This is a genomic window from Corynebacterium sp. c25Ua_47 (assembly GCF_039907205.1).
In the GTDB taxonomy this organism is placed as follows: Bacteria; Actinomycetota; Actinomycetes; order Mycobacteriales; family Mycobacteriaceae; genus Corynebacterium; species Corynebacterium hiratae.
The window spans coordinates 1-56375 of the sequence record NZ_JASBOH010000014.1; the positions used below are offsets into that span (position 1 = coordinate 1).

Below are 56375 nucleotides of genomic sequence, written 5' to 3' on the forward strand. Positions count from 1 at the left end.
ATCGCGGACTTTGCGCCTGATTTGACTACGTGTGGGAAAAGCCTGATTGGGTTTAGAAGGGGTGAAGAAGTCAGCCAGGAGGGTATCGATGAAGTCTAGGGTTTCATCAGTCAAGGCTGTCAGTGCCGACATGGGCTGATCGATAGCAATGAGGGACTCGATGTCGAGCAGGCAGTGGGTGTCTTGTATGGCTTTGACTTTCGGCAGGCTATCTAGGCGGTGGATGGCACGCAGGCCGGATTTGATGTGGCCTTCGGGCAGTGACCAGGCAGCAACTAGGGATAGTGCGGTGGTGTTGATATCAGCCTGTAGGCTGGGCATAGCCCCGACCCAGGTGTCATAGGCAGCTCGCCGTGCTTTCGCGCGGGCTATGGCGTGTGGGCTATTCGGGTTGGTGGTGGAAAAGAAGAAGGTTGGTGGGCGTGTGGCAGTGGTCATGGGTATCTCCCCCGAGATAAACATGTGCTAGAAGAAGTGTTCTAACCATGATTCTAGTACCACACACCCCGTATGGCTATAGCTAGCGGTGAATTCGTGTCAAGTCGTTACTATAAACGGGGGTAGCTACCCCACATTAGCCAGCACATTCGATGGCTGCCGACAGGCATGCCATCGACGTGGAGTCTATTCGTAGCGCACGTCACCACGTGCAACGTCTTTACGCCCGTGAACAAAGAAGTAGACCACTGAAGCAACCAGCATTAAGGCTGCCAGCATCCAGTACATGGCGGAATATCCCGTCGCGGAGATAACCTGCCCCAGCAGAATCGGCCCGAAGCCGATGCCTAGGTCCAGCAGCAAGAAGAAGGTCGAGATCCCCGCACCCATCTCATGCATCGGCACCAGGCGCACAGCGATTGCCTGACCGGCCGGAAGGATAGAGCCATATCCGATGCCCACCAAAGCACCCGCAGCAATAATCTGCCAATCAGCGCCAGCCGAAGCCAGGACAGCCAAGCCGGCGATAAAGAAGACGAGCGAGGAGTAGATGATGATGTTGTCACCGCGCCGATCCTGCAGCTTGCCCAGCACAAAGCGCAGGATGAGACTCACAACCGCATAAGCCAAGAAGAAATAGCTAGCGCCCTTCTCCAGACCGGCGTGAGCGGAATAGCCATTCAGGAAGGTAATGATGCCCGTATAAGCAACACCGACCAAAAGGATAAAGACGCCGAACGGCGCCACCGCCGGGTGCACAATATTCCCCAGCGAGAAGGAGACGCTGCGACGCTCCTCCGCTGGCGCCTTGACGATGAGCCCCAAGCCCATGGCCACTACCGTCAGCGTCAGCGCTACCAGAAACACGGTGTTATAGCCAGCATTGTGGACTATCGCCAAACCTGCCGCCGGGCCAAAAGCGGTAGCCAGCGTCGTCCCCAAGGCGAAGTAGCCGGTTCCCTCAGCGCGGCGATGGTCAGGAATCACCGATTGCACCACGGCCATCACAGCCGTCGAGGCCACCGCATAACCGAAGCCATGCAAGATACGGACAGCGAACAACAGTGGCAGAGACTGAGCTGGGAAATACAGCGCCATCGCCACAGTGACCACGATGAGGGAGACAACCAGCGAGCGCTTCCGCCCAACAGCATCCACGATGTAGCCCGAAAAGAGGCGGGCAATCGTCGCCCCCACCACGAAAGCGCTTGAGGCAAACCCGCCCGCCGTGTCCGAAGCTTGGAACTGCTCGACGGCATAGAGCGCCATGATGGTCACAAGCAGATAGAAGACCGTAAATTGGGCGAAATTCACCAACCACGCAAACACGAATGTCGGCGTAATGAGGGACTGGGATTCAGAGGACGTTTGAGACACCTTCTTCAGCAGTGTTATGGAATTAAGACTTCCACAAGCTACCAAAGATCAGAGATACTTTCGAATCCGTCCTCAGGATCGTGCCACGCTTGACGACGTCCCTATCCGAACAGTTTTCGCAGGTAGGGCGAGCCGAACTTCCAATCAGGGTCCATCTTTTCACGCAGCTCGAAGAACTCATCAAATCTTGTATAAAGTTGAGCAAAGTCGCTCCGAGACAGGGAGTTCATCTTGCCCCAGTGCGGGCGCCCGCCCGCTGCGCGCAAGATGGGCTCGAGCTTCGGCATGTAGTCCTGCGGGTTGAGCGCACGCGGAATGTGGAAGGCAATGTACATCGACTCGCGGCCCGATGCCGTCGACAGCGCAACGTCATCCGCGGCCGTCGTGCGCAGCTCCATCGGAAACCCGATGCGCCAGTCCTGCTCGTCGATGAAGCGGCGGATTTCGCGGACGGTGGCGGGGCCGTCGGCAAGCGGCACTGCGTACTCCATCTCATGGAAGCGAACCCGGCGCGGGCTGACAAACACGTCATGGGCGGCGGAACGGTAGCGGTTATTGGAGATGACCGAGGTGGCGAACTTGTTGAGCGTCGGAATCGTCCCCGGAAGAAGACGCCCCAGAGCCAGGGCGGCGGCAAAGGCGCCATTACCGATGAGTTCGTCGTCGATAAGCGCCTTGAGACGTGAGCGGCGCTCCCCGTTCGGTTCGAAGCGCGTGTTGGCTTTGACCATCGCGCGGTCGGTGTGCGGGAACCAGTAAGACTCGAAGTGGTCGACGCCGCGGGAGAGCTCCTCCCAGTTATCCATCAGTTCATCGAAGGCAATGCCGGACTCCTCCGCCAGCAGGTCGAAGGCATCCACGCACTGCATTTCCACTTCGACAACCACGCCGAGCGCGCCCACGCTGACGACCACGAGACGAAGGAGTTCTGGGTCTTCGTCGATGGAATAGGTGCGGGTGTTGCCGTCGGCGTCGATAAGCGTCAGCCCAGTGACCGTGCCCGCAAAGCCCGTGTAATTGATGCCGGTGCCGTGGGTCGAGGTGGAAATCGCGCCCGCCAGCGATTGCGGGTCCACATCGCCCTGATTAGCCAGGGCAAGACCAAACGGGCGAAGGAGCTTAGGCACGTCCCTCAAGCGAGTGCCCGCCAGGAAACGGACGCGCTTGCGCTGCTTATCGACGCTCACCAGACCACTCACGTGATCGAGATTGAGCATGGTCTCCTCCCCCGCTGCGATGGGAGTGAAGGAATGGCCGGCGCCCACCGCACGAACGCTGCGGGCGCGGCTGATGATTGCAGGGATCTCGTCTATGCGGGAGGGCTGTACAAACTCCTGCGGTTTCGTGGTGACCGATCCTGCCCAATTGCTAAAAGTTGTTGTCATCGGAGTGTCCATCCTTGTCCTCTATAGGTGTCCCATACATCAACGCCGTCATTTCCAACAGCCAAAAGGCGGTCGACGTTTTCTGTCATTTCGCCGGCCTTGGCGTGGCGGAACCACACCAGATCCTCGACGTTCAGAGCGGCCCCATGCAGCGGTGTCTGCACCTCACCGGCACCCTCCGTGCTGGAGTAGCTCAGCCCTGCCGGCCACACCGGAACCGGAACGCGATCCTTCGCGGGCGGCCCGGAGGCGATCCAGCCTCCGGAGTTGACCGTGGCCCAGCCCGGCGCGGGCACACGGGATACTTGGCAGACGAAGAACGCGGCCGCCTTGTGGTTGATGCCCGTGAAGTCATCGAAGATCGCCGGCGTGTAGAAACCGGAGCCAGCGGCGAGCTCGGTCAAGGTTCCCTCGGCCGCGGATTCCTGAAGGCTGCCCGTGCCGCCGCCGTTGACGAATTCAATGTCCGCCACCTCCCGCGCGGCCTCCACGCAGGCTCGGCGTCGCGGAGCGAGGTCGGACATGGACTTGGTGCGCAGCCAGCGCTTGACCGCTCCCACCGGACCCGGCAGGCCATCCGCAACGGATGCGACTTGCCCCTCATAAGCCATGAGACCGACAAGCCGGTGCCCGCGCCGAACAATCTCGCGCGCAAGCACCGAGACATGTTCCGGCGTACGCACGGGTGAGCGCCGCGGGCCGATAACCGCGCCCGGCAAGTGAAGGGTGCAATCAATGTCGATGGCCACACGCAGGGAGCCCTCAAGCAGGTCTAAGAGCTCAGCACTATCCACCATGATAGTGATAGCCTCGCGCGCGGTGTCATCCGCTGCGAGCTCACGCAGGGCCTTACGGTTGACGCTCGGATAAGCCACCACGATGTCGCGGAAGCCCTCTCCCACCAGATGGAGCGCTTCTGGAACGGAATAGGCGAGGATGCCACGGTAGCCCCCGTGCTCGAGGGCACGACGAAGTGCTGCCACGCTGCGGATCGACTTCGAGGCCACGCGGATGGGTAGTCCCCCGGCACGAGTCGGCATCTGTGCAGCGTTGTAGTCGAACGCGGCGAGGTCAATAACGCCTACGGGCGCTGGGCTTTCTCCAGATCTGACGAGCGGCTCAACGGCCGCGCGGACCTGGGCCTGTGGAGTGGTCGCGAGGATTGGCATAGCGTCATCCTAACCACGATTAATTTAGTTTGTGAGACAAATCTCGAAAAATCTATAGCGCCATCGCATATTTTTGGGACAATAGACCGCATGAAAACCTTCACTCAGACCCGTCTGCCCCAGCGAGTGCTCAATTTCTTAGACACGGATCCCGCCCGCGATGTGCGCGGCACGGGTGAGCAGCACCAGGCTCACGCGCCGTTTAGCGGTGAGGAGCTCTTTAGCTTCCCCGTCGCCACCGCCGGGGACGTCGAGAAGGCCGTCAACTATGCGCGCGCCGGCGTTGGTCAAGGAGACCGCGCCGCCATCTTGCTGCGCCTGCACGACCTCGTTCACGAGAACGAGGAGCTCATCCTCGACCTCATCCAGGCCGAGAACGGCAAGTCCCGCTCCCATGCCTATGACGAGCTGATGGATCTGTATAACTGCGCGCGCTTCTACGCGGTCAATATCCGCAAGGCCTTTGGCGCTGACCGCTACCCCGGCGCGCTTCCCGTGCTGACTAAAACGCGCACCCAGCATTACCCGCTGGGTGTGGTGGGGCTCATCTCCCCGTGGAATTACCCACTGTCCTTGGGCGTGGGCGACGTCCTGGCAGCACTCTCCGCGGGCAATGCCGTGGTGCACAAGCCGGATTCTCAGACCACGCTGACGGCGATTCTGCTGAGGCGCCTAGCCATCGAGGCGGGCCTGCCGGAGGCGGCCTGGCAGCTGGTTCCCGGCCGCGGTGCGGAGGTGGGCGATGCCCTCGTGCCGCTGGTGGATGGCCTTTCCTTTACCGGTTCCACCAAGGCCGGCAAGTCCATCGCCGAGCAGGCAGCCGGACGCCTCATCCCCACCATGCTGGAGCTGGGTGGAAAGAACCCGATGCTGGTGCTTGACGACGCCCCCCTTAAGTCCACCGCCCAAGGTGCGGTGCGCACTGCATTTTCTTCCTCCGGCCAGCTGTGCATGTCCGCCGAGCGCGCCTATGTGCACGAGAGCGTCTTTGAGGAGTTCCTCGTCGAACTCGCGAACGCCCTAGACCAGCAGGTTTTGGGCGCGGCTTTCTCCGATGCCGCCACCATCGGCTCGCTGACCTCGCAACGCCAGCTCGATGCCGTTAAAGCCCACGTGGAGGATGCCGTGTCCAAGGGCGCCACCGTGGTCTACGGCGGAAAGGCCCGGCCGGACCTTGGGCCCTACTTCTATGAACCCACCGTGTTGACTGGTGTGACCCCAGAGATGGATCTCTATGCCACCGAAACCTTCGGCCCAGTGCTCGCTGTCTATCCGGTCAGCTCTGATGCGGAAGCCATCCAGCGCGCCAACGACACCTCCTACGGCCTATCCGCATCGGTGTGGTCCGGGAATTCCCGCCGCGCATGGAAGGTGGCCTCCCAGCTGGAAGCCGGCATGGTCAACATCAACGAAGGCTTCGCCGCCGCGTATGGTTCCATCGCCGCACCCGGTGGCGGCGTCAAGGAGTCTGGCCTCAATCACCGCCACGGCATTACCGGCATGCGCCTGTGGGCCAATGAGCGCACCGTGGCCGAGCAACGCCTACACCCGCTTGCGCCCTCGGAGTACATCTCCCCGGAGCGCTTCCGTCAGCTGGTGTCCACCGGCATGCAGCTGATGAAGACCTTCCGACTCTAACCTAAACAGCAATGAAGGAACTTACCCGCGATGAGCTTCTCGCTCGTCGGCTCATTGCTCAAGGCCTTGCACCATCGGCGGCGCGGCCGACTCTGGCGTCGGCCCTCGATGTTGCCGAGCATCTGCTCGCCCTCCAGGGCCAGACCTACGATGCCGGTATCAGAGCACTTGCTCTTCGCGCCGGCTGCGATGAGCAAAAGGTACTCGAAGACGTAGCACGCTTTCGCGTGGTGCGCTGTTGGCCGCAGCGCGGCACGCTGCACTTCATGCCGGCTGCCGACGTCCGCTGGATGTCCCGCCTCCTCTATCCACGAATGGCTTCCAGCCAGAAATCCCGGCGACCGAGCTTGGGGCTGAGCGAAGACATGGTGACAGCGGCCTCGGAAGCGCTTCACAGCGCAGCGACCGAGCCCCTGAGCCGCACGGAAGTCTACGAGATTTTCGCTGAAGCTGGCGTTGATCCCACTGAAGGCCGAGGCTCCCACCTACTCCGCGCTTTCGGCGGTGCCGGCGACTTAGTGCAGGGCCCGAAAGCTGGCAGCCAAGAGACTTTCCTCCACGTCGACGCGCTGCCTACCGTCCAGCGCGAACCGGAGGAGCCGCTTGCTGAGCTGGCCCAGCGCTATGTCGAAGGACATGGCCCAGTGTCCGCAGCCGACCTCCAAGCATGGTCCAAGCTCAGTAAATCCCAGGCCACCAAGGCCTTGACATCGACGGTTGCTCAACCTGTGTGTCACGATGGTCAGGACTTCTGGATGGCCCCCTGGCAGGAGGATGTCACGGCTAGCGAGATCGATGAGGCCCTAAAAATCCGCCTCGAGCTCCCCGCCTTTGATGAATACCTTCTGGGCTATGCGCACAAGGAATGGATCGTACCCGATGAGATCCGCGATGATGTCCTTACCAAGAACGGCCTCAGCTGGCCGTGGGTCATGGAGGGCGGACGCGGGGTCGCAAGCCTGCGGTACGCGGGCTAACCTACAGCATCCGCAGGATGCGGCGGTGCACCGTGCCGGCTGGTTCAACGTGGATGAACACCTCGGCGCCGGGGAAAAGATCGTCGATGGCATCCTCGATACGGTCGGCGATGGTGTGCGAGTGCAACACCGTCCACTCACCAGGCACGTCCATCGTCAGGTAGACAAGGCGCTGACGACCCGCTGCCACTGTGCGGCGCGAGGTAAAGGAGACCTGGTGGTGGTCTTCCAGCTCATTGAGAAGCGCGTCCAGCTGGGCATGCTCTTCCTTGGGCAAGGATTCCGACAGAAGGGAGCTCAGGGATTCCTTGAGCAGCTTGTACCCGGTCCACAAGATGTTGATACCGACTGCCAGCGCGATGACGGGGTCCAACCACAGCCAGCCTGTCAACGCCACTGCCCCGATGCCGACGATGACGCCGACGGAGGTCCAGACGTCGGTAAGCAGGTGCTGACCATCCGCCTGCAGGGCAGAAGAGCGGTACTGCTTTCCGGCGCGGACAAGCAGCAGACCGACCACCAAGTTAATGAGAGCCGCTACTAGCGACAGCAGCAAACCAACGCTTGGCTGTTCAAGCGGCAGCGGATGCAAGAAGCGGCGAATGGCCGTGTAGATGATCATCGCGGCCGCGACGAAAATCATCGCGCCTTCCACCAGCGCGGAAACATATTCAGCCTTGCCATGACCAAATTGGTGGTTCGCATCCGCGGGCTTAGCGGCAATTTTGATGGCGATGAATCCCACCACTGCGGCGACCAGGTTGACACCGGACTCGAGAGCATCCGAAAGGAAGCCCACCGACCCCGTCACCGCGGCAGCAATCACTTTGAGAACAATGGTGACGACGGCGGCGGCAATGGAAAGCTTCATGAAGCGTTCGAGCAACCGCTGCTCATTCGGATGAGACATGCGTGTCCTTCTATGAATCCTGCGGTAAGGAAACGGATTGTTACCGCGTGTAGGTTACCAAAGACGAGAGTGCACGTACTGTTCACGCAATGTTTACCGCGTGCGGTCGCAAAGTACATAAACCACCGTTAGTTTGTACTTCATGTCCAAAGACATATCTCCCCCGGTTCTCCTCTTCGATTTTGACGGGACCGTCAGCCTGGGTCACGGGCCTGTACTGGCTTATGCCCGCCATATCGCGGAGGCGACCGGACACCACTCCATTTATCACACCGCCGAGCAGATGCTCTCAACCAACGATGCCGCCCTAGCGAAGTACCGCGATGGCTACGATCTCGTCCGCAGTCTCGCCGCCGATTGCGATGTTCCGGAGGACTCCTGCCAACAGGCCTATATGGCTTCCCGGGAGAACCTTGCGAACACCGGAATCACGGCTCCCGAAGGCCTCGCCGAGTTGTTGAGTACCTACCCAGGCCGCGCGATCCTCGCTACCAACTCTCCCGAAACTGGCCTCGCCGAAGCTCTAAAGGTTTTAGGGCTAAGCAGTTCCTTCGACGTCATTTACACGAGGTTGGGCAAGCCCAAAGGCTTGACCCGAATCCTCGATGCCGATTTCTCTGACAAAGCCGCCAACACTGTCATCGGTTTTGGCGATATCTGGGATTTCGATCTCGCTCCCGTGGACGCGTTTGGCGGGCGCACCGTTTTGTTAGAAACACCTTTCGCCACCCCCGCAGACGCCGACCCCACGTGGCGCGTGCAGCGCGTCACCGACATCTTTTCCGAACTATCTTCCGCCCACTAAATCTCCGACCCTCGACACAGAAAGACATTCTCATGCGCCGCTTCACTGCCCTTGCCGCCTCCGCCCTTGCACTGTCGCTCTCCCTGACTGCCTGCTCCTCTGACTCCGATTCCTCTTCGGCCAATGGCTCGGACTCCCCCGACAAGCTCACCCTCGCGCTGATCCCGAACGAGAAGGTCAACGATCTCGTCACCACCGCGAAGCCGCTGACTGATTACCTCTCTGAGGAGCTCGGCGTCGAAGTCGAGGGCGTCGTGACCAAGGATTACCAGGCCGCCGTCGAGGCAATCGGCTCCGGTCAAGCAGATATCGCGATCGCCTCCGCCGCGCAGCTGGCCTCCGCCGAAGACATGTACGGCGCACACGCCGTGCTGCAGGATGAGCGCTTCGGCGCGGATTCCTACGCCGGCCAGTTCGTCACCAACAACCCCGACAAGTACTGCGAGGACGAGCCGGTGGCCTCCACCTATGCTGCCAGCGGTGCCGACTACCTGTACTGCAACGGCACCGCCACCCCGGAGGAGAACAAGGGCCAGGGTCCGAAGGGCCTCGAGGCGCTCAAGAAGATCGATGGGGAGACCACCGTCGCCATGCTGGGTGCTACCTCCCCCGCCGGATACCAGCTGCCGGTCATGGCCATGGAATCCCAGGGCATCGACGTCGACAGCCTCAAGAAGGTGCCAGTGACCTCCAACGATGCCTCCATCATGGCGGTCTACAACGGCGATGCCGAGGTGGGCTTCAGCTTCTGGGATGCGCGCTCCACCATCGACGCGTCGGAGGCCCCAGATCTGGCCGAGAAGCTCGTGGTCTTCGGCTACACCGACATGTACCCCAACGGTGGCGTCGTGATTTCTGATGAGGTGCCGGAGGATCTGCGCGGCCAGATCACCGACCTCATGGACGGCTTTTCCGAGGTTGACCCGGACACCATGTCCGCCATCTTCGACATCACCGACTGGGTTCCCGCCAAGCAGGAGTCCATCGATATGGCGCGCAAGGTCAACGAGCGCTTCGCCCAGTAGCCTGACGCCCCTACTTAGAAAGGCTTCACCCATGACGGAGGAGAAAGCGTGGGGAATCCGCTTCGAGAATGTCTCGGTGCGCTACCCCAACGGAACGCTGGCGCTTGACGACGTCTCCGTGGACATCGCTCCCGGCGAATTCGTCGCCATCGTCGGCCTGTCCGGCTCTGGCAAATCCACGTTCATCCGCAGCATCAACGGCCTCGTGCAACCGACATCCGGCAAGATTTTCGTCGGCGACCACGAGATTTCTGCGGCGAAGGGAGCGCAGCTGCGGAAGCTGCGCGGCCGCATCGGCATGATCTTCCAGGAGTTCAACCTGGCGGACCGCGCGAGCGTCTTCTCCAATGTCCTCGTCGGGCGCTTTTCTCACAATCCCAGCTGGCGCACCCTGTTGGGAATCTCTACCGCCGAGGACAAAGCAATCATCGCCGAGGCCCTCGACTCCGTAGGGATCCTCGACAAGGCGTGGAATAAGGCCGGCGCCTTATCGGGCGGCCAGAAGCAGCGCGTGGCCATCGCTCGCGCCCTGTCCCAGAAGCCGGCGATCATGCTGGCCGATGAACCCGTCGCCTCCCTCGACCCGCCCACTGCCCACTCCGTGATGAAGGATCTGCGCCGCATCAATACCGAGCGGGACCTGACCACCCTGGTGAACTTGCACCTGGTGGATCTGGCGCAAGACTACGCCACACGCATCATCGGCATTCGCCACGGCAAGATAGTTTTCGATGGGCCCGCCGCAGGCTCCACCGTGGAGGATTTCGAAGCCATCTACGGCCGGCGCATCCGCGAGGAAGACCAGCTGGGAAGTCAGGAGAGCCGGGCATGACGGCGGTACTTCCCCCACGGCAGCGCAACTGGCCCGGCATCCTTGGCGGGCTGGCTGCTTTTCTCGCGCTCACCATCGCCACCTGCGTCCCCGCCTGGGGCGGAATCGAGATCGACTTTGGGCAGATCGCTCGCAACTGGCGCAACGGCGCCGACCGCTTGGCCCTGATGTTCAGCCCCGACTGGTCCATCCTCCCGCGCACGTGGGAGCCGATGCTTGAAACCCTCGCCATGGCCGTCGTCGGTGCCGCCATCTCTGCGGTCATCGCTCTGCCCCTATCCCTGTGGGCGGCGCGGCCCACCAACCCATCGACACCGTGGCGCTCGCTAGTGCGCGGCATCGTCAACGTTGTCCGCGCGGTGCCCGACTTGGTCTACGCCACCATCCTCGTGGCCATGCTCGGCGTCGGTGCCCTGCCCGGCATCATCACGCTGGTGCTCTTCGACGTCGGCATCGTGGTCAAGCTCGTCTCCGAAGCCATCGACTCCGCGGATGATTCTTACATGGAGGCCGGCCGCGCCGCCGGCGGCACGCAAACCCAGATCAACCGGGTTACTGCCCTGCCGCAGACCTGGCCGGTCTTTGCCAGCCAGGTGATCTACTCCCTCGAGCTCAACGTCCGCATCTCCGCGGTCCTCGGCCTCGTGGGCGCTGGTGGCATTGGCCTGCTTATCGACGAAGTCCGTGGTTTCTACCGCTATGACGCGCTCTCCGCCATCGTGCTCGAGCTGCTCGTCGTGGTCATCGCTCTGGAGATCGTGTCCGTCAACCTGCGAAAGAGGCTGCGATGAGCACTGCACATGTACTTCCCTCCCGCTCCCGCAGCTGGGGAGTCTTCGCTGCGTGGGCCGGAATCCTTATGATCTTGGCGCTGTCCTTTGGCTACATTCGCGTTGATCTGACGGCTCTTAAAGATTTGCCCTCGAACATCTGGCACTACCTCGTGCTCATGTTCTCCAACCCGGACTGGTCCAAGCTGGGTGAGGCCCTCCTGCAGACCTGGCGCTCCGTGGCCATGGCCTGGATCGGCGCGCTGCTCGGCGTGTTCCTCTCCACCATCCTCGGTGTCCTGGCTGCCAATACGGTCTCCCCGGGCTGGGTGTGTCTGCCACTGCGTGCGCTCTTTGCCATCATCCGCGCGGTACCGGAGATCATCATCGCCATCATTATCCTCACCGTCACCGGGTTGACCCCGTTTACGGGCGCGCTGGCTCTGGCCATCGGCGGCATCGGTACGCATGCGAAGTGGACCTATGAGGCCATTGAAACCGCGCCGACTGGCCCAGCCGAAGCAGTCAAGGCAGCCGGCGGCAGCCTGGCAGAAATGGTGCGCTGGGGAACCTGGCCCATTGTCCAACCGGAGCTGGCTTCGCTCGCGCTCTACCGTTTTGAGATCGACGTGCGCACCTCCGCGGTCCTCGGCCTCATCGGCGTGGGAGGCATCGGTGACATGCTCACCGGCTATACGCAGTACCGCCAGTGGGACGTCGTCGGCGTCCTGCTCATCGTGGTCATCGTCATCACCATGTCCATCGACGCCATCTCCGGCGCTATCCGCCGCCGCATCGTGGCTGCCAAATTCACCTGATAGTTAGCCCTATGACTGATTCCGCCCCACTCTCCGCGCACATCACCACGCGCATGCCGAGCCTGCAGCCCATCGAACAACGCGTGGCCCAGGCAATCCTCGAAGACATGGACTTCGTCCTGCACGCCACTGCGGACCAGCTGGCGGCCAAGGTAGGCACGTCCCGTACCTCCGTCATCCGCACCGCGAAAGCGCTGGGCTACGACGGGTACCAGCAGTTGCGTGTGGCGCTCACGCAGGAGATTGCGCAGCGCCCCACCCCGCCGGCGGGTGCCGATTCCACCCACGTCGGCCGCATGAGTGCCGAGATTGCCTCCTTCAGCAACTACCTGCATGGGCTTACTGTCCTGCTCAACGAGGATGAGCTAGCCGCGACAGTGGAGGCAGTAGCGCAGGCCAAGCGTGTTCTCCTCGTGGGCAATGGCCTCTCTGCTCCCTTGGCGCAGACCATGGCGCTGCGCCTCACAAGCATCGGGCGCCCAGCCGAGTTCGTGGCGGAGGCCATGGGCCAGCACATCGCGGCGACGCAACTAGACGCAGAGTGCGTGTGCCTCGTCGTTTCCGGTTCAGGGTCGACCACGCTCACGCTCAAAGCCGCGACAGCAGCCTTCGAGGCGGGCGCGAAGCTCATCGCGCTGACCTCGTTTACCTCCTCGCCCTTGGCGGAGCTCGCCTCCTACACACTGGTCATCCCCTCCCCGGATGGGACATTTCGTGCAGAGCTGCAGGATGCCTCGCGCGTTGCTTTTCTGCTGGTGCTTGAAGCACTCGTGACGCTGGTGGATTCCCACCTCGATGATTCCGCGGCACGGCGCACGGTGCTCTCTGTGCTGCAATCGGCGATGGAAGATTAATTTTCCAGGTAGGCGTAGGCCGCGGCGATGAGAGCCTGCGTCGCCGTGGTAAGAGTCGGCTGCAGCTCCGGAGCAAAGCGCGGGTTGTGGTTGGGGATTGACGCACCGTCGGTACGCCCGCCGAAGCCCCAGAAACAATAGGGAGCGCCGAAGGCATCGGGGATACGAGAGAAATCCTCCGAGGCGGTCCACGGCTCCATGTCGAGGACGTTGTCGCTACCAAGGACGTCGATAAGCTGCGCGCGCACCTTGTCGGTCACGTCGTCATCGTTGACGGTGAGGGGGTAATTATCACTCTGCACAAACTCCGGCTCGCGCGGGGACATCGCTGCCCAGCACTCCGCCTTAACAATGCGGTGAATCGCCTCGACGATCTGAGCCCGGACGTCTTCGTCATAGGCACGGATGTTGATGCGTAAGGTCGCCGAATCCGGAATGATATTGGCCTTCGAACCCGCCTGCAGTGCGCCAACGGTCAATACGGCGAAGTGGTGCGGATCGACTTCACGGGAGACAACTGTTTGCAGCCGCAGCACGATGGAGCTGGCGAGCACCACCGGATCAACGCTGAGGTGCGGCATCGAGCCATGAGAACCGTGACCATAGACGGTGACGGTGAGTGAGGTCGCCGTGGACAAGACCGGGCCGGGCGCGATGAGTACGCTGCCAGCGGGGGCATCCTTATCAATGAAGATGTGCTGGCCAAAGGCCACATCAGGCGTGGGGACTTTTTCGGTGAGTCCCGCGTCCACCATGGACTGCGCGCCCTCGGCGGTTTCCTCGCCCGGCTGGAAAAGGGCGATGAAGGTACCGGACCACGAATCGGTTGCCTTGGCCAGTGCCTCAGTGGCGCCGAGCAACCCGGTCACGTGGGCATCGTGCCCACAGGCGTGCATTGCCTCACCCGTAGCGGAGTAGTCCAGGCCGGTGTCCTCTGTAATGGGCAGGCCGTCGAAATCGGCGCGCTCCAAGACGGTCGAGCCTTCGCCGTTGCGAAGGATGCCGACGACTCCCCCGCCGAATTCCAGCACCTCAACTCCTGGAAATTCCTGGAGCTTATCCGCGATAACACCGCGGGTGCGCTCCTCCTCCATGCTGAGCTCAGGATGCTGGTGCAGATCCTTGTAAAGGGACTCCTGCCACTGCGTGGCCTCTGCTGCGCGTTCGAGGATGTGGGCGATACTCATGCCCACAGCCTACGCGCTATGAGCGCACGAGTTAGCCGCCGATCTTGAAATCGCAGACGTCGCCGTCCTGCATGATGTACTCCTTGCCCTCCTGGCGCACCTTGCCAGCATTGCGGGCTTCCGCCATGGAGCCAGCGGCGTCCAGGTCATCGAAGGAGACGATCTCGGCCTTGATGAACTTCTTCTCAAAGTCGGTGTGAATTACACCCGCGGCCTGCGGTGCTGCGGAGCCCTGCTTGATGGTCCACGCGCGAGCTTCCTTCGGGCCTGCGGTCAGGTAGGTCTGCAGGCCGAGGGTGGCGAAGCCGGCCTTGGCCAACGTCGCCAAGCCGGGTTCTTCCTGGCCCACCGACTCGAGCAATTCGAGTGCCTCCGCCTCATCGAGCTCAAGGAGGTCGGTTTCGGTCTGGGCATCGAGGAAGACGCATTCCGCAGGGGCGACGAGCTGGCGCAGCTCCTCCTTCTTGGCGTCATCGGTAAGCACGGCCTCATCCGAGTTGAAGACATAAAGGAAGGGCTTCGCGGTCATGAGGTGCAGCTCGCGCAGGAGGGAGAGGTCGATCTCGTTGCTCTTGGAAGCGGCGAAGAGGGTGCGGTCATCTTCCAAGATGGCCTGGGCCTTCTTGGTCTCTTCCACGGTCTCTGCCAGGTCCTTGTTCTTGCGGGCTTCCTTTTCCAGACGAGGCAGGGCCTTCTCAATGGTTTGGAGGTCCGCGAGGATGAGCTCCGTATTGATGACAGAAATGTCGTGTGCCGGGTTGACCTCACCGTCGACGTGGATGACGTTTTCATCGGCAAAGGCACGCACCACCTGGCAGATGGCGTCAGCCTCACGGATGTTGGCGAGGAAGGCGTTACCCATGCCTTCACCCTTGGAAGCGCCTTCCACAATGCCGGCGATGTCCACGAAGGACACGGTAGCCGGAAGGATGCGCTCGGAGCTGAAGATTTCCGCAAGGCGGTTCAGGCGGGAATCGGGAAGCTCAACGAGGCCGACATTGGGTTCAATGGTGGCAAACGGGTAGTTCGCCGCCAAGATGTCGGAACGGGTCAGGGCATTAAACAAAGTGGACTTGCCCACGTTGGGCAGGCCGACGATTCCAAGTGTAAGACTCACGGGGCCAATCCTAACGCACCCCGGATCTTTTAAGGCAAGATGGTGGGGTGAGTTCTGATCAGCCATCCCCCACTGCATCCTCGCCTGAGCTTGCCGCAGCAGAGGCAGCACTTGGCGGGCGCTTCGATGACTCCGTCGATGCTGCCTCGCTGAACGCTGTCTCCGCACACCCGCCAGGCAACCAAGTGGATCGCTCCGTGGTGGTCGGCGAGGTCATCAAGTCCGCATCACTGTGGGCACTGCGCCTGACCATCATTGGCGTCTTTCTTTATGCCTCATTCCGCATGCTGGGCAACTTCTGGCGCGGCATCCTGCCCGTCCTCATCGCGCTGATTATTTGCACCGTGCTGGCCCCCATTGCGAGCGTCATGCGGCGAAAGGGATTGCCGTCAGCTCTCGCTGCGGCAGTGACCATTCTCGTGTCTTTTACTGCGGTGGGCACCCTCTTCATGTTCATTGCACCGGACTTCGCGCGGCAGTCCCAAACACTGTATCTGCAGACTGTGGAGGGAATTCAACGCTTGCAGCTATGGGCACAGGGCCCGCCGCTCAACCTCGACGCGAATGAGATCGGCGGCTACATCGATGAAATCGCCCTGTGGTTGCAGCGCCAGGCGGGTTCCATTGCGGGCTCCGTGTTTACCGGAATCGGCACGGCCACCTCCATCGTGGTCACGCTCTTCATCATCGTGGTGCTGACCTTCTTCTTCCTTAAGGACGGCCACAACTTCCTGCCGTGGCTGCGCCAAGCGACGGGCCGCCGCACCGGCTGGCACTTGACTGAGCTGCTAACCCGTGTGTGGACCACGCTGGGTGGTTTCGTGCGTGCACAGGCTGTTGTCTCGCTTGTCGACGCCGTCTTTATCGGCCTCGGCCTCGCCCTCATCGGTGTGCCTTTGGCCATGGCCCTCGCCATCATCACGTTCATCGCCGGCTTCATCCCCTTTGTCGGCGCAATTGTGGCCGGCGCACTGTCCGTGACCATCGCGCTGGTGTCTTTGGGCTTCACCAAGGCGCTTCTGGTGCTTGGCTTGGTCCTGATGGTCCAGCAGCTCGAGGGCAACGTGCTCTCCCCGTGGCTGCAGTCGAAGGCGATGAACCTGCACCCGGTTATCGTGCTGATTTCCGTGACCGTCGGCTCCGCGCTCTTTGGCCTCATCGGCGGTTTCCTCGCCGTGCCGGTTGCCGCCACCATCGCGGTGGTCTACCGCTACTTCCAAGACATGGTGATGCTCCAATCCGGCGAGAGAACCGCCGAGGAGTTGGAGTTTTCTACCGTGGCAGGCTTCCTCATCGGGCGCTATACCCAACAGCAGGGTGACCACAAACGCGAGCAATGGCTGTCCGTCCCGGACCACGCTGCACCGGAAGGCGCGGCGGAAGACGTCGCCAGCGATGGCACGAGCCCGCTGGACCGCAAGGTCGATGTTGACGCGGAACTCAGCGAGCGCGATAGCGGCGCCCGCGCGGGAATCAAGCGCGCCATCGGCGCTCTCGAACAGATGTTGCAGTCGAAGGACAAGAACTAGCGGGGCGTGTCCGGGGCGCATGTCATGATGACAGGTATGACGTCTACCCTTCCCGTGTTGCTCCTCTTCCTCGGCCTCATCATTGGCGCAGCCCTCGGTTGGCTGGCCCGCGCCTATTCCGCGCAGTCTTCCCAGCCCTCCGAAGAACACCGCGCGCTGCAAGAATCCCAACGCCGCCAAGCCGAGCTTGCCCCGCTGGAAAAGGCCATGGACCGCTTGGGCCTGCAATTGCAGGAAATCGAAGAGGATCGCGCGACATCGCTCGCCGCGCTCAGCAGCCAAGTTCAAGCGGTAACGCGCACCTCGACTCGGCTCTCCGATCGCACCGACAAGTTGGTCGGCGCGCTGCGCTCGCCGAACGTCCGCGGGCGCTGGGGCGAAGTACAGCTGGAACGCGTGGTCGAGCTCGGCGGCATGCGCAAACATGTGGACTTCGACTCCCAAGTCAGCGCTCGCATCAACGGTTCGGTAGTCCGCCCTGACCTCGTCGTTCACCTGGCGGGTGGGCGCAGCATTGTGGTCGACGCCAAGGTTCCACTCAGCGCCTACCTCGACGCCATGGAGACTGAAGATCCGGAAGAAAGGGCAGGGTATCTCCGGCGCCACGCGCACCTGATGCGCTCACATGTCCAAGCACTGGCTTCTAAGGACTATATCGAGGCTTTCTCCCCCACGCCGCAGTTTGTGATCCTCTTCGTTCCCGCGGATACCTTCGTCGACGCCGCGCTCTCCATCGATGCCGAGCTGCTCGAGTTTGCGTTCGAGCGCAACATCGTCATCGCCACGCCAAGCACCCTCTTCGCCCTCCTGCGCACCGTGGCGGTGAGCTGGCAGCACGAAGAAATCTCCGACAAAGCCCGCGAGGTACAGCGCTTGGGACGTGAGCTCTACACGCGCCTTAATACCCTCAACGAGCACTATGACAAGGTCGGCCGCGGCCTCGAGCGCGCGGTTGAGGCTTATAACGCGAGTTTGGCCAGCTTGGACTCCCGCGTCGGGGTCACCGCGCGGCGGCTCAAGGAACTAGATGTGCCCGCCCGCGTTGACCGCCTGCCGGTGGAGCCGCGCAGTGTCGGTTCTTGGCCGCGGCGCGCCCACGATGAATAACGTTTTGGTCACCAATCCCGGTAAGCTCTCTGGTCGTGTCTGTTGCCAAAAATCGTCGCCGCCCTCCCCGCCGTGGGATGCCGCTTACCCGAGCGCTCCTCGTCGCGCTCGTCGTGACGCTTGTGGCCTTGGCAGTCTCAGGTGTGCTCGGCAAGGTGGCCCTGCCGTTCGCCCTGATCTTTGGACTTGGCTCGCTCGCTCTCACCTGGTTGGTGGAGATCCGCGGGCTCTACTTGTTGGTGATCACCCTGCCGCTGCTCTACGCGCTAGGAACCGTAGGCGGCGGGTTCATTAGCTCGACGGCTGCCTTGCCAGAAGGCGCCTCTCCGTTTTCCAAGACCGCGCTTCTCACCACGGCCTTCCCACTGATACAGCACTTCCCGGTGCTCATCGTCACGGTCTTGGCGTGTGCGCTGCTCGCGGTCATGCGTATATGGAGCAGCAACAACCACGCGAAGAGCCGAGAAGCGGAAGCACAAAAGAAGCGACGTGCCGACGCTGCCTCCGACCGCCGCAACCGCTCTGAGCGGCTCTCCGTGGCAGAGCTCATTGCCCGGGAGAACACGAGCTCTGGGCGGGTACGGGAGCGCAACCGTGAGGAACGCCGCCGCCTGCAGGCCGAAGAGCGCGCCCAGCTCCGCCAAGCTTCCCCCGAAACCGACGTGCAGGAGGATTTCCGCCGCGCCGCCGCTGAAGCAGCGGAGAATGCGCAGCGCCCCCAGCGGTCCCCCCAGCCGCTCGAGGAAAACCTCTACGACGAGGACTAGCGCGCAGTACGTGCCGGGCGCAGATCGCGCGGCAGCGAGAACGTGATGGTCTCCGTGGAGGTGGTCACCTGCTCAACGTCGCTGTAGCCGCGCTCATCCAGGTATTCAAGCACTTCACGCACCAGCAACTCAGGCACGGAGGCACCACACGTGACGCCAACGGTGTTCACGCCCTCAAGCCAGGCCTCATCGATCTCTGAGGCGAAATCCACCAGATACGAGGTCTTCGATCCTGCCTCAAGGGCAACCTCGACAAGGCGCTTGGAGTTCGAGGAGTTCTGGGAGCCAACAACGATCATGAGATCGCACTTCGGCGCAATGGCCTTTACTGACTCCTGGCGGTTCTGTGTGGCGTAGCAAATATCGTCTGACGGCGGGTTTTCCAAGTGCGGGAAGCGCTCGCGCAGCTTGTTGACGATCTGGATGGTCTCATCCACCGACAACGTGGTCTGGGACAGCCAGATGAGCTTTTCCTCGTGTAGGAAGTCCGGCAGCTTGTCGACGCCCTCCAAACCATCCACCAGGTGGGTGACGTCCGGGGCCTCGCCGGCAGTACCTTCGACCTCTTCGTGACCTTCGTGGCCGATCAGCAGAATCTCGTAGCCGTCGCGCTCAAAACGCTGGGCTTCCTTGTGCACCTTGGTCACCAGCGGGCACGTGGCGTCCAGCGTTAGCTGCTTGCGCTCTTCGGCCTCTTTGCGCACGCTCGGCGCGATGCCGTGCGCAGAAAATACCAGGTGAGCACCTTCGGGGGCCTCGGAGGCCTCTTCCACAAAGATGACGCCACGCTTGGCCAGGGATTCAACGACGAAGCGGTTATGCACGATTTGCTTGCGCACGTAGATGGGAGCGCCGTACTTTTCCAGCGCCTTTTCCACTGTCTCAACAGCGCGATCCACGCCGGCGCAGTAGCCGCGGGGAGCCGCGAGGAGCACCTTCTTTGCAGTTTCAGTCATGCCAACCAGAGTATCTAAAGTTGCCCACATACTGTAGTTCTCGCCCATTCGCGCCCGCCGCAGGTGACCGGTGACACCCGATGTCCGGCGCGCCCCATACACTAGACGGAACACGCCCCGAAGCACAGACCACTCAAAAGAAAGGACTGCGCGTGAACCAACCGGCCAATTCCGCGGAGACACCGTGGCCCGTCGGCAAGGTCAATGACCAAGTCAAAGGCTGGATCGAGCGCCTCGGCTTCCTCTGGGTGGAGGGTCAGATCACCCAGCTGAATATGAAGCCGACGTGGAAACTGTCCTATATCACCTTGCGTGACGTAGAACAGGAAAAATCCGTCCAGCTGACCTGCAACACGTCGCTCATCCGGAATGCTCCCTCGCCCCTCAAGGACGGCGACCGCGTCGTGGTCTACGGCAAGCCAGCCTTCTACGCTGGGCGCGGTAGCTTCTCCCTGTGGGTTACTGAGATTCGTCACGTCGGCATCGGTGATCTCCTCGCCCGAGTAGAGATGCTGCGCCAGCGCCTACGCCAGGAGGGCCTGTGCGATCCTGCCCGCAAACTGCCGCTTCCCTACCTGCCGAAGAAGATCGGCCTCATCACCGGCCGTGGCTCACACGCTGAGCGCGATGTCCTCTCCGTGGCGCAAGACCGCTGGCCGGCGGTCCAATTCGAGGTCATCAACACCGCGGTGCAGGGAGCCACGGCAGTCACCCAGGTCATCGACGCGCTGCAGACCCTTGACGCAGACCCGGAGGTCGATGTCATTATCATCGCCCGCGGCGGCGGGTCGGTGGAAGATCTGCTCCCCTTCTCCGAGGAGGCTCTCCAGCGCGCAGTAGCCGCCGCCCGCACCCCGGTTGTCTCCGCCATCGGCCACGAGCCGGACCACCCGGTGCTTGACGACGTCGCCGATCTTCGCGCCGCCACCCCCACCGATGCGGCCAAGCGCGTCGTGCCCTCCGCTGCCGAGGAATACGCAGTGATTTCCGAAGCACGTTCCCGCATGGCGGCGGCGCTGCGCGGCTGGGTGGAACGAGAGCGCCGCGGGCTCGAGAGCATCCGCTCCCGCCCCGTCCTCGCGGACCCCATGGTGCCGATCACCGCGCGCCGCGAGGAACTCGAACGTCACGTTGCGTCGATCCGGCGAGTCATTACTCATCAGCTGGACCGCGAAAACAACCAGGTAACCTCGTTGCGTGCGCGGGTCTCTGCCTTGGGCCCCTCGGCCACTCTCGAGCGCGGTTATGCCATTGTGCAGGTCCTTCCGCGCGATGGCAGCGGGCCGGAAGTCGTCACGAGCTACACGCAATCGCCCCCGGGTTCGCAACTGCGCATCCGCGTGGGTGATGGCTCGATTACCGCCGCCGCCATGGCCTCCCAGGCTGCGGATTAAACAGACCACGTTATACAGAACCAGAAAGAAAGAAGCACTATCCTCATGACTGACACGATTGGCGCCGGCCAGCCCGGCCAGGACGCATTCCCGCCCGTCGAAGAGCTGAGCTATGAGCAGGCCCGCGACGAACTTATCGAAACCGTGAAGATCCTCGAGCTCGGGCAGATGGGCTTGGATGAGTCCCTGAAATATTGGGAGCGCGGCGAGGCGCTAGCCAAGGCTTGCGAGGCACACCTCGACGGCGCTTCCAAGCGCGTAGAGGAAGCCCTCCGCAAGAATGATGCGGACAGTCCGGACAACGCAGAAGCACAGACGGAAACAGGAGAGGTTTAAATGAAGATTTACGGCTACCCGGGAGATCGCGTCGACTTCGTCTCCAAGTCCGGCGGAGCAGGTGCCATGGTTTTTGGTGATCCACGCCAGCTCGCCGAAGAATTCTTCGGCACCCCTCACACCGACAACGGTGAGGAAATCAGCTACTTTTCCGGCTCCATTGTCTTGCGCTTCACCGAAGGGAAACTCAGCGAGGTCTCCTTATTCCCCAGCAAGTCCAAGCACGAAAAGGTGGATATCTACCTAGGCAAGACCCGCCTGAGCGGGCTCGACCCCGAGACCCTGCGCAGCGCTGCTGGCAACGAGGTCGAGGTGGAATGGGACGGCGCGCTGCAGAGCGTGACGTTTCGCTGACTAGTTACTCGCTGATGACACTGCCGTCCTCAGCGATCTGGAGTGGCTTGGCCTCGACGAATGCGGTCAGTGCCGCCTCATAATCCGCGTCGGAAGCAGATCCGGTAAGGATAAGGCGGGCATCGCCCAAGTCCGTGATCCACAGGGGGCGAACGTCCTTGTCGTCGCTGCTCAGGATTTCCACGTCCTGACCCGCTACCTCACGCCGCTCGGAGCTGGCTCGATAGTTGGAATCGTAGGCGGTGGGGACATCTTCAAGAGCTAGCTGGGTCTGTGCCGACTCAACGTACCCTTCATTCGCGGTCAGCCAGCTCACCACGGCACCGGACTCGCTGCCCACTTGCTTGCGCCGCGCGGCCGTCGGCTGCCAGCCCTCCGGCATGACAGGTTCGCGAATGACCGCCCCGCTACCGCGCGCTTCCATCTCCAGGAAGGTGGCGGCATCCACATTCTGCACAGGCCCGGACTTTTCCGGATTTATCGAGCACAGTCCCGTTGCCCCGACGGCCAGAAACATCATGATGAGGATGATGCCCACCGTCAGGGTGATATCACGCGCGTCCTCAAAAATCTTTGGTTTATCTTCAGATGCCACTTGCCCAGTATGGCACGACGCCTCCGACACACGCGACAGCACCCTCTCACCTGCCTTTTCGGCAGGTGGCGCACCCCCGCCCCTCTTCTGGGGGAGGCATTCGGGCTTGAAACCGGAAGAAAAGTGGAAGAATGAAATATGTATTCCGGGTTGTCCCCCACCCCGGGCCGAGCCACCTGAAAAGAAAGGGACTATTCACACATGTCTGATAACACGTCTTATATCCCCGACCGCAACCTAGCCATGGAGCTGGTGCGCGTCACCGAGGCAGCAGCGCTCGCCTCGGGTCGCTGGGTTGGCCGTGGACAGAAGAATGAAGGTGACGGCGCCGCGGTGGATGCTATGCGCAAGCTCATCAACTCCGTCGAGATGAACGGCGTCGTCGTCATCGGCGAGGGCGAGAAGGATGAGGCCCCGATGCTCTTCAACGGCGAGAAGGTCGGCACCGGCCAGGGCGCCGAGATGGACATCGCCGTCGACCCGGTTGACGGCACCCGCCTCATGGCTGAGGGCCGCCCGAACGCCATTTCCGTCATCGCTGCTGCTGAGCGCGGCACCATGTATGACCCGTCCGCGGTTTTCTACATGAAGAAGATTGCCGTTGGCCCCGAGGCAGTCGGCGCCATCGACCTCAATGAGTCGGTCGAGTGGAACGTGAAGTCCGTGGCCAAGGCAAAGGGCATCAAGCCGGCCGACCTCACCGTCGTCGTGCTCGACCGTCCGCGTCACGATGACCTGATCCGTCAGATTCGTGAAGCCGGCGCCAAGGTCCGCCTCATCATGGACGGTGACGTCGCCGGCGCCATCGCCACCTGCCAGGACACCAACTCCATTGACATCATGATGGGTATTGGCGGCACCCCGGAGGGCATCATTACTGCCTGCGCCATGAAGTGCATGGGCGGTGAAATCCAGGGCAAGCTATGGCCCAAGGATGAAGCTGAGGCAGAGAAGGCTCGCAAGGCCGGCCACGACCTTGACCGCGTCCTCACCACCAACGATCTGGTTTCTTCCGAGAACTGCTACTTCGCCGCTACCGGCGTGACCAACGGCGATATGCTCCGTGGCGTCTCCTACCGCCCGAACGGCGCCACCACCCGCTCGCTGGTCATGCGCTCCAAGTCCGGCACCATCCGCTACGTCGACTCCATCCATAAGCTGGCTAAGCTGCAGGAATACTCCGTGGTGGACTACACCAACCCCCACGATCAGGAAAGCTAGTCCACTTTCCCAGGAAGAGTGCTACGGTGGCCATGAATGCCGTGCCACGGCACACATAAAGAACCCAACAAAACTCATTTCACAGAAAAGGTGAATTCATGACTGAATACCGCATTGAACACGACACCATGGGCGAGGTAAAGGTTCCGGTCGACGCCCTGTGGCGTGCCCAGACCCAGCGCGCCGTGGAGAACTTCCCGATCTCCGGCCGCGGCCTCGAAGATGCTCAGATCCGCGCACTCGGCCTCCTCAAGGCTGCCTGCGCCCAGGTAAACAAGGACTCCGGCAAGCTGGATGCGGAGAAGGCTGACGCCATCATCGCCGCTGCCACCGAGATCGCAGAGGGCAAGCACAACGATGCCTTCCCGATCGATGTCTTCCAGACCGGCTCTGGTACCTCTTCCAACATGAACACCAACGAGGTCATCGCCTCCATCGCCCACAACAATGGCGTGGAGATCCACCCGAATGACCACGTGAACATGGGCCAGTCCTCCAACGACACCTTCCCCACCGCAACCCACGTTGCGGCAACTGAGGCTGCCGTCAATGACCTCATCCCGGGCCTCAAGGTGCTCCACGACTCTCTTCTGGCCAAGGCCAAGGAATTCGCTGACGTGGTCAAGTCCGGCCGTACCCACCTGATGGACGCCACCCCGATCACCCTGGGCCAGGAGTTCGGCGGCTACGCTCGCCAGATCGAGCTCGGCATCGAGCGCGTTGAGGCCACCCTGCCACGCTTGGGTGAACTGGCTATCGGCGGCACCGCTACCGGTACCGGCCTGAACACCGACGCTGAGTTTGGCGGCAAGGTCACCGAGGAGCTCAAGAAGCTCACCGGCATTGACCAGCTCTCCGAGGCCAAGAACCACTTCGAGGCCCAGGCTGCCCGCGATGCCCTCGTCGAGTTCTCCGGCGCCATGCGCACCGTGGCTATCTCCCTCAACAAGATTGCCAACGACATTCGTATGATGGGCTCCGGCCCGCTGACCGGTCTGGCAGAAATCCACCTCCCGGACCTGCAGCCGGGTTCCTCCATCATGCCGGGCAAGGTCAACCCGGTCCTGAGCGAGGCCGCCACCATGGTGGTCAGCCAGGTCATCGGTAACGACGCCGCTGTTGCTTTCGGCGGCTCCAACGGCCACTTCGAGCTCAACGTCTACATCCCGATGATGGCCCGCAACGTCCTCGAGTCCTCCCGCCTGCTGGCAAATGTCTCCCGCGTCTTCGCCGAGAAGTGCATCGACGGCATCGAGGCCAACGAGGAGCGCATGAAGAAGTTTGCGGAGTCCTCCACCTCCATCGTCACCCCGCTGAACTCCAAGATCGGCTACGAGAACGCCGCCAAGGCAGCTAAGCACGCGCTGAACGAGAAGATCACCGTCCGCGAGGCAGTCATCGACCTCGGCTTCGTTGACGGCGAGAACCTCACCGAGGAAGAGCTCGATGAGCGCCTCAACGTTCTCACCATGACCAACCGCGACCGCGACAACTTCTAAGCTCGCTTTCGCCCACGCCGCCGCTCTCCTTCGGGAGGGCGGCTTCGCCGTTTTCCCATCCACCCCGCTGGGCCAACAGCAGGGTCGGGGTAGCCAAACTGCCCGTCCTGCCAAAGTTATAGCCTCCGCCTCAAGATCTGGCAATAACTTCGTCAACTAGGGCAGTTTTAGGCTTGAGTTTTAGGCTTGAGAGTTTCTTTCCTAGCCATCACTTCGCGCCCTTCGCGCTCACGGCGAGCCTTAACCAGCCACAGCCCACGCTGCCGGTGGACGCGAAGGATGGGGTTGCTGTTCTTATCTCCTTTCCTGTGCGCTGCGCCATAAAGATCGTCCCGCCATCATGAGAATCACCAGCATTGCACTTGGTGCAAACTTGCACCGAGTGTAGGATTGCACTCTGTGCAAGAAGAATTGTCATTACGCGAGCAAAAACGCCTAAAAACTCGCCTACGTATAGAGGATGCTGCCACCCTCTTGGTAGACGAGCACGGCTTTGCTGCAGTCACGGTGGAGGAGATTTGTGAGAAGGCCGGTATTTCCCGGCGTACTTTCTTTAATTATTTCGATTCCAAGGACTCAGCTGTTCTGGGCAACCCCAGCCAAGAATTTTCCCAGGAGCAGAAGAGCTATTTGCTCGAAACCCCCACGGAGAACCTCTTCAAGCTGGCCGTAGACCTCATCAAGGAACACCTCATTGGACAGCACGCCAACAGGGAGATTGCTGAGCGACGCCGCCGTATCTCCCGCGATGCGGACGCAGCGGCGGCGTCCTTAAGTAGAAAGCGTGCCAAGTCCAACGAAGTCCTTGAGCTACTCACCCAGCGGCTAGAGAAAGAGCCAGCGTTAAAGACCATGCCGGATGTCTCCCCGCACACGGAGGCACTACTCATTGCTGTCACCATCCGTGAGGCTTTCTGGTTGGCCACCACCTCGCCAGACTGCAGCTGTGATATCCCCTTTGAGCAGCGCTTTGACTCCGCACTCACACTCATCAACAACTATTCGAAAGGACTGTCATGGTAGCTACCGCGAAACCGTCGGCGTCCCACGCTGACAACGGCAAGCCGGAAAACAACCTTGCCCTCGTCTTCTCTGCCCTCGTGCTCACCATGTTGATGAGCTCCCTGGGGCAGATGATCTTCGCTTCCGCCCTGCCCACCATCGTCGGCGAGCTCGGCGGCGTCGACCACATGAGCTGGGTTATCTCCGCCTTCCTGGTCACCATGACCATCGCTATGCCCATCTCCGGCAAGCTCGGTGACATGATGGGCCGCAAGTGGCTCTACATCGGCGGCATTGCCACCTTCGTCATCGGTTCCGCCGTGGGCGGCTTCGCCAACTCTATGAACCTGCTCATCATCGGCCGCGCGATTCAGGGCTTCGGCGCTGGATTCATGATGATTTCCTCCCAGTCCATCATTGCTGAGGTCACCACGGCTCGTGAGCGCGGCAAGTTCATGGGCATCATGGGCGGCGTTTTCGGCTTGTCCTCCGTCCTCGGCCCAGTCCTCGGTGGCTGGTTCACTGATGGTCCCGGCTGGCGCTGGGGCCTGTGGATGAATATCCCCCTCGGTCTTCTCGCCATGACCGTTTGTGTGCTCGTTCTGCACCTGCGCGTTGGTGATACTGACTTGCGCAAGTTTGATGCCTTGGGCGCCACGTTCATTGCCATCACGACCGCCTCGCTCATCCTCATGACCACCTGGGGCGGCACCCAGTATGAGTGGTCGGATCCCGTCATTCTCACCTTGGCCGTCATCGTTGTGATCGGTGCTGTCATCACGGTCTTCGTCGAGAAGCGGGCCAAGGAGCCTCTGATCCCAGTTCTGCTGTTTAAGAACCGCAACATGGTGCTCACGACGGCCGCCGGCATGGTGCTGGGGCTGGCTATGTTCGGCGTGCTGGGCTACATGCCGACCTACCTGCAGATGGTGCATACACTGACGCCGACCAAGGCGGGCCTCATGATGATCCCGATGATGCTCGGCATGATCGGCACATCTACCACAGTGGGATTCATCATCGCCCGAACTGGCCACTACAAGCGCTACCCCATCATCGGTCTCGCCATTACGGCAGGCGCGCTGTTCTGGATGTCGAAGCTGACTGTGGATACCTCCCTGACTCAACTTGGCGCTGAGTTCCTCGTCTTCGGCATCGGCCTCGGCTTCGTCATGCAGGTGCTCGTTCTCATCGTTCAGAACTCCTTCCCCGTGGCGCTGGTGGGCACCGCAACGGCGGCCAACAACTTCTTCCGCCAGATCGGTTCAGCTATGGGTGCCTCCTTGGTGGGTTCGCTGTTCATCCACAACATGAAGGATGAGTTGGCCGCCAACATGCCTGCCGCCATTGCTTCCATGGGCAAGGCTGGCGCGCCCTTTGCGGAAAAGTTCAGCGCTGAGGGCGGCGGTTCCTCTAGCCTGACCCCGTCGATGGTGGCTCAGCTTCCGGACCCCATCCGCGACGTCATCCTCAACGCCTACAATGACGGCCTCACCCCGGTCATCCTGCTCATGGTCCCGATGGCGATCATCGCTCTCCTGCTCATCCTGCCGGTGCGGGAGGAGCACCTCAAGGAGACCATCGACTAGGACGTCGGTCCCCGCTCAACAACAAGAAATCCTCGCTACGAACAATGACGTAGCGAGGATTTTTTCATGCCCAAGTACTTAGCGCAGAATTCCCAACTGGCGCGCCACCTGGGCAGCTACACCAATGAGTGCAAGCACGCCGGCAATGATGACCACGATGGTTCCAGCATCCGCACCACCGGAGCTTAGGTTTCCAGCAAGAGACTTCTTGGTCACCTGCACGATCTTGGTGACTTGGTTGTCCGACAACTGGGGCTGACCATTGCGCACCACATAGGTGTTAAAGGTGACGGTCACGGTTCCCTCCGACTTAGCCTCGTAGGTACCGTCCTCGTTGACTTTAAGAACCTCAGGATCGCTTGAGCTTGGCGACGCCACCGGCACCCCTAGCTTCGCTCCCCAGAATCCATCGATGCTCAAGCCCAGGCTGCCTTGGCTTCCCACCGAGGTGCCTCCAGTCGTCATCAGTTCGGCATCATTGACTGCACTTTCCGGCACAGCGATGGGGAATGCGTGGCGGCCGGTGATGCGAGCGGGTTCACCCGGCATATCGCGATTGGAGAAGAAGCCTGCGGTGACCTTTCCTACCTGTGCCTGAGCAAAAGTTACGTGAACGGGATCAATGATCGAGTAGAAGTGGCCATTCTGTGGATTCCTTTGTCCGTTTGCACGAACAAGCTGTTCCCACTCACTGGAGCCTTGGTTGCTATCCGTCGACCACGATGCAATAGCGCCCGGCATGTCTGCCGTGGTGAGATTTTCTCCGGCCAACAGATTATCGATGACCCCAAAGGCCCCTACCCCAGGGAGCCGCTCGTGGTTGAAATCCAAATTCTCCTCCGCAGCGCGCTGCAAAACCGCGTGCTCAAGGCCACGATCCCAAGAAATCGCATTCATATACTCTTCACGGGTGTGATAGCCCGCAGCGGCAGCTGCCTGCTGCAGCGTTGCACCGTCGAAGGGAAGATTCGCATCCCAAGCCTTGCCGCGCAGCTGACGAACTTGGCGGGTAACCAAGTCAATGTCGGATTGCATGACCGGCTCGGCAAAGACATATGCCAGAGCGCCATCGGGATAGTTAACGTTGAGCTCTGCTACAGGAACGGAGCCAGCAGGTGGAAACTCAGCAGCCGTGGCAACGGGCGCTACAAAAGCACCGGTCGACACGGCTACGGCGGTAGAAAGGGCAAGCACAGAGGTGCGGAAAGACATGATTCGCCTTCGATAGAGAGTGGATGAGAACAGGTTCTATTCTATCCCCACTCCTGCCCTGATATTAGAAAAGTGAGATAATTACTTCCTCTTCTCGTTGGCTGCTGCCTTCTTTTCCTCCGGCTTAGGCAGAAGCAACTCGTATACATCGGTATCGCGCCACTGGCCGGCGAGCTCGCCGTAGGTCATCTTTGCCATGTGGGAGTAGGTGCCCACCTTGACGAAGCCGCGGGACTTGTGCAGCCCGGCAGAACCTTCGTTCTCCGGGAAGATCCATGAGTGGATGGCCCACTTGTGCAGGTCACGGCATACCTCGATGAGCTGATCCAACAAGGCGCCGCCAATACCGCGGCCCTGGGCCTCTTTGCTCAGGTAAATGGAATCCTCCACCACGCCGTGGAACACGGTGCGGGTAGACGCTTGCGCAGCGCAGACCCAGCCGAGAACCTTCGAGTCATCGTCCGCCTCCACCGCAACGAAGACTGACGACATGATCTTGACGTTCTTAAACTCCTCGAAGGTCAGCGACCGGGTCTCGTAGGTAGCGTGGCCGGTGTTGAGGCCCTGCTCGTAGATTTCGCGCATTTGCGGGTAGTCCGCCGCAGTGAATGGACGGATGCGGAAATCCTTCTTCTTGTCTTTCGCATTGTCGCTCATAGGACAATTATTACTGAGCACGCACGACCAATGCCAAGCAGACCCCTACAAGATCGCCATTCGCGAACGAGTTAGTTCTCACCTTCCAGCAAATCGGTGACAAGTTCCGCAATGGCAGAGCGCTCAGAGCGCTGCAACGTGATGTGAGCGAAGAGCTCATGCCCTTTGAGCTTTTCAATGACTGCCTGCACACCGTCGTGCCGGCCCACGCGCAGGTTATCTCGCTGCGCCACGTCATGGGTCAGTACCACGCGCGATCCGCGGCCCAAACGGGACAAGACAGTCAGCAACACGTTGCGCTCCAACGACTGGGCCTCATCGACGATGACGAAGGAATCGTGCAGGCTGCGGCCGCGGATATGGGTCAGTGGGAGAACTTCCAAGAGGCCTCGGTCTTGGACTTCATCCATGACGTTTTCCGATACGAGACCCTCCAACGTGTCGTAGACCGCCTGCGCCCACGGGTTCATCTTCTCACTCTCGGAGCCAGGCAGGTATCCCAGGGACTGCCCACCCACCGCATACATCGGGCGGAAAACCACGATGCGGCGGTGTTCCCCACGCTCCAGCACAGCTTCTAGACCGGCGCACAAGGCCAACGCAGACTTACCGGTACCTGCACGGCCTCCAATGGACATGATGCCCACGGAAGGATCCAGCAGCAGATCCAAAGCTACCCGCTGCTCAGCCGAGCGCCCCTGGAGACCAAAGACATTCGCATCACCGCGTACCAAGCGCACTGCGCCCTCGGCTGTCATGCGGCCCAGCGCTGATTGCCCGCCTGCCTGCAGCGTCACGCCACAGTGCACCGGAAGGTCCTCGACGCGGGTGCCGGCGGTGGTCACTGATCCGTCGATAAGCACCTCGCCTTCCCCATAGAGCTCATCGATGACCTCCGCGGTGGTCTGCACCGTAGCCATACCGGTGTATCCCGTGAGCACAACGTCCTGCGCGTGGTACTCATCTGCCTGCAGGCCCACGGCGCCCGCCTTAACGCGCAGCGGAACATCCTTGGTCACCAGGACGGTGTCCTTGCCCTCGTGCTGCAGGTTGAGCGCGCAGGCCAGGATTCGGTGGTCTCCCTCCGGCCCACGGAAGGCCGCTGGCAGCAAGGACTGATCCTGGTGATTCAGCTCCACGCGCAGCGTTCCGCCCGCGGCGTTGACGGGAAGAGGCTGATCCAGCGCCTCATAGGTAGCGCGGAGGTCCTCCAAAAAGCGAAGAGCTTGGCGGGCGAACCAGCCAAGCTCCGGGTGATGACGTTTTCCTTCCAACTCAGAGATAACGACGATGGGCAGCACCACATCGTGCTCTGCGAATTTACGCAACGCCCAAGGGTCGGAGAGAAGGACGGAGGTATCGATGACATAGGTCTTGGTAACCACAGCGGCCTCGTGCGGCTGCTCGGTCAGGACGGAAGGATTGGTCATAGCGGCAGGGTTCTCCCTTGTTATGCCCGCCCCAACTCAACGACCTGGGTGGGCATGGTGAAGCTGGTGGTTTTTCGAACTGTCCGGACGTCCCTGTGAACCTCCGGACACCGTCCACGCTAGAGAGCAAAGGTTGAAATTACATGGGTGCAAGATGAACAGTATTAAAACGACAATCCCCAGAGCCACACCATCCCCACCAGTCGGCTCGCTCCCTCACAAACCACAAAGAAATGCTCCGCACTGGTTTTACAGTGCGGAGCATTTCTTAGAAAGCTGGCTCTATTGTGAGCCCTCTTAGTTAATGGTGGCCTCGTACTCGCCGGACTCACCCTGCATCCAGGAAATGGTGCCGTTGGCGAATTCCTGTACCCAGCCGTTGCCCTCAGCCTTCTCCGGGGCGGTCGGCAGACCAACCTTGCTGTCCAAGCCGCCTTCCTCGGTCCAAGTCTCAGCGATCTTGCCGATGATCGGCTGGGAGCCATCTCCCTCACTGAATGCCAGCAGCTTGTCCTTGGCGAAGGTAGCAACGCTACCGGCATCGGTGGACTCGATGGACTCCGGATCGCCCCACTCGGCGGCCTTGTCCTTGATGGCCTGCGCAAAGTCGGCAGGGACCTCTACATCACCGTTAGCGGTGGAGACGCTCTCCTTATCACCCTCGGCACCCTCAGAATCAGCGGAACCCGAATCGGAAGACTCCGCCTCAGAGGAGTCAGCGCCCTCGGAATCGGAAGCCTCAGCGGACTCGGAGTCCTTCATGGAGTCCTTAGCCTCATTAGCAGCGGAACCGGCAGCATCGGCAGCATCGGACGCGGCGGACTGTGCAGCGTCGCCAGCATCCTTAGCGGCGTCCTCAGCATCGGAGCAGGCAACGACACCCAGGGAAAGGGTCGCAGCGGCGATACCAGCAGCGAAACGACGAGTCATCTTCTTCATTATCTAAACCTTTCTCTTTTGTTGAGCACTGTTCTAAGTACTTTTGTTGAGAACAAAGCCCACCGTAGGCTCGGCCGCGGCCGCCCCGCCACCGATGCACCTATGATTTGACAACAAAGAGCCTTCCTTATCTACGTTTCCGCTGCTGAGACCCCCTATATCTTTTCGATAACGGTTTGGAAATCGAGCCCTTGTGAGACTTTCCTTGCGACTTTCTGCGTGCTTGTTTAGCCTTTGCTTTGTCACGGGCACTGCGCTTCTCAGCAACATTGCGGGAAGAATTCCGCGTCCTTCCCTTCGCCACGCCGACGAAATCCTGAATCTCGTCACCATCGTCTGCTCGGCGCCACACCAAAGCGATCTCCGTGCGCGCAACAGTGGGATCCTCCAAGCCCAGTGCCACGACTTGCTTCTTGCTGAGCACCTTCAGCAGCGGTCGAGGTGCGATGGCCACGCCCACGTTGGCTGCCACAACTTGGAGAGCGGTACGCAGGGCAGGGACGTCGACGCTGCCATCCTGCGCAATCCGGTAATTCACGATCTCTTCGGCGACATCCTCCGGTGTAATGTCCTCCCCTACCTCGGCGTACACGGAATCCTTCGGAACTGCGATCCCAGGCGCTTCCTTGTACAGCCGAACCACATGGAAGCTGTCATCGACCCGTAGATCTGGCAGGCGGGTCAGAGCAAGGTCAGCTTCCTGGGCAAGAAGAGCCGCCATCGCATCATCGGCGTCGGCGGTCACCAGGGACTCGAGAGAATGCGAGTCACGGTAGCGGCGAAACCATTTACCGGGTTCTGTACCAGTGCAAAAGACAAGGCGGAGCATGCACCTCATACTACGGTGCTGCTAGCGTGGTGAGCGTGACTGATACCCCGAATAATGAAACCCCAGCCAACGAAACCCAGCAGCCTTCCGGTACCGCCATGCGCGCGCAAACCGCAGCTAAAAAGCTGGGCATCTACCTGCCGGCCGCCCCGGAGGAGTTTCAAGCCAATGCAGTAACGCACGCGCAATTGCGCGACTTGCAGGAGAACCCGCCGGAATGGCTGGCCACCCTGCGCCGCGAGGGCCCGCACCCGCGCCCGGTGGTGGCACAGAAGCTGGGCATTTCCGTGACCGCGCTGAAGAAGAACGACATGGACCGCCCTCTGACCACCGCAGAAATCAAAGAGCTCCTCAGCGCAATGCCCGAGTGGCTCGAGGCCGCCCGGAAAGCTCACGCCGAGGAGCGCAAGGAAGCTTAGACCAGCTTCCAGTCCTCAAGGCCGTCGTAGAGCGGGAAGTCCGCGGCGACCTTCTCCACGCGGGCACGCAGCTTGGCGACGTCCGCGTTCTTACCATTTGCCAGCGCGGTACCGATGACATCGGCCACCTCGGTGAAGGCCGCCGTGTCGAGGCCGCGGGTGGCCAAGGCCGGGGTACCAATGCGCAGGCCGGAGGTGACCATCGGCGGGCGCGGATCGTTCGGAACCGCGTTGCGGTTCACGGTGATGCCGACCTCGTGGAGGAGGTCCTCTGCCTGCTGGCCATCGAGCTCAGAGTTGCGCAGATCCGCCAGGACGAGGTGCACGTCGGTGCCGCCGGTGAGAACGTCGACGCCCGCCTTGGTGCAATCCTCAGCGGTCAGGCGCTCAGCCAGAATGCGAGCGCCCTCCAGGGTGCGCTCCTGGCGCTCCTTGAACTCCTCGGTGGCCGCAATCTTGAGAGCAATAGCCTTTGCCGCGATGACGTGCATGAGCGGACCACCCTGCTGGCCCGGGAAGACGTTGGAGTTGATCTTCTTGGCAAAGTCCTGCTTGGCCAAGATAATTCCGGAGCGCGGGCCACCAAGCGTCTTGTGCACGGTGGAGGACACAACATCGGAGTGCGGCACCGGGGAGGGGTGCAGACCGGCGGCCACGAGGCCCGCGAAGTGCGCCATATCCGTCCACAGGTAGGCGCCGACCTCATCGGCGATGGAGCGGAAGGCCTCAAAGTCGATGGTCCGCGGGTAGGCGGACCAACCAGCAATGATCACCTGCGGCTTCTCAGCCAGAGCCTGCTCGCGGACCTTGTCCATGTCGAGGCGCATGGTCTCCGGGTCGACCTCATACGCGGCAACGTCGTAAAGCTTGCCGGAGAAGTTCAGCTTCATACCGTGGGTCAGGTGACCACCATGAGCCAAGGACAGGCCCATGATCTTGTCACCCGGCTGGATCAACGACGCCAGCACCGCAGCGTTGGCCTGGGCACCGGAGTGCGGCTGGACGTTGGCAAATTCGGCGTCGAAAAGCGCCTTGGCACGATCGCGAGCCAGGTCCTCCACGACATCAACGTGCTCGCAGCCGCCGTAGTAGCGGCGCCCCGGGTAGCCCTCTGCGTACTTGTTGGTGAGAACAGAACCCTGCGCCTGCAGAACGGCGCGGGGGACGAAGTTCTCCGAAGCAATCATCTCGAGGGTATCGCGCTGACGAGCGATCTCACCAGAAATAGCATCGAAGACCTCGGGGTCAAGATCGCGCATCTCCTGGTAGCGCACGTCTGAATTGTTCGTAGTCGTCATGAAAGCGTGGTGTCCCTTCCTACAGATGGTCAAGATAGCCAGCGGCGCCCGCTCGCAGCACAACACCACCGGCTTTAGAAATCGCCGAAGCTAGTTCTACATCCTAACGCCCCTATCCCCCGCGCGGGGGCCTCTAAGAATCTTTTCATTCGGGGCAATTGCACGAGGCGCCGGATGCAGTGCGACAATAGTCGGCATGGCGCGAATGACCGATGCGAGCCCGTACCTCGATTTTGACCGCGATACGTGGCGTGCCCTGCGTAAATCCATGCCACAGGTGTTGACGGCCACCGAGGTGGAAAAACTCCGTGGTATTGGTGACCGCATCGATCTCACCGAGGTGGCGGAAGTCTATCTGCCACTATCCCGTCTCATTCACATGCAGGTGGAGGCCCGCCAGAAACTCACCGCCGCCACCGAGGCCTTTTTGGGTAACCCACCGACGCACGTGCCTTTCGTCATCGGCGTCGCCGGCTCCGTCGCCGTGGGCAAATCGACAACGGCGCGCTTGCTCCAAGTGCTCTTGGAACGCTGGGATTCCCACCCGAAGGTCGACCTCGTCACCACCGATGGTTTCCTCTACCCCACCGCCTATCTCAAAGAGCACGGGCTAATGCAGCGCAAGGGCTATCCGGAGTCTTATGACCGCCGCGCGCTCATGCGATTTGTTACCGACGTTAAATCCGGCAAACCACTGGTTACCGCACCGCTGTATTCACACGTGTCCTATGACATCGTCCCCGATGAATTCCAAGAGGTCCGGCAACCGGACATCCTCATCCTGGAAGGCCTCAACGTCCTGCAGACCGGGCCAACCCTCATGGTGTCGGATCTCTTTGACTTCTCTGTCTACGTCGATGCCCGCGTGGACGACATTGAGAAGTGGTACATTGACCGCTTCCTCAAGCTCCGGCACACTGCCTTCCGCGAGCCGGGCGCGCACTTCGCTTCCTTCGCGGACATGACGGATGAGGAAGCCTACGCACAGGCACGCGAAATCTGGCAGTCCATCAACCTGCCCAACCTCATTGAGAATATTTTGCCCACCCGGGTGCGCGCTTCCCTGGTCCTGCGCAAAGGTTCACACCATTTGGTGGAACAGGTCAGGATGCGCAAGCTCTAGGCGGCGTAACCCGGCTAGCGCCCAAAGCGGCGCGAGCGCTGAGAATAGTCGCGCAAGGCACGCAGGAAATCCACCCGGCGAAATGCTGGCCAGTAGGTATCCGTAAACCAAATCTCGGAATAGGCTGCCTGCCACAGAAGGAACCCGGACAGCCGCTGCTCACCGGAGGTACGAATGACGAGGTCGGGATCCGGCAACCCTTTGGTGTACAGGTTGCCCGTGATGGCCTCCGCCGTCACGTTCTCCGCGATCTCCTCAGCGCTCAGCCCCTTGCGTGCTTCACTACGGATCAAGTTCTGTACGGCATCCACAATTTCTTGGCGCCCGCCGTAGCCCACCGCAATATTGACGATGACACCTTGGTGATCCTCGGTAGCCTCAGCCGCACTCTGCATCTTGGCTGTGACCTGCTCGGGGAGCAGATCTAGGTGCCCGACCAGGCGGATCTGACAATCCAAGTCACCCTGGGAGAGGTGCGTGACGACATCCGAGATGATGTCGAAAAGCAACTGCACTTCCTGCTCGCTGCGCTTCAAGTTTTCCGTCGACAGCAAGTAGATAGTGACGACTTCAATGTCGGTGCCCTGGCACCACGAAATCATCTCACTGATCTTCCGCGCGCCTTGCCGGTGGCCGTGGCTGATATCCGTAAAGCCCGCCTCGCGCGCCCAGCGGCGATTGCCATCCGCCATGATTGCCACGTGGCGTGGTTGCGGTTTGTTTTTAATCTCACGCGTTAGGCGCGCCTCATACAGGGGGTATAGGAGCTGGCTTAGGAACTTCACGGTGGGGAAACGTCCTCTGCGTTAAAAGATGGACTTCTTGCTGTTATCGAGGATGCCGGCTTCCTTCATTGCCGCATCGACCGCCTCATCATCAAAAGGATCGATGCCATGATCCTGCGCGAACATGGTGCGGCGGCGGAAGCGCGAATAGCGGCGGTGAAAGTTCCAGCCTGCAAAAAGGACGGCCACTCCCATGAGAACGAGGATCAGCAAACCAATGGGCGAGGCCTTACCGAACTCCGGTCCCACCGGCCCGCTTTGGCTCCCTTGGGCGAGCAGGGCGACGTCATGCGCCGCGAAGTACAAAGCGTTCATACTTTAAGATTCCCCTACTTCCGGGATTCCCGCAAATAGGTCGTCCTCTGGCAGTGAGGACGAGACACGGGTCTTGGCCAACTCGAACTCCTCCGTTGGCCAATGCTCCTGCTGCACGGCGACGGGCGTAGCGAGGAAAGCACCAGCCGGATCGATTTGGGTGGCGTGCGCGCGCAGGGCGTCCTCCCGGTTTTGGAAGTAATCCGCGCACTCTACCTGCGTGGTCACGCGCGCCATGATGTCACCAAAAGCGGTGTCCCAGCGCGCCAACATCGGCTCATAGGGGCTAATCTTTCCCTCTTCTACAAGGAGGTCGTGAAAGATCTTCATTCTCTGGTACACGAAACCGTGCGTGTAGTAGAGCTTCTGCGGCTCCCACGGCTCTCCCAATTCTGGGTGGTAGGCGGCATCGCCCGCCTTCTCCCACGCCAACATAGAAGCACGGTAGACCATGAGGTGATCCGGGTGCGGGTAGCCGCCGTTTTCGTCATAAGTAATGATGACTTGGGGGCGGAACTCCCGAATGATCTCCACGAGTTCTTGGGCCACATCATCATCTTCTTTGAGAGCAAAGCAGCCCTCAGGCAGCAGGTCCTTGATATTGGGGGCCAGCGGATTACCCGGAAGGCCCGAGTCCACGTGCCCGAGCCACCGGTGCTGTACTCCCAAGGCGGCGGCGGCCTTCGCCATTTCTTCACGACGAATACTGCCCATGTTCTCGAGGACGCCGGGGCGGTCCATGGCTGGGTTGATGATATCCCCCCGCTCACCGCCGGTGCAGGTCACGACGAGGACTTCCGCTCCCTCCGCGGCATACTTCGCGGTCGTCGCAGCACCCTTCGAGGATTCATCGTCAGGGTGCGCGTGAATAGCCAAAAGGCGCTTTGTGCTCACTGGGTGATACATCTCCCTACATCGCTTCTTTAAACAGAGGCCCAGTCTAGTGGATAGTAACTTCGTAGCGACCGTTGGATAGAATCAGACTCATGTCTGACGCCCAACCTGCTTCTCGCTCCGCACGCGCACGGTCTCGCTACGGTTCCTCGTCCTCCTCTGCTCGCACGGGGAAATCCTGGACCAATCGGGCCCTAGTCCTGATTTTCCTGGGCATGCTGGTGGCGGCCGTCGTCTTTGGCGTGCAGTACGTGCGCAGCCAACAGAAAATTAACGCGGACATCTCCTATATCACCCACGAGATTCTTTCCGACGATACCGCCCGCGTGTGGGTAGACATCACCCGCAACCGCGTGGAGGAGCCTGCCTATTGCATCGTGCAGGCTTTTGACTATTCCAAGGCAGAGGTGGGCCGCCGCGAAATTGCCGTGCCGGCTGGCGGCGAAGCCGCCCAGCGCGTCGCCGTGGACATCCCTACCAATCACCCTGCCGTCGCCGGTGGCGTCTACGGCTGCTCCGGAAATATCCCCTCCTACCTCGATATCAGCACCATGGATTCTGCGGGTGAGGCAAACGCCGAGTAAAAGCCCAGCTATGCTAGTATGTTGAGCGTTCTGAATGGGCCGCGCCACCTGCGCTTTTAGGCCCAGTCTTTAAGAAATAAAACCGTTCATCAGGAACCGTCAACGGAAGGTTGCACTATGGCTGAGCAGCAGAAGCAGTACATCACCCCGGAAACCAAGGCCAAGCTCGAGGCCGAGCTGCAGGCCCTCATCGACCACCGCCCGGTCGTCGCCGCCGAGATTAATGAGCGCCGCGAGGAAGGTGACTTGAAGGAGAACGCGGGTTACGACGCCGCCCGCGAAATGCAGGACCAGGAAGAGGCCCGCATCAAGCAGATCTCCGAGGTTCTGGCTAACTCCACCACCGAGCGCACCGCCGTCCAGGAAGGCGTTGCCCACATCGGTTCTGTCGTCCATGTCTACTACAACGGTGACAAGGAAGACCGCGAGACCTTCCTTATCGGTACCCGCGCTGCGGCATCGGATAACAAGGATCTGGAGACCTACTCCGAGCAGTCCCCGCTGGGTGCTGCCCTCCTGGGTGCTGCTGAGGGCGAAACCCGCGAGTACACCGCGCCGAACGGCAAGACCTTGTCGGTGACCGTGGTCTCCGCGGCACCTTATGATTCCGCAAAGGCCGCAACTCCGCGCAAGTCCTAATTTATACTGCTCTTAGGTCATCGTTTTTCTGAGAAAGAGTTTTATCACATGAAGAAGTTCACTCGTTTCGCTGCCGCTGGTCTGGTTGTCTCCGCTGGACTCACCCTGGCTGCTTGCCACCCGCCGAGCGAGCAGGATTCCACTGAGAAGGTCGACACCGGTGCCACCTTCACCGGTGAGGCGCCGGGTGCTGGTGCATCCGAGTCCACCGCAGCAACGGCTGAGACTGAAGCCACGGCTGAGACTGAGGTTGCTCCGGCCGAGTACACCACTGCTCCGGTTCAGCAGTAGGCTCACCGTCAGCTTAAAGCGAAAGCGGCGTCCCGTTATTCGGGCGCCGCTTTTCGCGTTATGAGGTTATGAGAGAATATCCCTCACCCACGGCCCCTAGTTTTCTTCCCGGGCCCACTCGCCGATGACTCCGGGCAGCACCGCGGGCGCTTCACCGAGGAGATCTCGGCGGTTCGGATCGCGTTCAACCTGCGTGGTGACGGATTTGATCCTCTTTTCGCTTTCACCGCCGCGGGCTGCTCCGCCCATCATGGGCATCATCCGCATACCCGCGCCGCGGGTTTGTCCGCCGCCAGCCTTTGCGGCGCCTGCTCCCCCAGCGGCACCTACGACACTATTTGTACCGCCAGCGTTACCAATACCACCGACGCCGCCAACTCCACCAGCGCCACCGATCACTCCTCCTCCGGCCATACTGCCTGCGCTTAGCGACGCCCTTCCGTCCCTCTGCAGTCCACTCCCCGCTACGGCCCCGGGAAGGCCACCGATAACCGGGTGCGTACCCGTCTGCGGTCCGCTGGGCGCAGTACCGAAGCCGCCTAGCCCCGCCGCTGCAGTCGTCGGATTCGCCGACATCTCCGGTAACCGGCCCAGCCCCCGGCCGCTGAGTCCGGCAACACCCCCAGGTAGCGCGTTGCCGCGCGCATTCGCAAGGCCAACGGCGCCAAGTCCCTGCCCACCGGCACCGCTGCCTAGGCCTCCTAGTCCACTCAGACCAGCGCCAATGTTCGGCGCACCAATCTGAGTTGCCGACGTCCCCGGAACACCAGCATGAGACGGGTTCAGTGTTCCTACGCCTGCGCTCGCGGCCGACGTGTTCACGTCCGCCGCACTAACGGGTGCCAGCGAATCTCCGAAACCCAACTCGTTGAGGATCGTGCGTCCACGATCATGCAATGCGCTATGAAACTTCGCGATGTCACCAGCATCCATCCCAACGTTTTCAAGCCCCTGGATTTCCCCGTCTGCAACGCTAAAAGAACCTGGGCCGACGGCGCCGCTTTCCATCGCCTCAGCAATCTGCTGCGGCCAGGCAACGTCTTCCGTGGTGTAGCGGGATCCATCACCTGCGACCGCGCCGAATTGGGTACTGACATCCCCACCACCGCTGGGTGGTGCCGCATCCATGAGCGCGTGCTGATAGGGCATGGCGGCAATAACCTGCTGTTGAAGCACGCCCTGCATATATCCCAACGCCGCCTGTTCTGCGGCCTCGCGTGCGACGGGATCTGGAATTGCTGCTACCTCGAAGGCCAAGGCGATTGCCTCTGGCTGCACATTCATTAGCTGCGCTTGGAAGCCGAACAGCTTTTGTTGCATCACGTCCGCATTGGCAATGAAGTGTGTGCCCGCCTTCGCAACTTCACGAATCTTCTGGGCCGCTCGCGTGGTGGCTTCGCTATCATTCTCCGCCTCCAAGGACGCGGCCGAGTTCTCCAGCCCCGCAACGATATCGGCGACTTCTCCGCTCAAGGCTCCCCACCGCGCATTCGCTTCCGAGACATCCCAGAAACGGGTGCTGAACAAGTTGGATGCCAGGCCCATGATTGATGCACCGGTGTCAACGATCGGAACCGTAAACCCAAATGGGCTGTATCCCGGATCTGGTTGCGACACGATCGGCATCGCCTCCGCCGCGCCCCCGCCACCGGCGTCTGCGACATCCAGCCCTCTGCTGTTGAGTTCATCCTGTGATTCGAAGCCGGCGAGCTCGGTCTGGAGCGCCTCCCCAAGCCAAGAAACCTGTCCTCTAAACCCTTCCAAAGAATTACGCGCCGACCCCGGGTCCGTTGCCAGCACGCGTTGGTGGATTGCGCCGACTTCGCTTAAGCCAGTAACTGGAGAGAATCCTCCGTCAAGGGGGCTATGTGCCCTGCCAGACGCATTCTCAACCTTCATTCCCAAATCTGCTACACGCGCTACTTCTTGAGCTAGTGCATTCTGATTGATGATCATTTCCCCGAGCCCCTTAATTCAAAATAGTTCTAACAATAATTTTCTCGATTGTTCACATTTTTCCTGCATAGAGACATCAGCTCGCAGTTCGGTCCATGCAACCGAAATGACACCCCGAGTTGTCTCGACGTAAGAGGTGCAAGTCGCACCCTTAATAAATGTGTCCTCTACCGTATAGATGCCTTCTTGAGCATTGTCCGGGCCGAAATACGCCTCAGGATAGAGCTCACGAATACGGTCCATTCCTTCATGCTGCGCTGCCAAAGCAATGGCGGCCTCCCTTCCATTACCCAAGTCCTTTGAGAAGAAGCAGGTCCTGTACCCTGACTCCTTTTCCGGCTCCGAAGTCATCTGCAGCTTCAACTCCGAAAAAGTCTCGCCGGGTATTTCTAAACATGGATCAAACACCTGGAAGCCAGGCTCCGTACGATCAAATTCACCAAGTGGCGGTAGTACCCCACCGCCCGCACGAGACTCACTGCTTGAAGCTTGAGACTCTCGCACCTTCGTGGCGGTGGCTTCAGCGACCCCCGAGTCCACTGAGCCACCGCCGGACATGTCGCCAGAAAAGTTGCTAAAGCCCCCCGAGTTTTTACCATTGTCGCGAGCACTAAGGCCCAGCGGAGCTGCGCAGTTTGAAAGCACCCCTATACAAACCGCCACCAACGCAAGGCCCCCGATTCGCTTCATGGTTTCCCTTCAACCAACTTTTCTGACTATCAGAAGCCCTTCGCCAGAGCCAAGCTCAGCGAGCGGCTTCTGCGACCAGAATGCACGAGAATGCGCAATATGTCGCGCCAACCCCACATAGTCCATTTTCAATGGGTTGCAAATAATGATGTATTAGATGCGAGTAATAAAAGGTTCATAAATAGGTGCTGGTCGTCGCCTGTAAAAATTGTGAGTGCGCGCCGTGAGACTCTTGTGCCTGCGCTGCCGATTATGACCATGCAGGTGCCCCCTAATTACAACACTGTTAACATTCGATTGTCGTTTTTCACCCTGCAGGCACGACCCCATCACGCGTTTCGGAAGTAAGTACCAGATTCATCCACGCAAGTGTCCATAAAACCACCTATGACCTTGTATAACTTCCATGGAGAAGGGTGGCAACCAGTCGTAGAAAGTGAATCCAGGCCACACGCCGTACTGCTGCCAAAGTTCACTCCGGAACACCGTGGACGGGATTCTCCATCCGTTTTTCCGACTTGGGTGATCGAACATTTCTCCCAAGACAACGGCATCTTCTCGCCGATTTGCACTTTTTGCAAGGCTTGTTTCTTTCTCTTCGCGCCCCGCCTGGCAAGGTGAGAAATTGCCAATTGAGGCACACAAATAATCGCAAGACCCCTGGCACACGTGTACTAACAATGGGGAAGGCACTCTTCTCATGCCTAGGACATCGCCACCTATCGCGCAGCACTGAGCGCCTTGCTTCCCCACGGGGGTTGTAGTTGCAAGCGAACTGGACATAGAAAACCGGCGGCCGGCACCCAGAAGTCGTTGTGGGTGCCGGCCGCCGGTTCTTAAAGGCGGTGCCGAGGCTAGTCCCTGAAGTAGCTCAGCAGACGGAGAATCTCGGTGTAGAGCCAGACCAGGGTCACAGCCAAGCCGAGAGCGATGCCCCAAGCATACTGAGCCGGAGCGCCCTGGCGGATGAGACGGTCAGCCTGATCGAAGTCCGTCATGAAGGACAGGGACGCCAGCACGATGCAGACGAGGGAGAAGATGATGGCGAGCATGCCGCCATCACGCAGCGGGTTAAAGCCGAAGAAGATGGCACCCAGCAAGTTGCCCAGCGCCATCACAGCCACGCCGGCGATGAGGCCGAACATGATCTTGTTGAACTTCGGGGTGACCTTGACTGCACCGGTCTTGTAGACCATCAGCATGCCGATAAATACGCCAACGGTGCCCATGATGGCCTGGCCGATAAGCGCCATACCATCGGAGTTACCGAAGGATACGCCGGCAAACATGAGCGAGAATCCGCCCACGAAAAGGCCTTCAAACACTGCGTAGATCAACGTCACCGCAGCAGATCCGAACTTCTTACCAAACGTTGAGACCAGAACAGTAACGAAACCGCCCAGCGCACCAACCAAGGTAAGAATCATTGAGATGCCCGGGTTGATCAACTCACCAATAGCGAAGTTGAGTACGGCCATAACGATAATGACGCCCAAGGTGATGCCAGTCTTGGTCACGACATCATCAACCGTCAGCGGACGATCAGCGCTGCGGTTTTCTTGGCTGAATGGATTGTCACTCTGCCCGTAGGGATTACCCTGGGTCTGGCTTTGGCTGGACGAGAGGGAACTCATCACGGGGTTACTAGAACGCACGCGAATCCCGATTCCTTTCACAGTCTTTCTCTAAAAGCAGCCCCGGAGGGGGTGCCGTGTTTGTCATTTCACTGGGATCAACGTGCCCCATTGCTAGGAAGTTCCCAAAAATCCCAAAATTCGCAAAATTGTCCACACGTGTCAACGAAACGTCGGGAAGCACCGCTGCGCTGAGGTAGCACACTGTGTCCTTGGCTAAGGATTGTGAGGTCTTCTCCCCCGCTCCTCGTCCAAGTACGCTGCGCAGAGGCTAGGGTTCTTTTCATTCACTATCACTTCAATGGAAGGCGGCAAGCAGCATGAAGAAATTTAGCCTTGCGGTTGCTGCTATTTCTTTTGCCCTCGGCAGTTGCAGCACCGCCCCTGCACCTGAACCAAGTCCAACGAGTACTAGCAGCAACGAAACTGGGGCCGACGAGGCGCCACCAAGCACAAGCCCGTCCAGTACCTCCCCCGCAGACGCTTCCAAATCCACGGAACCAGAGTCCCACGTGGAAGAGGCACAACCTGACCCAGAACTTCCCGCATCCGACGCTCCTGTGGCAGTAGAACAAGTACCCGCGGAACCCACTGTCGTGGAATGCCTCGAAGGGATCCCCGGCACTGCCCGCTGGTCAGATGGCACAGTCTCCTACTCCCAATGGTGTTTCGACACCCGAGGCGGCGAGCAGTACCTCGAAAATGAGCGCCAGGCCGGACTAGAAGAAACTGAGGAATGCGTCGGCCCGGCGGCAACATGTGGATACGGCACTGCAGATAATGGCGCCCGTAACCCAACCTCGGGCGAAATCCAGACTTACCACGGCTGCCAAGACGGATACATTGATGACCCAGACCTGTGCTCCGCAGTAGAAGATATAGTCCGAGCTGCCGACCCAGACGGCTCCATCTATCAGTAGACAAAACCCGCATCACAACAACCGATCCCGACGCTGAAAGCACGGCCCGAATGCAGGGGCGGTACCGCTAGGGGCTTGTGAGTCAGAGACACAGTTCCAGCAAAACTGTGTTGTCTAGCGATTTTTTAGAGGGTTTTTAGAGGGTTTTCGCTTTTTGCTCCAATTTTTCCAGCATTTCCGCTGGTCATGGTGCCCCCAGTGGGACTCGAACCCACACTGAATCGATTTTAAGTCGACTGCCTCTGCCGATTGGGCTATGGGGGCCAAACCGTGCCCACTTATCTTAGGGCACGGGTGGACACATGCCGAAAATAGGGTCGGCAACCGTAGAACTGTGCCGGTCCGCGGGACGGTACCGGCCTAGTTCGCTTAGTTTGCGACAAGGCCGCTAATGATGCCATCGAGGATGTCCTTCTCACTGATGAAGAAGGAACGAGCATCACTGTTGCGCTCAATCATCGTCATGATGCCCTCCACGGCCACGCAGCCGCCGCCGATGACATCGGCGCGGCCCGGGTGGATGACGGGGTTGAGGGCCCTCACGTCCGAGGACAAACCGATCATCTGCCGGGTGAGTACCCGCAGAGCGTCGAAGCGCAGCTCGGATCCGTGGATGGAGTCAGCATCGTAGCGTTCCATGCCCTGAGCCAGCGCCGAGAGCGTCGTGAAGGTACCGGCGCAGCCGACAAAGGTTTGGGCTTTGTCGATGGGCACGATCTTTTCCACTTCAGCCATGCGTTCAGCGACGTAATCAGTAGCGATCTCAATCTCTGCTTCGGTAGGCGGATCGTTGCGCATCATGCGCTCAGTGAGTCGCACGCACCCCATCTGCGCAGAGTGGGAGCCGAGAATCTCGCCGTCGATTGTCCCGACGACGAACTCCGTCGAACCGCCGCCCAAGTCGATGACGCAGTAGGGCCCCTTCTCAGAGCGCAGGTCCCCCACCGCACCGGTGAAGGACAGCAGTGCTTCCTCCTCCCCGGAAATGATCTCCGCGCGGGCACCCGGCTGGACCTGACCAAGAAGCTCCTCGGTCATATCGAAGAACTCGCGGTGGTTTTTGGCATCACGCGTTGCCGAGGTTGCCACCATCCGCACGCGCTCAACCTTCTCAAATTTCATCTGCTTGACGTATTCTTCGAGGGCTGCACGAGTCCGCGCGAGTGCCTCTGGCTCGAATTCACCGGTGGCGTCGACGCCTTGTCCGAGGCGGACGATCTCCATCGTGCGGGAGATATCCCGAATCTTGCCATCCTCTTGGATCTCACTGATGAGCAGGCGGATGGAGTTGGTTCCGCAGTCGACAGCAGCGACGCGAGTCATAAGGCTAGCCTTTCTCTTAACCGGCGTTAGAAAAATCAAACTGGGTCATATCAATGCCCAGGTCCCCCACGGTGGGCCAATCCTCCGGGATGGCGCTTCCCCGGAGTTTACCGTGTTCTGCAGCCATCGCGACGGCCTCGGTGCCAAAGCGGACCCGGCCCGGGCCTTCTGCCAAGGCATAAGCAATAAGCACGTGGAGGCACTTAACGCGCTCAGGCATGCCGCCACCGGAAAAATCAGTGCCCAAGTCCTCCATGGCATTGCGGGTTTCCAGGTAGTGTTCGTGCGCTGCCTGGTAGTCCTTCTGCAAGTCCTCATCCGCCGCGAGACGCTGCTCCATCCATTTCATGACGTGGGCAACTTCAAGGCGCGATGCCTCAGCGGTCAGGCGCGGATCGGTGAGGTAATAGAGGGTAGGAAACGGAGTGCCGTCGGGAAGCTTAGGCGCCGTCTTAATCACAGCAGGAGCTCCGTCGGGGGTGCGGTAAGCAATGTCCACGACGCCGCGCGGGGTGCGGCCCAATTGTTCGCGGACGACTTCAATATCAGCATCGGTCACGGTCATAGGAACCATTGTGACACGGAGGCGCGGGTGCGTCCTATTCAGCAGGAGCTTCGACTAAGTCTTCCGGCGGGTTCTCCGCTTCCGGTGGGGTTTCAGTGTCCGGTGGGGTCTCAGCATCCTGTGACACCGAATCCCACAGCACCGTGTACCACGCGCGCTCGTCGACGTCCTCGCGGCGTTCCGAGGTCACCGTATCGCCTGAGTCCATCCGCGGATCCATGATGCGGAACGCGGTTTCTCCTTCATCCATCACACCGAAGCGGCGGCGCGCTTCTTGTTTGACGTATTCCTCCGAACGGTATTTATCAATCTCGGTGAGGAGGTTTTCCTTCTGCTCCTGCTTGGCGGCGATGGAGCTTTCCAGGCGCGCTATCTCCGACTGGCCGTGGTAGTAATTGCGCAGCGGAACGGCAATGGATAAGAGGACTACGAGCACGACGGCGATAATGACGCCCACACCCAGAATGTCGAGCCCCTTAGGCTGGGCCGGGCTCTTCTTCGGCTTGGTGCGCTGCGCGTCGCGGGCACGCGTGTGGACCGGAACGGTGTTCCGGCGCTTCGTGCGGGAAGAAGTAGTGCGTGCCATCGGGAAGTCATTGTATCCCGCTACAGCCCAGGTGGTGCGCGGCGCGCGTCGTGTCTCAGAAATAACATGCGTCACAGCGCTATGGAGGCCACCCCGACGAAAAAAGGTGCCACAGTTTCCTGTGACACCTTTCGCTTAGACGCTATCTCAGCGAGTGGCCGGTTCCCGGCTACTCCTAGAAACTAGCCCTGGAAGCGCGGGAATGCGGAGCGGCCGGCGTAGACGGCTGCGTCGCTGAGCTCCTGCTCGATGCGCAGCAGCTGGTTGTACTTGGCCACGCGCTCAGAACGTGCCGGGGCACCGGTCTTGATCTGGCCGCAGTTGAGGGCAACCGCGAGGTCAGCAATGGTGGTGTCCTCGGTCTCGCCGGAACGGTGGGACATCATGGTGCGGTAGCCGTTGCGGTGAGCCAGCTCGACGGCGTCGAAGGTCTCGGTCAGGGTGCCGATCTGGTTAACCTTCACCAGCAGTGCGTTGGCTGCCTTTTTCTCGATGCCCTCCTGGAGGCGGGCCGGGTTGGTGACGAAGAAGTCATCGCCCACGATCTGGACCTTGTCACCGATGGCTGCGGTGAGCTTGGTGTAGCCCTCCCAGTCATCTTCCTGCAGCGGGTCCTCGATGGACACAATCGGGTAGTTGGCAACGAGATCCTCGTAGACCTTGGCCATCTCCTCAGCGGTGTGCTCGCCGCCCTCGAAGTGGTACTTGCCATCCTTAAAGAACTCGGAGGAAGCAACGTCGAGTGCCAGGGCGATGTCCTCGCCCGGCTTCAGACCGGCCTTCTTGATTGCGTCAACGATGAGGTCGAGTGCAGCCTTGGTGGACTCGACGGACGGGGCGAAGCCGCCCTCGTCGCCCAGACCGGTGGACAGTCCCTTGTCCTTGATGACGTTCTTGAGGGCGTGGTAGACCTCGGTACCCTGGCGCAGCGCCTCGGAGAAGGACTCTGCGCCGATCGGAGCAATCATGAACTCCTGGACATCCACGCCGGAATCAGCGTGGGAGCCACCGTTGAGAATGTTCATCATCGGAACGGGCAGGACGTGAGCGTTCGGGCCACCGACGTAGCGGTAGAGCGGCAGGCCAGCAGACTCGGCAGCAGCCTTGGCAGCGGCAATGGAGACGCCCAGGATGGCGTTGGCGCCGAGGCGGGACTTGTTATCAGTACCGTCCAGCTTGATGAGGGCCTGGTCGATCAGGCGCTGGTCATCGGCCTCAAAGCCGGCAAGTTCATCAGCGATTTCTTCGTTGACGTTCTCAACTGCCTTGAGAACACCCTTGCCCAAGTAGCGGTCACCACCGTCACGCAACTCGTGAGCCTCGTGAACACCGGTGGAAGCGCCAGACGGAACGCCGGCCACACCGCGTGCTCCATCGTCGAGGAATACTTCAGCCTCAACGGTGGGGTTACCGCGGGAATCAAGAATTTCGCGTGCCATTACGTGGATGATGTCAGCCATGCTGCTTTCACTCCTATAGAGCCAAATTGATCTTGGGTTCGTGTTCTGGGAGGGGCTCCCAAACCACCTGCAGCCAATTGTTCCAGAAAACTTCGGAACGTGTCGGGCGGAAACGGACAACGTGATAAAGATCTAGAAAGGCGCTAGGACGTCGCAGGCTGTTCGATGGCATAGGAATTCGCCGCAGCGGCCACTTTACGCAGGTAATCCTCGGATTGGTTGTAATTGAGGATGGCTGAGCGCCAGCCTTCCGGCGTCGAAAGGTCTCTATCGCCGAAACACAACAAGGCGGCAGCGCCCAGCGCGGCATCATCGATTTGATTTGGATCGGCTACGCCATCACCGTTGGCGTCGCGACCAAAATGCTCCCACGAAGACGGGATGAATTGCATGGGGCCTACCGCCCGATCAAACTCAGTATCGCCATCAAACACGCCGCCATCGCTGTCCGGAACGTGGGTGGTGTTGTTCGTACCGTCGAGAGGGATACCCACGATGGGCGGCTCGGGGTGACCGTTCTCATCGAGTGAAGAACGGTGGAATATATTGCCGTTATAGGTCCCGTGACGGGTTTCCACCCAGCCAATCCCGGCGAGGGTATTCCAGCGCAGATTGCAGTTCGGCCACGACTGCCGCGCGATCAATTCGGCGTTTCCATAGGCCCGCAAAGCTTGGGCGGGGATGCTGGTGGCGTCGGCCAGCTGATCAGACCACCACGTCAATTTGTCCGCGGTGCGCCCTGGCGCTTCGACGTCAATATTGGGCACCTCTGCCCCACCGACGGGTGGAAGATCCTCCGGAACGGGGGACAGCTGCCGGAACGGGGAAGGCTTATCAAGGAAGGAAAGACTCCACGCCACCAGGGAAATGATCAGAATGATGGCCAAGACAATGCCGAGGCCACAGCCCCCAATCCTCCGTAGCCCCTGTGTCATAAAGGTGAATACTACAGACGGTTTCACGTGTGGGTTAGACCGACACAGAGGGCGCCGCTTGGCGACGAAAGGAACCTAGCTAAGCAAAAATATTTCGAGTAATTATGTCAAAGTATTCCCATGCGTAACATTGTGCGCTACACTCCACCGATGAACGGTCCGCCGCGCCTACGCCGGTCCTGCACGTTCTTTCAACGCCCTTTCTTCAATCTCAAGGAGTTCCATGTTCATCCGCCGTATCGCTGCCACCGCTGCCGCTGTTGTCACCCTGGGTGCTGTCGTGCCCGCCACCGCGTCCGCCGCATCCCTCGAGGAGTTGGGCGGCTTCCTTTCCCAAGGCATCCAGAATGCTGACTGCAACACCCTCCGCAGCACCCTGACGCTGATGGATCAGGCGACCGAGGGCGAGCTGCTCGGCCCGGACACCACCCGCAACCAGCTGTCGAAGAACCTCATGGCTCTGGGCAACTCCGAGGATCTCGGCGCGCTGGCCCTCGCCGCTGTGAAGTACTCCGGCCAGACCGCTGACCGCGCCCTCGAGTGCAAGATCGTTAAGGAAGACACCATCGTCACCGGCGGCACTGGCCTGTCCTCCACGCTCACCGACTACGCTCCTCTGCTGTCCTCCATCATCCAGAAGGGCTAGTCCTTTTCTCGGGCCTTACCTTCGGCCCACAGGCGCTCCTGCTCCTCTACCTCCACGACGTCCTCCGTGCCGTCAAAAAGGTAGGGCGCGCGGGAGCGCATTTTGTTGACGAAGGACATGGCGACGTCATCGAGGCTAAAAGCTCCGCGGCGCGCCGCTATCTCGGCATGGAAAAGGACTTGTAAGAAAACATCACCGAGTTCCTTGAGCAGCTCGGCCTCAGAGGCGCGCTCCCGCACCGCCTCGGCGAACTCCGCGGACTCTTCCTCCAGATACGGCAGCAAGCTCTCATGGGTTTGATCGCGCTCCCACTCCCCGATGCGCCGGGCCCGCGTCATCACCTCGCGCGCCTGCCACATCGGTTCCTCCAGGGAGGGGGCAAGGATGAGCTCCGCGTGGGCGTCGATAAGCGCGCGCACCTGCGGGTGGGACGGATCTGTGCTCACCACAACACCGTGGCCTGCCGGATCCTCACCGCACAGGAGCTGGTCGAAATTCCACCGCACCTTCACCGGTACTTCATCGGTAAAAACAACAGGTCCCTGCAGTTTTCCAACGGCCTCCAGAGGGATTAGGGTGGGCCAGCGCGGATCTAACAACAGGACAGTCATAAGCAACGAGTATAGGTCCCGGGCTCCATGAGCTTTCGCTGCAGTTGCACAAAAGCCCGCCTTAAGGGGTATTTTTAACCAATGACCACTTCCAATCTCACCGAATCGCCGCGCACGCACTCCGTGACGCTGTGGACGCTTGTCGCGCTCATCATCGGTTCCACGGTGGGCGCGGGTATCTTCTCTCTCCCGCAAAACATCGCCTCCGTCGCCGGCCCGGGCGCCATGCTCATCGGCTGGCTCATCGCCGGCGTGGGCATGCTCTCCGTCGCCTTCGTCTTCCAAATCCTGGCGCACCGCAAGCCGCACCTCGACTCCGGTGTGTACTCCTATGTCCGCGCCGGCTTAGGTGATTTCATCGGCTTCACCTCCGGTTGGGGCTACTGGCTGGGCTCCGTGATGGCCCAGGTCGGCTACGCCACATTGTTCTTCAACACCATCGGCCACTACGTCCCCCTCTTTGACGCCGACCACCGCTGGGTTTCCGCCATTGCGGTGTCTTTGCTGTCGTGGGGTATTTTTGCGGTGCTGGCCCGCGGTATTAAGCAGGCGGCCATCATGAACATGGTCACCTCCGTGGCCAAGATCGTGCCCATCCTGGCCTTCATCGTCATCCTCGCTTTCGTGGGATTTAGCTGGGACAAGTTCACCCTGGATATCTGGGGCAAGGCTTCTGATAAGTCCCTCTTTGAGCAGGTGCAGGGAATCATGCTCTTTACCGTGTGGGTCTTCATCGGCGTGGAGGGCGCTTCGGTCTACTCCAAGCAGGCTCGCACGCGTGCCGACGTCGGCCGCGCCACCGTCATCGGCTTCATCAGCGTCTTGGCACTGCTGGTCTCCGTGTCCACGCTGAGCTTCGGCGTCCTTACCCAGGAAGAGCTCGCAGCGCTTCCGGATAACTCGATGGCCTCCGTGCTCACCGCCGCGGTCGGCGAATGGGGCGGCGCGCTCATCTCCCTCGGCCTGTGCCTTTCCGTGCTCGGCGCCTATGTGTCCTGGCAGATGCTGTGCGCGGAGCCGATCGTCATGATGGCTGTCGATGGTCTTCTCCCCCGCAAGATCGGCACCGTGAACATCGCCGGCGCGCCCTGGGTTGCGCAGCTGATTTCTACGCTGACGATTCAGCTCTTCGTCATCGTCTTCTTCCTCAACGAGACGTCCTATAACGCAATGGTGCAGCTGGCCACCATCATGTACCTGCTGCCTTACATCTTCTCCTCGCTGTACCTGGTGCTCTTGGCGGTGCGCGGCAAGGGGCTAACCCACCCGCATGCCGGGGTGCGCTTCGACTTGTCTGGCCCGGAGGTGAGCCGCCGTGAGAACCGCCGCCACCTCTACATCGGCCTCGTCGCCTTCATTTATTCCGTCTGGCTCATTTACGCCGCCGACCCGGTCTACGTGCTGCTTGGCGCGCTGGCTGTGGTCCCGAGCATGATCCCTTACGTGGCCACACGCTTGCACAAGAAGGAGCGCGTGTTTAACACCTTCGAATGGTGCGTTGTGGCGCTGGTGATCGTCGGCGCTGTCGCCGCGGTGTGGGGCTTGGGCACTGGGCGTCTCGTTCTCTAGAACACCTCAGGTGCTGAGCGGTGCGAGAGCACCGCGTACGTGATGCAGCTTGCGAGCCACATCACGTGGCCGATGCCGCTGATAACGAGGAGGATGCCGCCGGTGATTGTGGCCGCTTCCTCGTTGCCAAACCACCACGTCGGTACGGTGGCCGGTCCGATATCTCCAAAATCCGGCAGGTTGGCGTTGCCCAGGATGAAGCCGATGAACACCAGGGCCATGGACACCCACGCCCACTCCAGCTTGCTCTCGTAATCACTGCGGATAAAGAGCGGCAGCAGCCCAAGCAACACCCAGACACCAACCAGGATTACCCCAAACATCATCAACATGAAGGTGAGCCAACCACCGTTCTCGCCGCTGAACTTTATGACCAGCGAGACGGGGATGCTGATCAACGCCGCGAACATCCACACCGCCACCATGACGATCCGTTGATTCGCCCGAGGATAGCCAAGGCGGTTGTTCGCGGCGTCCATTACTTCTCTCCTACGCTAATGACGTTTTTCTTAGTCTTAGCACCACTGACGTCAACGTGCTCGAGTTCAAACATCGACGCTAGGAAATCCGCCACCCATTGCAGCAGCTCAATGTCACGCAGCTTGGGGTCTGTGACATTCCGTCCTGCCTTGGGGAAGCTGAGCTGGATTGCTTTAGCCGCCGCACGGTAGTTGGAGCCCGGGTAGAGGCGCTTGAGGCGTACCTGTTTCGAATCCGCCAGCTCCACCGGGTGGACCTTGATGCGCGTGCCCTGCACCGTGATGTCGCTGACCCCAGCCCGGCGGGCCTGGTGGCGCAGGCGGGCCACGGCGAGAAGGCGCTCCACAGGCTCCGGGACGGGGCCGTAGCGGTCCTGCATTTCCTCCACCACGTGTGCCAGGTCCGCGTTGTCTTTGGAGGCTGCGAGCTTGCGGTAAACCTCTAGGCGCAGGCGCTCGGAGTTGATATAGGACTCCGGGATGTGGGCGTCTACCGGCAGGTCGATGCGGATTTCCTTCGGTCCTTCGTCCGTGACCACGGGGGTCTCCCCACGCGCGAGCGCCTTGAAGGTCTCCACCGCCTCACCGACGAGGCGCACGTAAAGATCGAAGCCCACGCCGGCGATATGGCCGGACTGCTCGGCGCCCAGCACGTTGCCGGCACCGCGCATCTCAAGGTCCTTCATGGCCACGGCCATGCCCGCGCCCAGATCGTTGTTCTGGGCGATGGTGGCCAGACGGTCATAGGAGGTCTCCGTCAGCGTGGCGCCCTTCGGGTAGAGGAAGTAGGCGTAGCCGCGCTCGCGGGAGCGGCCCACGCGCCCGCGCAGCTGGTGGAGCTGGGATAGACCCATGTGGTGGGCGTTTTCCACGATGAGTGTATTCGCATTAGCGATATCCAGACCGGTCTCCACGATGGTGGTACATACCAGCACGTCGAACTCGCGGTCCCAGAAACCTTGGACGGTGCGTTCAAGCACGTCCTCGTTCATCTGGCCGTGCGCGACGACGATGCGCGCCTCCGGCACCAGGTCCCGCAGTTCGCGGGCCTTCTTTTCGATGTCGGCGACTTTGTTGTGGATGAAGAAAACTTGGCCGTCGCGCAGCAGCTCGCGGCGGATGGCCGCGGCCACCTGCTTATCCTCATACGCGCCCACATAAGTCAGGACCGGGTGACGGTCCTCCGGAGGCGTCAAAATCGTAGACATTTCACGGATGCCCGCCATGGACATCTCCAAGGTGCGCGGAATCGGCGTCGCGGACATGGTGAGCACGTCCACGCTGGCCTTGAGCGCCTTGATGTGCTCCTTGTGTTCCACGCCGAAGCGCTGCTCCTCATCCACCACGATGAGGCCCAAGTTCTTCCACTGCACACCGGTCTGCAGCAGGCGGTGCGTGCCGATGACGATGTCTACGGAACCATCCGCCAAACCGGCGAGAATCTCCTTGGATTCCTTGGTCGAGGTAAAGCGCGAGAGCACCTCGATATCCACCGGGAAGCCCTGCATGCGCTCGCGGAAAGTATCGGTGTGCTGCTGGGCCAGCAAAGTGGTGGGCACGAGGACCGCGACCTGCTTACCGTCCTGCACGGCCTTGAAGGCCGCGCGCACCGCCACCTCGGTCTTGCCATAGCCCACATCGCCGACGACCACGCGGTCCATCGGCACCGTGGATTCCATATCCTGCTTGACGGCATCGATGGCCAGCATTTGGTCTTCAGTCTCGACGAAGGGGAAATTATCCTCCATCTCCGCCTGCCACGGCGTATCGGGCCCAAACTGGTGGCCAGGGGCTGCCTGGCGCTTGGCATAAAGCTCCACCAGCTCACCGGCGATCTCGCGCACCGCGGCGCGCGCCTTCTTCTTGGTGTTCTTCCAATCCGAGCCGCCCATCTTGGACAGCGTCGGCGCCTCACCGCCGGTGTATTTGCTCAGCAAATCCAGCGAATCCATGGGCACCCACAGCTGGTCGGCCGGCTGGCCGCGCTTGGACGCCGCATACTCCAACACGATGTACTCGCGGCGGGAGGTTTCATCACCGGATTGGACGGTGCGCTCGGCCATCTTGAGGAACTTGCCGATGCCATGGGTTTCATGCACCACGTAATCCCCCTGCTTCAGGGCGAGGGGATCTACGCGGTTGCGGCGCTTTGCTGGGCGACGCTTCGCACCCGCAATATCACCGACGCGGTTGCCCGTCAGATCAGTTTCCGTAATAACCACGAGCGGTAGCGCTTCAGCATCCTTCAGCTTGCGCACCTTGGGGAAAACCAGACCCGCATGGGACAAGGCCTGGTAGAGGGTGACCTCACCGGGGCTCGGCTCCCACCCAGGCGTCGCCACCTTGGTAGGGATGCCCTTTTCCGCGAAGCGCTCCACCATGCGCTTAATCGCACCCTGGGCAGGAGCAATAAACGCAGCCCGCCCACCAGCGGTGGTGTGCGCTAGAAGCTGCGCCATCATGGCATCAATCTCTGAGATATCACCGCGCGGAGTAGGGCCGGGCTCAAAGTCCAGCGGCAGGGTCTCCGATTCGGCGGCGGCGAACATCCCCGGAGGGGCAAAAGTCCACAGCGGGGCCTCGATATTCCGGCACGTCGCCTCAAGCGACTCATAGGAGCGGTAACTCGACGCCGAGGTATCCAAGCCCTCGGCAGCCAGCGGACCATCCGCACCCATCGCGGCGGCCTCCCAGCCAGCAGCCAAGAACTCCGCATCGGTGGATTCCAGGTCCGCAATGCGCGTGCGGATCTTTTCCGGTGCCACGAGCACCACGTGCGTCCCCGCCGCAAGGAGTTCGGGGAGGGTGGCAAAGGGGTCGTCGGCTAGCACGGCAAGCAAAGCCTCCATACCTTCGGCCGGGATGTGCTCGCCTACCTTGGTCAGCAGTTCTGCCAGCGCCGCGTTGCCACCGAACTTCTGCGCCAGTTCGCGGGCGCGTGCGGCAACCTCATTAGTAATCGGCAGCTCGCGGGCGGGATAGATGGCGACCTCGCCGACCTCAATCTCCGGGATGGCGCGCTGATCGGCCACGGAGAACTGGCGGATATCCGTAATCTCATCGCCCCAGAACTCCACGCGCACCGGGTAATCGGAGGTGGTGGGGAAAACATCGAGGATGCCGCCGCGCGTGGCGTACTCGCCGCGCTTGGCCACCATATCCACGTGCTTGTAGGCGCGAAACTCCAGCTCAGACAAAATATGTGAGAGCTCGTGCTCATCTTCTTCCTTGAGGAAGATGGGCTCGCGGCCCTCCACCTCGCTCAGGATGGGCTGGCAATACCCGCGGGCAGAGGTCACCACCACTTTGGCTTTGCCCGTCCCCACTAGGTCGAGCACACGCGCGCGCTTGCCGACGATATCCGGGGCCGGCGACAGCCGCTCATGCGGCAACGTCTCCCACGCCGGGAAGTAGACGACCTTATCCCCCAGCATGGCTGCCAGCTCCGCGGTGAGGTCCTCCGCCTCACGCCCGGAGGCAGTCACCACCAGCACCGGCGCGTGGTGCGCCAGCGTTCCAATGGCCCAGGGGCGGGCCTGGTCGATGCCCGTGATGTGCAGCGACGGTGTGCCCACTTGAGTAGCGAGACCTTTGAGTTTCGGATCTGAGGCGGCTACTTTGAGCAGCCCGCCCAGCATCGGCGTTGCCACCTACTTGGCTCCCTTCAACTTCGGTGCTGCTTCCATGCCGGAAAGACCATTCCAGCACAAATTGACGATGTGCGCTGCGACTGTCTCACGCGAAGGCTCGCGTTCATCTAGCCACCACTGGGCCGTGGTGGCCACCATGCCGACGAGCGCTTGGCCGTAGAGCACCGACAGCTCGGGGTCGAGCCCGCGGTGTTCGAAGGCCTCACCGAGGATATGCGCAATCTGATTTACCGCTGTATTCAACAGTGTGGAGAAACTACGCTCATCCCCCGGCTTGGAATCGCG

The 56375-nt window shown here is 60.8% G+C and carries 55 protein-coding genes, 1 tRNA gene and 1 pseudogene (1 of these 57 running past the window's edge); 26 read left to right on the forward strand and 31 right to left on the reverse strand.

Going from position 1 to position 56375, the window contains the following annotated elements:
- From QKE52_RS11465 to QKE52_RS11480, 4 genes and pseudogenes are all read right to left on the reverse strand, one after another.
- Positions 1 to 438: pseudogene (locus QKE52_RS11465) on the reverse strand (HNH endonuclease); the annotation flags it as partial.
- A gap of 186 nt (positions 439 to 624) precedes the next feature.
- Positions 625 to 1815 carry an MFS transporter gene (locus QKE52_RS11470; RefSeq protein WP_347948844.1) on the reverse strand — a complete coding sequence of 397 codons (1191 nt, stop codon included), beginning with the start codon at positions 1813 to 1815 and terminating at the stop codon, positions 625 to 627.
- Between the two features lie 101 nt (positions 1816 to 1916).
- Positions 1917 to 3200, reverse strand: a complete 1284-nt coding sequence (locus QKE52_RS11475; RefSeq protein ID WP_347948845.1) for a D-arabinono-1,4-lactone oxidase — start codon at positions 3198 to 3200, stop codon at positions 1917 to 1919.
- Positions 3197 to 4369: an alanine racemase gene (locus QKE52_RS11480; protein ID WP_347948846.1), complete on the reverse strand. Its 1173-nt coding sequence runs from the start codon at positions 4367 to 4369 to the stop codon at positions 3197 to 3199. The genes QKE52_RS11475 and QKE52_RS11480 overlap by 4 nt, the downstream gene beginning before the upstream one ends.
- Before the next feature lie 90 nt (positions 4370 to 4459).
- Here QKE52_RS11480 and QKE52_RS11485 point away from each other — a divergent pair, with 90 nt between their 5' ends.
- Both QKE52_RS11485 and QKE52_RS11490 read left to right on the forward strand, forming a co-directional pair.
- Positions 4460 to 6007, forward strand: a complete 1548-nt coding sequence (locus QKE52_RS11485; protein WP_347948847.1) for a succinic semialdehyde dehydrogenase — start codon at positions 4460 to 4462, stop codon at positions 6005 to 6007.
- Positions 6008 to 6018: 11 nt separating this feature from the next.
- Positions 6019 to 6984 (forward strand): winged helix DNA-binding domain-containing protein, encoded by a 966-nt coding sequence (locus QKE52_RS11490; RefSeq protein ID WP_347948848.1) that lies wholly within the window; start codon positions 6019 to 6021, stop codon positions 6982 to 6984.
- A 1-nt stretch (position 6985) separates the two neighbouring features.
- On the opposite strand, the gene QKE52_RS11495 is transcribed toward QKE52_RS11490, so the two are convergent.
- A complete protein-coding gene (locus QKE52_RS11495; RefSeq protein ID WP_071407522.1) occupies positions 6986 to 7894 on the reverse strand; it encodes a cation diffusion facilitator family transporter in 909 nt (302 codons plus the stop codon).
- Positions 7895 to 8036: 142 nt separating this feature from the next.
- On the opposite strand from QKE52_RS11495, the gene QKE52_RS11500 reads away from it, so the two are divergent.
- The 6 genes from QKE52_RS11500 to QKE52_RS11525 are packed head-to-tail and all read left to right on the forward strand — an operon-like array spanning position 8037 to position 12998.
- Entirely contained in the window at positions 8037 to 8699 is a 663-nt protein-coding gene (locus tag QKE52_RS11500; protein ID WP_071407523.1) for a hypothetical protein, read from the forward strand.
- Positions 8700 to 8731: 32 nt separating this feature from the next.
- A complete protein-coding gene (phnD, locus tag QKE52_RS11505; RefSeq protein WP_347948849.1) occupies positions 8732 to 9724 on the forward strand; it encodes a phosphate/phosphite/phosphonate ABC transporter substrate-binding protein in 993 nt (330 codons plus the stop codon).
- Positions 9725 to 9755: 31 nt separating this feature from the next.
- Positions 9756 to 10556, forward strand: a complete 801-nt coding sequence (gene phnC / locus QKE52_RS11510; protein ID WP_049155476.1) for a phosphonate ABC transporter ATP-binding protein — start codon at positions 9756 to 9758, stop codon at positions 10554 to 10556.
- Positions 10553 to 11347 (forward strand): phosphonate ABC transporter, permease protein PhnE, encoded by a 795-nt coding sequence (gene phnE, locus QKE52_RS11515; protein WP_046649249.1) that lies wholly within the window; start codon positions 10553 to 10555, stop codon positions 11345 to 11347. Before phnC ends, phnE (QKE52_RS11515) begins: the two co-directional genes overlap by 4 nt.
- On the forward strand, positions 11344 to 12144 hold the full coding sequence (phnE, locus tag QKE52_RS11520) for a phosphonate ABC transporter, permease protein PhnE (RefSeq protein WP_347948850.1): 801 nt from the start codon (positions 11344 to 11346) through the stop codon (positions 12142 to 12144). Before phnE (QKE52_RS11515) ends, phnE (QKE52_RS11520) begins: the two co-directional genes overlap by 4 nt.
- 11 nt (positions 12145 to 12155) lie before the next feature.
- The gene (locus tag QKE52_RS11525; protein WP_049155479.1) at positions 12156 to 12998 is read left to right on the forward strand and encodes a MurR/RpiR family transcriptional regulator; all 843 of its coding nucleotides are present in this window, start codon (positions 12156 to 12158) and stop codon (positions 12996 to 12998) included.
- Here the strand turns inward: QKE52_RS11525 and QKE52_RS11530 are convergent.
- Together QKE52_RS11530 and ychF are read right to left on the reverse strand one after the other, a co-directional pair.
- Positions 12995 to 14185: an amidohydrolase gene (locus QKE52_RS11530; protein WP_070754978.1), complete on the reverse strand. Its 1191-nt coding sequence runs from the start codon at positions 14183 to 14185 to the stop codon at positions 12995 to 12997. The two genes, QKE52_RS11525 and QKE52_RS11530, sit on opposite strands and share 4 nt — an antisense overlap.
- A gap of 31 nt (positions 14186 to 14216) precedes the next feature.
- On the reverse strand, positions 14217 to 15302 hold the full coding sequence (gene ychF, locus QKE52_RS11535) for a redox-regulated ATPase YchF (protein ID WP_070546558.1): 1086 nt from the start codon (positions 15300 to 15302) through the stop codon (positions 14217 to 14219).
- A gap of 47 nt (positions 15303 to 15349) precedes the next feature.
- Here ychF and QKE52_RS11540 point away from each other — a divergent pair, with 47 nt between their 5' ends.
- The 3 genes from QKE52_RS11540 to QKE52_RS11550 are packed head-to-tail and all read left to right on the forward strand — an operon-like array spanning position 15350 to position 18705.
- The gene (locus QKE52_RS11540; RefSeq protein ID WP_347948851.1) at positions 15350 to 16831 is read left to right on the forward strand and encodes an AI-2E family transporter; all 1482 of its coding nucleotides are present in this window, start codon (positions 15350 to 15352) and stop codon (positions 16829 to 16831) included.
- A 36-nt stretch (positions 16832 to 16867) separates the two neighbouring features.
- Positions 16868 to 17938 (forward strand): DNA recombination protein RmuC, encoded by a 1071-nt coding sequence (locus tag QKE52_RS11545; protein ID WP_070510515.1) that lies wholly within the window; start codon positions 16868 to 16870, stop codon positions 17936 to 17938.
- 35 nt (positions 17939 to 17973) lie between these two features.
- Positions 17974 to 18705 (forward strand): DUF6542 domain-containing protein, encoded by a 732-nt coding sequence (locus tag QKE52_RS11550; RefSeq protein WP_347948852.1) that lies wholly within the window; start codon positions 17974 to 17976, stop codon positions 18703 to 18705.
- Here QKE52_RS11550 and QKE52_RS11555 read toward each other — a convergent pair.
- The gene (locus QKE52_RS11555) at positions 18702 to 19661 is read right to left on the reverse strand and encodes a 4-hydroxy-3-methylbut-2-enyl diphosphate reductase (RefSeq protein WP_347948853.1); all 960 of its coding nucleotides are present in this window, start codon (positions 19659 to 19661) and stop codon (positions 18702 to 18704) included. The genes QKE52_RS11550 and QKE52_RS11555 overlap by 4 nt on opposite strands.
- A gap of 152 nt (positions 19662 to 19813) precedes the next feature.
- Here QKE52_RS11555 and xseA point away from each other — a divergent pair, with 152 nt between their 5' ends.
- From xseA to QKE52_RS11570, 3 genes are read left to right on the forward strand one after another with little or no spacing between them, the layout of a single operon-like run.
- Positions 19814 to 21055: an exodeoxyribonuclease VII large subunit gene (gene xseA, locus QKE52_RS11560; protein WP_158382149.1), complete on the forward strand. Its 1242-nt coding sequence runs from the start codon at positions 19814 to 19816 to the stop codon at positions 21053 to 21055.
- A gap of 45 nt (positions 21056 to 21100) precedes the next feature.
- Complete coding sequence (locus QKE52_RS11565) at positions 21101 to 21391, forward strand: exodeoxyribonuclease VII small subunit (protein WP_070701640.1); 291 nt, start codon at positions 21101 to 21103, stop codon at positions 21389 to 21391.
- Positions 21392 to 21745: a hypothetical protein gene (locus QKE52_RS11570; RefSeq protein ID WP_070821813.1), complete on the forward strand. Its 354-nt coding sequence runs from the start codon at positions 21392 to 21394 to the stop codon at positions 21743 to 21745. It abuts the gene before it with no gap.
- A 4-nt stretch (positions 21746 to 21749) separates the two neighbouring features.
- Here the strand turns inward: QKE52_RS11570 and QKE52_RS11575 are convergent, their stop codons facing one another.
- A complete protein-coding gene (locus tag QKE52_RS11575; protein WP_070821812.1) occupies positions 21750 to 22340 on the reverse strand; it encodes a DUF4245 domain-containing protein in 591 nt (196 codons plus the stop codon).
- 201 nt (positions 22341 to 22541) lie between these two features.
- On the opposite strand from QKE52_RS11575, the gene glpX reads away from it, so the two are divergent.
- From glpX to QKE52_RS11595, 4 genes are all read left to right on the forward strand, one after another.
- A complete protein-coding gene (glpX, locus tag QKE52_RS11580; RefSeq protein WP_347948854.1) occupies positions 22542 to 23561 on the forward strand; it encodes a class II fructose-bisphosphatase in 1020 nt (339 codons plus the stop codon).
- Between the two features lie 98 nt (positions 23562 to 23659).
- Positions 23660 to 25060 (forward strand): class II fumarate hydratase, encoded by a 1401-nt coding sequence (locus tag QKE52_RS11585; RefSeq protein WP_046648340.1) that lies wholly within the window; start codon positions 23660 to 23662, stop codon positions 25058 to 25060.
- A gap of 399 nt (positions 25061 to 25459) precedes the next feature.
- Positions 25460 to 26083, forward strand: a complete 624-nt coding sequence (locus QKE52_RS11590) for a TetR/AcrR family transcriptional regulator (RefSeq protein WP_347948855.1) — start codon at positions 25460 to 25462, stop codon at positions 26081 to 26083.
- Positions 26077 to 27651 (forward strand): MDR family MFS transporter, encoded by a 1575-nt coding sequence (locus QKE52_RS11595; protein ID WP_046648338.1) that lies wholly within the window; start codon positions 26077 to 26079, stop codon positions 27649 to 27651. Before QKE52_RS11590 ends, QKE52_RS11595 begins: the two co-directional genes overlap by 7 nt.
- A gap of 78 nt (positions 27652 to 27729) precedes the next feature.
- Here the strand turns inward: QKE52_RS11595 and QKE52_RS11600 are convergent, their stop codons facing one another.
- The 5 genes from QKE52_RS11600 to QKE52_RS11620 form a co-directional block, all read right to left on the reverse strand.
- Positions 27730 to 28863, reverse strand: coding sequence for a hypothetical protein (locus QKE52_RS11600; RefSeq protein ID WP_070510296.1), 1134 nt, complete (start codon positions 28861 to 28863; stop codon positions 27730 to 27732).
- 81 nt (positions 28864 to 28944) lie between these two features.
- On the reverse strand, positions 28945 to 29520 hold the full coding sequence (locus QKE52_RS11605; protein WP_046648337.1) for a GNAT family N-acetyltransferase: 576 nt from the start codon (positions 29518 to 29520) through the stop codon (positions 28945 to 28947).
- 71 nt (positions 29521 to 29591) lie between these two features.
- Positions 29592 to 30950, reverse strand: coding sequence for a PhoH family protein (locus tag QKE52_RS11610; protein WP_046648336.1), 1359 nt, complete (start codon positions 30948 to 30950; stop codon positions 29592 to 29594).
- A gap of 297 nt (positions 30951 to 31247) precedes the next feature.
- Positions 31248 to 31889 carry a hypothetical protein gene (locus QKE52_RS11615; protein ID WP_311520216.1) on the reverse strand — a complete coding sequence of 214 codons (642 nt, stop codon included), beginning with the start codon at positions 31887 to 31889 and terminating at the stop codon, positions 31248 to 31250.
- 127 nt (positions 31890 to 32016) lie between these two features.
- On the reverse strand, positions 32017 to 32718 hold the full coding sequence (locus QKE52_RS11620) for a LysR family transcriptional regulator substrate-binding protein (RefSeq protein ID WP_347948856.1): 702 nt from the start codon (positions 32716 to 32718) through the stop codon (positions 32017 to 32019).
- Positions 32719 to 32816: 98 nt separating this feature from the next.
- Between QKE52_RS11620 and QKE52_RS11625 the strand changes: the two genes are divergently transcribed.
- Entirely contained in the window at positions 32817 to 33137 is a 321-nt protein-coding gene (locus QKE52_RS11625; protein WP_141745923.1) for a DUF5997 family protein, read from the forward strand.
- Here QKE52_RS11625 and glyA read toward each other — a convergent pair.
- Entirely contained in the window at positions 33134 to 34435 is a 1302-nt protein-coding gene (glyA, locus tag QKE52_RS11630; protein ID WP_049155515.1) for a serine hydroxymethyltransferase, read from the reverse strand. The two genes, QKE52_RS11625 and glyA, sit on opposite strands and share 4 nt — an antisense overlap.
- Before the next feature lie 196 nt (positions 34436 to 34631).
- Between glyA and coaA the strand changes: the two genes are divergently transcribed.
- Complete coding sequence (gene coaA, locus QKE52_RS11635; RefSeq protein WP_046648333.1) at positions 34632 to 35558, forward strand: type I pantothenate kinase; 927 nt, start codon at positions 34632 to 34634, stop codon at positions 35556 to 35558.
- Positions 35559 to 35572: 14 nt separating this feature from the next.
- Here coaA and QKE52_RS11640 read toward each other — a convergent pair whose 3' ends face one another.
- From QKE52_RS11640 to mca, 3 genes are read right to left on the reverse strand one after another with little or no spacing between them, the layout of a single operon-like run.
- Complete coding sequence (locus QKE52_RS11640; RefSeq protein ID WP_046648332.1) at positions 35573 to 36343, reverse strand: isoprenyl transferase; 771 nt, start codon at positions 36341 to 36343, stop codon at positions 35573 to 35575.
- 21 nt (positions 36344 to 36364) lie between these two features.
- Positions 36365 to 36658: a hypothetical protein gene (locus QKE52_RS11645; RefSeq protein ID WP_046648331.1), complete on the reverse strand. Its 294-nt coding sequence runs from the start codon at positions 36656 to 36658 to the stop codon at positions 36365 to 36367.
- Between the two features lie 3 nt (positions 36659 to 36661).
- Complete coding sequence (gene mca / locus QKE52_RS11650; RefSeq protein ID WP_046648345.1) at positions 36662 to 37552, reverse strand: mycothiol conjugate amidase Mca; 891 nt, start codon at positions 37550 to 37552, stop codon at positions 36662 to 36664.
- A 92-nt stretch (positions 37553 to 37644) separates the two neighbouring features.
- On the opposite strand from mca, the gene QKE52_RS11655 reads away from it, so the two are divergent.
- The 3 genes from QKE52_RS11655 to QKE52_RS11665 all read left to right on the forward strand — a co-directional run bounded on the left by QKE52_RS11655 (position 37645) and on the right by QKE52_RS11665 (position 39066).
- Positions 37645 to 38136, forward strand: coding sequence for a DUF4307 domain-containing protein (locus tag QKE52_RS11655; RefSeq protein WP_347948857.1), 492 nt, complete (start codon positions 37645 to 37647; stop codon positions 38134 to 38136).
- Between the two features lie 117 nt (positions 38137 to 38253).
- Complete coding sequence (gene greA, locus QKE52_RS11660) at positions 38254 to 38775, forward strand: transcription elongation factor GreA (RefSeq protein ID WP_046648329.1); 522 nt, start codon at positions 38254 to 38256, stop codon at positions 38773 to 38775.
- A gap of 48 nt (positions 38776 to 38823) precedes the next feature.
- Entirely contained in the window at positions 38824 to 39066 is a 243-nt protein-coding gene (locus QKE52_RS11665; RefSeq protein ID WP_046648328.1) for a hypothetical protein, read from the forward strand.
- Positions 39067 to 39162: 96 nt separating this feature from the next.
- On the opposite strand, the gene QKE52_RS11670 is transcribed toward QKE52_RS11665, so the two are convergent.
- From QKE52_RS11670 to QKE52_RS11680, 3 genes are all read right to left on the reverse strand, one after another.
- Positions 39163 to 41022, reverse strand: a complete 1860-nt coding sequence (locus tag QKE52_RS11670) for a hypothetical protein (protein ID WP_347948858.1) — start codon at positions 41020 to 41022, stop codon at positions 39163 to 39165.
- 18 nt (positions 41023 to 41040) lie between these two features.
- Entirely contained in the window at positions 41041 to 41712 is a 672-nt protein-coding gene (locus QKE52_RS11675) for a DUF3558 family protein (RefSeq protein ID WP_046648327.1), read from the reverse strand.
- Between the two features lie 854 nt (positions 41713 to 42566).
- Positions 42567 to 43367, reverse strand: coding sequence for a Bax inhibitor-1/YccA family protein (locus tag QKE52_RS11680; RefSeq protein ID WP_046648326.1), 801 nt, complete (start codon positions 43365 to 43367; stop codon positions 42567 to 42569).
- A 539-nt stretch (positions 43368 to 43906) separates the two neighbouring features.
- Here QKE52_RS11680 and QKE52_RS11685 point away from each other — a divergent pair.
- On the forward strand, positions 43907 to 44266 hold the full coding sequence (locus QKE52_RS11685; protein ID WP_158396206.1) for a hypothetical protein: 360 nt from the start codon (positions 43907 to 43909) through the stop codon (positions 44264 to 44266).
- A 187-nt stretch (positions 44267 to 44453) separates the two neighbouring features.
- Here QKE52_RS11685 and QKE52_RS11690 read toward each other — a convergent pair.
- From QKE52_RS11690 to QKE52_RS11715, 6 genes are all read right to left on the reverse strand, one after another.
- Positions 44454 to 44530: transfer RNA gene (locus tag QKE52_RS11690), tRNA-Leu, on the reverse strand.
- A 105-nt stretch (positions 44531 to 44635) separates the two neighbouring features.
- Positions 44636 to 45589 carry a Ppx/GppA phosphatase family protein gene (locus QKE52_RS11695; protein WP_070510312.1) on the reverse strand — a complete coding sequence of 318 codons (954 nt, stop codon included), beginning with the start codon at positions 45587 to 45589 and terminating at the stop codon, positions 44636 to 44638.
- A 16-nt stretch (positions 45590 to 45605) separates the two neighbouring features.
- A complete protein-coding gene (locus QKE52_RS11700) occupies positions 45606 to 46154 on the reverse strand; it encodes a DUF501 domain-containing protein (RefSeq protein WP_070546154.1) in 549 nt (182 codons plus the stop codon).
- Between the two features lie 34 nt (positions 46155 to 46188).
- Entirely contained in the window at positions 46189 to 46740 is a 552-nt protein-coding gene (locus QKE52_RS11705; RefSeq protein WP_254868066.1) for a septum formation initiator family protein, read from the reverse strand.
- Between the two features lie 182 nt (positions 46741 to 46922).
- Positions 46923 to 48200 carry a phosphopyruvate hydratase gene (gene eno, locus QKE52_RS11710; RefSeq protein ID WP_049155525.1) on the reverse strand — a complete coding sequence of 426 codons (1278 nt, stop codon included), beginning with the start codon at positions 48198 to 48200 and terminating at the stop codon, positions 46923 to 46925.
- A gap of 143 nt (positions 48201 to 48343) precedes the next feature.
- Entirely contained in the window at positions 48344 to 49135 is a 792-nt protein-coding gene (locus QKE52_RS11715) for a lytic murein transglycosylase (RefSeq protein ID WP_049155526.1), read from the reverse strand.
- A gap of 223 nt (positions 49136 to 49358) precedes the next feature.
- On the opposite strand from QKE52_RS11715, the gene QKE52_RS11720 reads away from it, so the two are divergent.
- Complete coding sequence (locus tag QKE52_RS11720) at positions 49359 to 49781, forward strand: hypothetical protein (RefSeq protein ID WP_070546161.1); 423 nt, start codon at positions 49359 to 49361, stop codon at positions 49779 to 49781.
- On the opposite strand, the gene QKE52_RS11725 is transcribed toward QKE52_RS11720, so the two are convergent.
- Entirely contained in the window at positions 49778 to 50392 is a 615-nt protein-coding gene (locus tag QKE52_RS11725; RefSeq protein ID WP_046648321.1) for a MazG nucleotide pyrophosphohydrolase domain-containing protein, read from the reverse strand. The genes QKE52_RS11720 and QKE52_RS11725 overlap by 4 nt on opposite strands.
- An 81-nt stretch (positions 50393 to 50473) precedes the next feature.
- On the opposite strand from QKE52_RS11725, the gene QKE52_RS11730 reads away from it, so the two are divergent.
- Positions 50474 to 51961, forward strand: coding sequence for an amino acid permease (locus QKE52_RS11730; RefSeq protein WP_049155530.1), 1488 nt, complete (start codon positions 50474 to 50476; stop codon positions 51959 to 51961).
- Here QKE52_RS11730 and QKE52_RS11735 read toward each other — a convergent pair.
- The 3 genes in view from QKE52_RS11735 to QKE52_RS11745 are tightly spaced (at most 12 nt apart) and all read right to left on the reverse strand, a layout consistent with a single transcriptional unit that may run on beyond the window.
- Positions 51958 to 52440, reverse strand: a complete 483-nt coding sequence (locus QKE52_RS11735; RefSeq protein ID WP_046648319.1) for a hypothetical protein — start codon at positions 52438 to 52440, stop codon at positions 51958 to 51960. The two genes, QKE52_RS11730 and QKE52_RS11735, sit on opposite strands and share 4 nt — an antisense overlap.
- The gene (gene mfd / locus QKE52_RS11740; RefSeq protein WP_347948862.1) at positions 52440 to 56078 is read right to left on the reverse strand and encodes a transcription-repair coupling factor; all 3639 of its coding nucleotides are present in this window, start codon (positions 56076 to 56078) and stop codon (positions 52440 to 52442) included. The genes QKE52_RS11735 and mfd overlap by 1 nt, the downstream gene beginning before the upstream one ends.
- Positions 56079 to 56090: 12 nt before the next feature.
- Positions 56091 to 56375, reverse strand: partial view of a TetR/AcrR family transcriptional regulator gene (locus tag QKE52_RS11745; protein WP_293775245.1) — the end only. 324 nt of this gene lie beyond the right edge of the window; only the last 285 of its 609 coding nucleotides appear in the window; its start codon lies off the right edge, out of view — the gene reads right to left on this strand; its stop codon occupies positions 56091 to 56093.

Excerpts from the sequence above, each read along its gene's own strand:
- QKE52_RS11705 (WP_254868066.1), bottom strand. The coding sequence starts at position 46,740 with ATGGCACGCACTACTTCTTCCCGCACGAAGCGCCGGAACACCGTTCCG.
- QKE52_RS11735 (WP_046648319.1), bottom strand. The coding sequence starts at position 52,440 with ATGGACGCCGCGAACAACCGCCTTGGCTATCCTCGGGCGAATCAACGG.
- QKE52_RS11555 (WP_347948853.1), bottom strand. The coding sequence starts at position 19,661 with ATGACTGAAACTGCAAAGAAGGTGCTCCTCGCGGCTCCCCGCGGCTAC.
- greA (WP_046648329.1), top strand. The coding sequence starts at position 38,254 with ATGGCTGAGCAGCAGAAGCAGTACATCACCCCGGAAACCAAGGCCAAG.
- QKE52_RS11570 (WP_070821813.1), top strand. The coding sequence starts at position 21,392 with ATGAAGATTTACGGCTACCCGGGAGATCGCGTCGACTTCGTCTCCAAG.
- coaA (WP_046648333.1), top strand. The coding sequence starts at position 34,632 with ATGGCGCGAATGACCGATGCGAGCCCGTACCTCGATTTTGACCGCGAT.
- QKE52_RS11725 (WP_046648321.1), bottom strand. The coding sequence starts at position 50,392 with ATGACTGTCCTGTTGTTAGATCCGCGCTGGCCCACCCTAATCCCTCTG.
- QKE52_RS11600 (WP_070510296.1), bottom strand. The coding sequence starts at position 28,863 with ATGTCTTTCCGCACCTCTGTGCTTGCCCTTTCTACCGCCGTAGCCGTG.
- QKE52_RS11695 (WP_070510312.1), bottom strand. The coding sequence starts at position 45,589 with ATGACTCGCGTCGCTGCTGTCGACTGCGGAACCAACTCCATCCGCCTG.
- phnC (WP_049155476.1), top strand. The coding sequence starts at position 9,756 with ATGACGGAGGAGAAAGCGTGGGGAATCCGCTTCGAGAATGTCTCGGTG.
- QKE52_RS11475 (WP_347948845.1), bottom strand. The coding sequence starts at position 3,200 with ATGACAACAACTTTTAGCAATTGGGCAGGATCGGTCACCACGAAACCG.
- QKE52_RS11480 (WP_347948846.1), bottom strand. The coding sequence starts at position 4,369 with ATGCCAATCCTCGCGACCACTCCACAGGCCCAGGTCCGCGCGGCCGTT.
- QKE52_RS11615 (WP_311520216.1), bottom strand. The coding sequence starts at position 31,889 with ATGAAGAAGATGACTCGTCGTTTCGCTGCTGGTATCGCCGCTGCGACC.
- QKE52_RS11610 (WP_046648336.1), bottom strand. The coding sequence starts at position 30,950 with ATGACCAATCCTTCCGTCCTGACCGAGCAGCCGCACGAGGCCGCTGTG.
- phnD (WP_347948849.1), top strand. The coding sequence starts at position 8,732 with ATGCGCCGCTTCACTGCCCTTGCCGCCTCCGCCCTTGCACTGTCGCTC.
- QKE52_RS11720 (WP_070546161.1), top strand. The coding sequence starts at position 49,359 with ATGTTCATCCGCCGTATCGCTGCCACCGCTGCCGCTGTTGTCACCCTG.
- glpX (WP_347948854.1), top strand. The coding sequence starts at position 22,542 with ATGTCTGATAACACGTCTTATATCCCCGACCGCAACCTAGCCATGGAG.
- QKE52_RS11655 (WP_347948857.1), top strand. The coding sequence starts at position 37,645 with ATGTCTGACGCCCAACCTGCTTCTCGCTCCGCACGCGCACGGTCTCGC.
- QKE52_RS11605 (WP_046648337.1), bottom strand. The coding sequence starts at position 29,520 with ATGAGCGACAATGCGAAAGACAAGAAGAAGGATTTCCGCATCCGTCCA.
- QKE52_RS11490 (WP_347948848.1), top strand. The coding sequence starts at position 6,019 with ATGAAGGAACTTACCCGCGATGAGCTTCTCGCTCGTCGGCTCATTGCT.
- QKE52_RS11625 (WP_141745923.1), top strand. The coding sequence starts at position 32,817 with ATGCGCGCGCAAACCGCAGCTAAAAAGCTGGGCATCTACCTGCCGGCC.
- QKE52_RS11565 (WP_070701640.1), top strand. The coding sequence starts at position 21,101 with ATGACTGACACGATTGGCGCCGGCCAGCCCGGCCAGGACGCATTCCCG.
- QKE52_RS11665 (WP_046648328.1), top strand. The coding sequence starts at position 38,824 with ATGAAGAAGTTCACTCGTTTCGCTGCCGCTGGTCTGGTTGTCTCCGCT.
- QKE52_RS11595 (WP_046648338.1), top strand. The coding sequence starts at position 26,077 with ATGGTAGCTACCGCGAAACCGTCGGCGTCCCACGCTGACAACGGCAAG.
- glyA (WP_049155515.1), bottom strand. The coding sequence starts at position 34,435 with ATGACGACTACGAACAATTCAGACGTGCGCTACCAGGAGATGCGCGAT.
- QKE52_RS11620 (WP_347948856.1), bottom strand. The coding sequence starts at position 32,718 with ATGCTCCGCCTTGTCTTTTGCACTGGTACAGAACCCGGTAAATGGTTT.
- QKE52_RS11585 (WP_046648340.1), top strand. The coding sequence starts at position 23,660 with ATGACTGAATACCGCATTGAACACGACACCATGGGCGAGGTAAAGGTT.
- eno (WP_049155525.1), bottom strand. The coding sequence starts at position 48,200 with ATGGCTGACATCATCCACGTAATGGCACGCGAAATTCTTGATTCCCGC.
- phnE (WP_347948850.1), top strand. The coding sequence starts at position 11,344 with ATGAGCACTGCACATGTACTTCCCTCCCGCTCCCGCAGCTGGGGAGTC.
- QKE52_RS11530 (WP_070754978.1), bottom strand. The coding sequence starts at position 14,185 with ATGAGTATCGCCCACATCCTCGAACGCGCAGCAGAGGCCACGCAGTGG.
- QKE52_RS11485 (WP_347948847.1), top strand. The coding sequence starts at position 4,460 with ATGAAAACCTTCACTCAGACCCGTCTGCCCCAGCGAGTGCTCAATTTC.
- mfd (WP_347948862.1), bottom strand. The coding sequence starts at position 56,078 with ATGCTGGGCGGGCTGCTCAAAGTAGCCGCCTCAGATCCGAAACTCAAA.
- QKE52_RS11675 (WP_046648327.1), bottom strand. The coding sequence starts at position 41,712 with ATGAAGCGAATCGGGGGCCTTGCGTTGGTGGCGGTTTGTATAGGGGTG.
- QKE52_RS11495 (WP_071407522.1), bottom strand. The coding sequence starts at position 7,894 with ATGTCTCATCCGAATGAGCAGCGGTTGCTCGAACGCTTCATGAAGCTT.
- QKE52_RS11715 (WP_049155526.1), bottom strand. The coding sequence starts at position 49,135 with ATGACACAGGGGCTACGGAGGATTGGGGGCTGTGGCCTCGGCATTGTC.
- QKE52_RS11700 (WP_070546154.1), bottom strand. The coding sequence starts at position 46,154 with ATGACCGTGACCGATGCTGATATTGAAGTCGTCCGCGAACAATTGGGC.
- QKE52_RS11500 (WP_071407523.1), top strand. The coding sequence starts at position 8,037 with ATGTCCAAAGACATATCTCCCCCGGTTCTCCTCTTCGATTTTGACGGG.
- phnE (WP_046649249.1), top strand. The coding sequence starts at position 10,553 with ATGACGGCGGTACTTCCCCCACGGCAGCGCAACTGGCCCGGCATCCTT.
- QKE52_RS11545 (WP_070510515.1), top strand. The coding sequence starts at position 16,868 with ATGACGTCTACCCTTCCCGTGTTGCTCCTCTTCCTCGGCCTCATCATT.
- QKE52_RS11670 (WP_347948858.1), bottom strand. The coding sequence starts at position 41,022 with ATGATCATCAATCAGAATGCACTAGCTCAAGAAGTAGCGCGTGTAGCA.
- QKE52_RS11645 (WP_046648331.1), bottom strand. The coding sequence starts at position 36,658 with ATGAACGCTTTGTACTTCGCGGCGCATGACGTCGCCCTGCTCGCCCAA.
- QKE52_RS11525 (WP_049155479.1), top strand. The coding sequence starts at position 12,156 with ATGACTGATTCCGCCCCACTCTCCGCGCACATCACCACGCGCATGCCG.
- QKE52_RS11730 (WP_049155530.1), top strand. The coding sequence starts at position 50,474 with ATGACCACTTCCAATCTCACCGAATCGCCGCGCACGCACTCCGTGACG.